The organism is Stenotrophomonas sp. GZD-301 (genome assembly GCF_049310345.1).
GTDB lineage: Bacteria > Pseudomonadota > Gammaproteobacteria > Xanthomonadales > Xanthomonadaceae > Stenotrophomonas.
This window is the reverse complement of sequence record NZ_JBMOWY010000040.1, coordinates 1-57671: the sequence shown is the minus strand read 5'-3', so window position 1 is coordinate 57671 and position 57671 is coordinate 1. Positions and strand designations below refer to the sequence as shown.

The 57671-nt window shown below is 67.2% G+C and carries 42 protein-coding genes (1 of these 42 running past the window's edge); 14 read left to right on the top strand and 28 right to left on the bottom strand.

Annotated elements, in window-relative coordinates; genetic code table 11:
* From ACO6VK_RS10585 to ACO6VK_RS10570, 4 genes are all read left to right on the top strand, one after another.
* Window positions 1-2020 carry the 3' portion of a TonB-dependent receptor domain-containing protein gene (locus ACO6VK_RS10585; RefSeq protein ID WP_422506903.1) on the top strand. Its footprint begins 950 nt before the window's first position, so only the last 2020 of its 2970 coding nucleotides appear in the window; its start codon lies off the left edge, out of view; the stop codon is at window positions 2018-2020.
* A 150-nt stretch (window positions 2021-2170) separates the two neighbouring features.
* Window positions 2171-3046 (top strand): pirin family protein, encoded by an 876-nt coding sequence (locus ACO6VK_RS10580; RefSeq protein ID WP_422506901.1) that lies wholly within the window; start codon window positions 2171-2173, stop codon window positions 3044-3046.
* Window positions 3047-3137: 91 nt separating this feature from the next.
* Window positions 3138-3779 (top strand): hydrolase, encoded by a 642-nt coding sequence (locus ACO6VK_RS10575; protein WP_422506899.1) that lies wholly within the window; start codon window positions 3138-3140, stop codon window positions 3777-3779.
* 100 nt (window positions 3780-3879) lie between these two features.
* Window positions 3880-4818 (top strand): hypothetical protein, encoded by a 939-nt coding sequence (locus tag ACO6VK_RS10570; protein ID WP_422506897.1) that lies wholly within the window; start codon window positions 3880-3882, stop codon window positions 4816-4818.
* 35 nt (window positions 4819-4853) lie between these two features.
* Here ACO6VK_RS10570 and ACO6VK_RS10565 read toward each other — a convergent pair whose 3' ends face one another.
* Entirely contained in the window at window positions 4854-5291 is a 438-nt protein-coding gene (locus ACO6VK_RS10565) for a hypothetical protein (RefSeq protein ID WP_422506895.1), read from the bottom strand.
* 164 nt (window positions 5292-5455) lie between these two features.
* Window positions 5456-8185, bottom strand: a complete 2730-nt coding sequence (locus ACO6VK_RS10560) for a TonB-dependent receptor plug domain-containing protein (RefSeq protein ID WP_422506893.1) — start codon at window positions 8183-8185, stop codon at window positions 5456-5458.
* Window positions 8186-8434: 249 nt separating this feature from the next.
* On the opposite strand from ACO6VK_RS10560, the gene ACO6VK_RS10555 reads away from it, so the two are divergent.
* Entirely contained in the window at window positions 8435-9151 is a 717-nt protein-coding gene (locus tag ACO6VK_RS10555; RefSeq protein ID WP_422506891.1) for an MgtC/SapB family protein, read from the top strand.
* Window positions 9152-9216: 65 nt separating this feature from the next.
* Here the strand turns inward: ACO6VK_RS10555 and ACO6VK_RS10550 are convergent, their stop codons facing one another.
* The 4 genes from ACO6VK_RS10550 to ACO6VK_RS10535 form a co-directional block, all read right to left on the bottom strand.
* The gene (locus tag ACO6VK_RS10550) at window positions 9217-9984 is read right to left on the bottom strand and encodes a SapC family protein (protein WP_422506889.1); all 768 of its coding nucleotides are present in this window, start codon (window positions 9982-9984) and stop codon (window positions 9217-9219) included.
* A 95-nt stretch (window positions 9985-10079) separates the two neighbouring features.
* A complete protein-coding gene (locus ACO6VK_RS10545) occupies window positions 10080-10994 on the bottom strand; it encodes a hypothetical protein (RefSeq protein ID WP_422506887.1) in 915 nt (304 codons plus the stop codon).
* A 102-nt stretch (window positions 10995-11096) separates the two neighbouring features.
* On the bottom strand, window positions 11097-11891 hold the full coding sequence (locus ACO6VK_RS10540) for a CDP-diacylglycerol diphosphatase (protein ID WP_422506885.1): 795 nt from the start codon (window positions 11889-11891) through the stop codon (window positions 11097-11099).
* An 80-nt stretch (window positions 11892-11971) separates the two neighbouring features.
* On the bottom strand, window positions 11972-18313 hold the full coding sequence (locus ACO6VK_RS10535; RefSeq protein WP_422506883.1) for a calcium-binding protein: 6342 nt from the start codon (window positions 18311-18313) through the stop codon (window positions 11972-11974).
* A 392-nt stretch (window positions 18314-18705) separates the two neighbouring features.
* Between ACO6VK_RS10535 and ACO6VK_RS10530 the strand changes: the two genes are divergently transcribed.
* Entirely contained in the window at window positions 18706-19086 is a 381-nt protein-coding gene (locus tag ACO6VK_RS10530; protein ID WP_422506881.1) for a VOC family protein, read from the top strand.
* Window positions 19087-19117: 31 nt separating this feature from the next.
* On the opposite strand, the gene ACO6VK_RS10525 is transcribed toward ACO6VK_RS10530, so the two are convergent.
* The 5 genes from ACO6VK_RS10525 to ACO6VK_RS10505 all read right to left on the bottom strand — a co-directional run bounded on the left by ACO6VK_RS10525 (window position 19118) and on the right by ACO6VK_RS10505 (window position 25835).
* Window positions 19118-20815 carry a T6SS phospholipase effector Tle1-like catalytic domain-containing protein gene (locus ACO6VK_RS10525; protein WP_422506879.1) on the bottom strand — a complete coding sequence of 566 codons (1698 nt, stop codon included), beginning with the start codon at window positions 20813-20815 and terminating at the stop codon, window positions 19118-19120.
* Window positions 20812-21327: a DUF3304 domain-containing protein gene (locus tag ACO6VK_RS10520; protein WP_422506877.1), complete on the bottom strand. Its 516-nt coding sequence runs from the start codon at window positions 21325-21327 to the stop codon at window positions 20812-20814. The genes ACO6VK_RS10525 and ACO6VK_RS10520 overlap by 4 nt, the downstream gene beginning before the upstream one ends.
* A 70-nt stretch (window positions 21328-21397) precedes the next feature.
* Window positions 21398-22225, bottom strand: a complete 828-nt coding sequence (locus tag ACO6VK_RS10515) for a DUF4123 domain-containing protein (protein ID WP_422506875.1) — start codon at window positions 22223-22225, stop codon at window positions 21398-21400.
* Window positions 22226-22258: 33 nt separating this feature from the next.
* Entirely contained in the window at window positions 22259-25066 is a 2808-nt protein-coding gene (locus tag ACO6VK_RS10510; RefSeq protein WP_422506873.1) for a type VI secretion system Vgr family protein, read from the bottom strand.
* A 136-nt stretch (window positions 25067-25202) separates the two neighbouring features.
* Entirely contained in the window at window positions 25203-25835 is a 633-nt protein-coding gene (locus tag ACO6VK_RS10505) for a decarboxylase (RefSeq protein ID WP_422506871.1), read from the bottom strand.
* Between the two features lie 180 nt (window positions 25836-26015).
* Here ACO6VK_RS10505 and tssA point away from each other — a divergent pair, with 180 nt between their 5' ends.
* Window positions 26016-27077 (top strand): type VI secretion system protein TssA, encoded by a 1062-nt coding sequence (gene tssA, locus ACO6VK_RS10500; protein WP_422506869.1) that lies wholly within the window; start codon window positions 26016-26018, stop codon window positions 27075-27077.
* Between the two features lie 20 nt (window positions 27078-27097).
* Here the strand turns inward: tssA and ACO6VK_RS10495 are convergent, their stop codons facing one another.
* The 6 genes from ACO6VK_RS10495 to ACO6VK_RS10470 form a co-directional block, all read right to left on the bottom strand.
* Window positions 27098-27883, bottom strand: coding sequence for an OmpA family protein (locus tag ACO6VK_RS10495; RefSeq protein WP_422506867.1), 786 nt, complete (start codon window positions 27881-27883; stop codon window positions 27098-27100).
* A gap of 2 nt (window positions 27884-27885) precedes the next feature.
* Window positions 27886-28869 (bottom strand): type VI secretion system-associated protein TagF, encoded by a 984-nt coding sequence (gene tagF, locus ACO6VK_RS10490; protein WP_411851208.1) that lies wholly within the window; start codon window positions 28867-28869, stop codon window positions 27886-27888.
* On the bottom strand, window positions 28866-32609 hold the full coding sequence (gene tssM / locus ACO6VK_RS10485) for a type VI secretion system membrane subunit TssM (protein WP_422506864.1): 3744 nt from the start codon (window positions 32607-32609) through the stop codon (window positions 28866-28868). Before tssM ends, tagF begins: the two co-directional genes overlap by 4 nt.
* Window positions 32610-32623: 14 nt before the next feature.
* Window positions 32624-34048, bottom strand: coding sequence for a hypothetical protein (locus ACO6VK_RS10480; protein WP_422506862.1), 1425 nt, complete (start codon window positions 34046-34048; stop codon window positions 32624-32626).
* A 59-nt stretch (window positions 34049-34107) separates the two neighbouring features.
* The gene (locus ACO6VK_RS10475; RefSeq protein WP_026070970.1) at window positions 34108-34368 is read right to left on the bottom strand and encodes a PAAR domain-containing protein; all 261 of its coding nucleotides are present in this window, start codon (window positions 34366-34368) and stop codon (window positions 34108-34110) included.
* A 105-nt stretch (window positions 34369-34473) separates the two neighbouring features.
* A complete protein-coding gene (locus ACO6VK_RS10470) occupies window positions 34474-35385 on the bottom strand; it encodes a M15 family metallopeptidase (RefSeq protein ID WP_422506860.1) in 912 nt (303 codons plus the stop codon).
* Between the two features lie 160 nt (window positions 35386-35545).
* Between ACO6VK_RS10470 and ACO6VK_RS10465 the strand changes: the two genes are divergently transcribed.
* Genes ACO6VK_RS10465 through ACO6VK_RS10455 form a run of 3 tightly spaced genes read left to right on the top strand, consistent with a single transcriptional unit; the run spans window position 35546 to window position 37892 of the window.
* Complete coding sequence (locus tag ACO6VK_RS10465; protein WP_422506858.1) at window positions 35546-36304, top strand: hypothetical protein; 759 nt, start codon at window positions 35546-35548, stop codon at window positions 36302-36304.
* A gap of 17 nt (window positions 36305-36321) precedes the next feature.
* A complete protein-coding gene (locus ACO6VK_RS10460; RefSeq protein ID WP_422506856.1) occupies window positions 36322-36825 on the top strand; it encodes a DUF3592 domain-containing protein in 504 nt (167 codons plus the stop codon).
* Entirely contained in the window at window positions 36780-37892 is a 1113-nt protein-coding gene (locus ACO6VK_RS10455) for a formylglycine-generating enzyme family protein (protein WP_422506854.1), read from the top strand. The genes ACO6VK_RS10460 and ACO6VK_RS10455 overlap by 46 nt, the downstream gene beginning before the upstream one ends.
* Window positions 37893-37945: 53 nt before the next feature.
* Here the strand turns inward: ACO6VK_RS10455 and ACO6VK_RS10450 are convergent, their stop codons facing one another.
* From ACO6VK_RS10450 to ACO6VK_RS10400, 11 genes are all read right to left on the bottom strand, one after another.
* Window positions 37946-40870, bottom strand: coding sequence for a DNA repair protein (locus ACO6VK_RS10450; RefSeq protein ID WP_422506852.1), 2925 nt, complete (start codon window positions 40868-40870; stop codon window positions 37946-37948).
* A 43-nt stretch (window positions 40871-40913) separates the two neighbouring features.
* A complete protein-coding gene (locus tag ACO6VK_RS10445; protein WP_422506850.1) occupies window positions 40914-43805 on the bottom strand; it encodes a type VI secretion system Vgr family protein in 2892 nt (963 codons plus the stop codon).
* 221 nt (window positions 43806-44026) lie between these two features.
* Window positions 44027-44380, bottom strand: coding sequence for a hypothetical protein (locus tag ACO6VK_RS10440; protein ID WP_422506848.1), 354 nt, complete (start codon window positions 44378-44380; stop codon window positions 44027-44029).
* A gap of 24 nt (window positions 44381-44404) precedes the next feature.
* Window positions 44405-47134 (bottom strand): type VI secretion system ATPase TssH, encoded by a 2730-nt coding sequence (tssH, locus tag ACO6VK_RS10435; RefSeq protein ID WP_422506846.1) that lies wholly within the window; start codon window positions 47132-47134, stop codon window positions 44405-44407.
* Between the two features lie 25 nt (window positions 47135-47159).
* Window positions 47160-48251, bottom strand: a complete 1092-nt coding sequence (gene tssG / locus ACO6VK_RS10430) for a type VI secretion system baseplate subunit TssG (RefSeq protein ID WP_422506844.1) — start codon at window positions 48249-48251, stop codon at window positions 47160-47162.
* A complete protein-coding gene (gene tssF, locus ACO6VK_RS10425; protein ID WP_422506842.1) occupies window positions 48215-50050 on the bottom strand; it encodes a type VI secretion system baseplate subunit TssF in 1836 nt (611 codons plus the stop codon). Before tssF ends, tssG begins: the two co-directional genes overlap by 37 nt.
* A 1-nt stretch (window position 50051) precedes the next feature.
* Window positions 50052-50543: a type VI secretion system baseplate subunit TssE gene (tssE, locus tag ACO6VK_RS10420; RefSeq protein ID WP_017356838.1), complete on the bottom strand. Its 492-nt coding sequence runs from the start codon at window positions 50541-50543 to the stop codon at window positions 50052-50054.
* Window positions 50544-50683: 140 nt separating this feature from the next.
* On the bottom strand, window positions 50684-51181 hold the full coding sequence (locus ACO6VK_RS10415; protein ID WP_017356837.1) for an Hcp family type VI secretion system effector: 498 nt from the start codon (window positions 51179-51181) through the stop codon (window positions 50684-50686).
* Between the two features lie 140 nt (window positions 51182-51321).
* A complete protein-coding gene (gene tssC, locus ACO6VK_RS10410; protein ID WP_422506839.1) occupies window positions 51322-52815 on the bottom strand; it encodes a type VI secretion system contractile sheath large subunit in 1494 nt (497 codons plus the stop codon).
* A 3-nt stretch (window positions 52816-52818) separates the two neighbouring features.
* Window positions 52819-53319: a type VI secretion system contractile sheath small subunit gene (gene tssB / locus ACO6VK_RS10405; protein ID WP_017356835.1), complete on the bottom strand. Its 501-nt coding sequence runs from the start codon at window positions 53317-53319 to the stop codon at window positions 52819-52821.
* Window positions 53320-53355: 36 nt separating this feature from the next.
* The gene (locus tag ACO6VK_RS10400; protein WP_017356834.1) at window positions 53356-53985 is read right to left on the bottom strand and encodes a tetratricopeptide repeat protein; all 630 of its coding nucleotides are present in this window, start codon (window positions 53983-53985) and stop codon (window positions 53356-53358) included.
* A 248-nt stretch (window positions 53986-54233) separates the two neighbouring features.
* Between ACO6VK_RS10400 and tssJ the strand changes: the two genes are divergently transcribed.
* The 4 genes from tssJ to ACO6VK_RS10380 form a co-directional block, all read left to right on the top strand.
* Complete coding sequence (gene tssJ, locus ACO6VK_RS10395) at window positions 54234-54848, top strand: type VI secretion system lipoprotein TssJ (RefSeq protein WP_422506836.1); 615 nt, start codon at window positions 54234-54236, stop codon at window positions 54846-54848.
* 187 nt (window positions 54849-55035) lie between these two features.
* Window positions 55036-56370 carry a type VI secretion system baseplate subunit TssK gene (gene tssK / locus ACO6VK_RS10390; protein ID WP_422506834.1) on the top strand — a complete coding sequence of 445 codons (1335 nt, stop codon included), beginning with the start codon at window positions 55036-55038 and terminating at the stop codon, window positions 56368-56370.
* Window positions 56370-57161 (top strand): type IVB secretion system protein IcmH/DotU, encoded by a 792-nt coding sequence (icmH, locus tag ACO6VK_RS10385; protein ID WP_037591511.1) that lies wholly within the window; start codon window positions 56370-56372, stop codon window positions 57159-57161. Before tssK ends, icmH begins: the two co-directional genes overlap by 1 nt.
* 105 nt (window positions 57162-57266) lie before the next feature.
* Window positions 57267-57671 (top strand): contractile injection system protein, VgrG/Pvc8 family (locus tag ACO6VK_RS10380; protein WP_422506832.1); only part of this gene is annotated, 405 nt, incomplete at its 3' end.

Genomic DNA, 57671 nt, shown 5'->3' with positions numbered 1-57671 from the left:
TTCCGGCAGCCTGGCACTGGCGATCCAGCGCGACCGTTACGATATCGTCGCCGCCTACGCAGAACGAACGCAGGGCAACTACTTTGCCGGCGAGCGCGATGTCGCGCGCTACGACCGCCAGCACCTGTCCGCCGCCGGTACGGGCATGAGCAGCCTGCCGGTCACCGCCATCTTCCACGGCGGCGACGAAGTGCTCAACACGCACACCGACAACACCTCGGCGCTGCTCAAGTTCACCTGGCGGCCGAACGACGACCAGCGCCTGGAAGCCGGTTACCGGTACTTCGATTCTTCCTTCGGTGAAATCATGCCCTCGGCCATCGGCCGCGTCGGCGAGTCCAACCAATGGGTCACCTACGTGGACAAGGCCAACACCATGCACCAGTTCGAGCCGGGCAGGATGCGCATCAACGCGTTCTCGCTGCGGCATCGCTACCAGCCGCAGGGACAGTCGCTGGTGGACCTCAAGAGCACACTGTGGTTCACCTCCGCCACCAGCCGCATGTTCAACAGCAACGTGGCCAACACGCCGCTGTTCAAGGAATATCCCGGCGATGCGATGCCCGATACGCTCGGCGAGACCTACGGGCCGGGCCTGCGCTCGGACGTGCGCAGCGACCGCTGGGGGCTGGACGCCACCAACACCTCGCGCCAGTTCACCGACCTGGGCGACGTGACCTGGACCTACGGGCTGGCCTTCCAGCATGAGGACACCGCGCCGGATTCGCCGGTGCTGGCGGTGGACTACAACAACAACCGCTACCTGCGCAGCGGCGTCCGTCGTGAGGCCAGTGCCGTGGCGTCGCTGGAATGGGCGCCCACCGACTGGCTGTCGCTGACCGTGGGCGGCCGCTACATCGACTACCGCAGCCGCGACCGCAACCACATCGCCTCGGTCGCGGCCTCGCGCACGCAGCCCTACACGTTCGCGCGGCTCAGCAAGGACGGCACGCTGCTGCCCGGCTGGTACAAGGAATGGTTCCCCGATGCCAACGGGCAGTACACCTTCGATTCGCTGCGCGCCTCCCCGTATGGCGACCGGACGCTGGGCGAGGTCTACGACTTCGATGGCTACATTCCCGACCCGCGCGGCAGCAAAGGCTTCTATACGAAGCAGATCGCGACGGCCTGGAACTATGCCGCCCCGTTTACCCGCAGCGGCCACGGCGCAACGCCGTATGTCAACGCGAGCCTGTTCCTGGACCCGGACACGTTCTTCTACGTGAAGTACGCGCAGGGGTACAAAATGCCCGGCCTGTTCGAGTCCACCGTGGGCAATTCCACCTCGATGCCGACCCGCGACCTGCTCCCGGAAAAGAACCGCGCCTGGGACATCGGCGTCAGCACGCTCAAGCGTGACCTGTGGCGCGACGGCGACCGCTTCGCCTTCAAGCTGGCGTACTTCAAGAACGACGTGAACGACCAGATCACCCGCGTGTTCGATTCGAAAAACTGGGGCTACAGCGTGGTCAATGTGGACCGCTACCTGGTCTCCGGCTACGAGCTGCAGAGCGGCTACGACATCGGCGTGGCCTACCTGGATCTGTCGGCCAGCTACTACCAGCGCGCCCGCACCTGCGATGCCGCAACGGCGGCCACGCTGCGCAACGATCCGTATGCCAAGTGGTCCAAGCTGGAGAACACGCCCGACTGCGTCAACGGTGGCTTCGGCACGTCGTTCGTGAATGCGCAGAATCCGCCGAAATACTCGATCTACACCACACTCGGCGTGCGCCTGTTCGACCGCCGTCTGGATGCCGGCATCCGGCGCATCTACAACGCCGGCCCCACTCACGAGCTGGACAAGCCCTGGAACACCACCGGCTCGACCGGCATGCAGAATCTCTATCTGCCGGCCGCGCTGTATGACCTCTATGCCAGCTACCGCGTCGATGAGCGCCTTTCGATGGAGCTGGTGATCAACAACGTCCGCGACACCTACTACCTCGACCCGCTGGCCATGAGCCTGATGCCGGGACCGGGCCGCACCGCGCGACTCAACCTCAGCCTGCGCTTCTGACCTACCGGCGCCCCGCCGGCCTGGCGGGGCGCCATCGTTCACCCAGCAGGACGCTCAGGCCACAAATTGGCGGCTACCGGCCAGATCGTTCCACCCATATCGTGATCTCCAACAGAAATCGCCCGGGAACGCCCGGGATGGAGATCCCCCATGAAGAAGGTCCTTGGCGTCTACAGCGCCCCCCGCCCGCACTGGGTCGGCGATGGCTTCCCGGCCCGCTCGCTGTTTTCCTACAGCACGCACGGCCAGCACCTGAGCCCGTTCCTGTTGCTGGACTACGCCGGCCCGTACCGGTTCGAGCCCACCGACCAGCGCCGGGGCGTGGGGCAGCATCCGCACCGCGGTTTCGAAACGGTCACCATCGTCTACGAAGGAGAGCTGGAGCATCACGATTCCACCGGCGCCGGCGGCCATATCGGTGCCGGCGACGTGCAGTGGATGACCGCCGGCGCAGGCATCCTGCACGAGGAGTACCACGCCCCGTCGTTCGCCCGCAGCGGCGGCACCCTGGACATGGTGCAGCTGTGGGTGAATCTGCCGGCCGCCGACAAGATGGCCACGCCGGGCTACCAGACCCTGCTTGACCGCGATATTCCGCGCGTTGCCCTGCCCGACGGGGCCGGCACCGTCCGGGTGATCGCCGGCAGCTTCGAGGGCCACGCCGGCCCCGCCCGGACGTTCACGCCGATGGATGTCTGGGACCTGCGCCTGAAGCAGGGTCACCAGACGCTGCTGGAGGTCGCTGCCGGCCGCACGTTGGCCCTGGTGGTGCTCAAGGGCAGCGTGACCGTCAACGACCAGCAGGTCGCCCATGAGGCCCAGCTGGTCATGCTCGATCGCGACGGGCGTGATGTCTCGATCGTGGCCGATACGGACGCCACCGTGCTGCTGCTCAGCGGCGAGCCGATCGACGAGCCGATCGTCGGCTATGGACCGTTCGTGATGAACACCGACGCCGAGATCGCCCAGGCGATGCGCGATTTCAACAGCGGGCGCTTCGGTCGCATGGCCGCCACCCCGCACTGACCCCTGCGGCCGTGCTCCCTGCACGGCCGTGCCCTTCAACGCAGCCACCGCGCCCGCGTTGCTACCGCGTCATCCCCCACAGGAGCCCATCATGGCCAGCGAACCGATCCGCGATCCCGCCACCGACACCCTGCTCACGCCGCAGAATGCCGCCTTCGTCATCATCGACTACCAGCCGGTCCAGGTGAACTCCATCGCTTCGATGGACCGCCAGCTGCTGGTCAACAACATCGTCGGCACCGCGCGGGCCGCCGTGGCTTACGGGCTGCCGATCGTGCACTCCACGGTCAACGTCCAGAGCGGGCTGAACAAGCCGCCGATTCCGCAGCTGCGCAAGGTGCTGGACGGTTACCCCACCTACGACCGCACCACCATCAATTCGTGGGAAGACGTGGCGTTCCGCCAAGCGGTCGAGGCCACCGGCCGGCGCAAGCTGATCATGACCGCACTGTGGACCGAAGCCTGCCTGACCTTCCCCGCGCTGGATGCGCTGCGCGAAGGCTACGAGGTCTACGTGGTGGTCGATGCCGTCGGCGGCACCTCGCTGGCCGCGCATGAGGCCGCGTTGCGCCGTATCGAGCAGGCCGGCGGCGTGCTCATCAGCGTGCCGCAGCTGTTCTGCGAACTGCAGCGCGACTGGAGCCGCACCGACACCGTGCCGGCCTTCATCGATCTGTTCATCCAGACCGGCGGCACGGCCGGTATCCAGTTCGCCTACGACCGAAACGCGTAATTCCGGCTCCACACCAGGTGAATGCGCAGGCGCGGGGTTGGCAGGACTCCGCGCCTGCGGCACGATTGAGCATCGACGAACACAGGGAACAGAGTCGACGATGCCCGTGGTGCCCGTACTGCGCCTGCCCCTGCAGGCGACCCTGCTGTCGCTTGCGGTCCTGCTGGCGGGTTCGCTGTGGCAGTGGTATCCGCAATGGGTGCCGCTGTCGGCCGACACCACGCCCCCGCCGGCACAGCTCTGGGCAGGCCGCATTCTCGCGTTTGTCGAGCGCGCTGCCGAGCCACTGCTGCTGACCTGGCTGATCGGCGTGGTGCTGACCCACGCCCTCGACATCCGCGACCTGCATCACCGCTGGCGTGCCGGCCTGGTGTTCGTCGGCCTGCTGATCGCAGGGCACGCCGCCGGCCTCGCACTCGCCGGGCTTCTGCAGTCGCTCGGCCCACTCGCCCCGGTGCTGGTGCACGGCGCCGAACTGCTTGGCTGGGCCGGGCTGCTGGCCATCGCCATGCTTGCCGCCGTGCAGGTCGGCCACCCGGCCCGCGCATCGCGACCGGTGGATGTCCGCACCGGCGTGGTGGCCGTGTTCGGGCCCGCCTGCCTGCTGGCGATGTGGAGCGGCTGGACATTTCTGCTGGTGAGCCTGATGGATCTTCCGCTGTTCTCGTATGTGCCTGCGCAGGTGCCCCTGCCGATCCGCATCGCGATGCCGTTGCTGATGATGGCCATCGCCGTGGTCGGCACCCGCGGCGTGTGGGATGGGCTGGACGGCGCGGTGTCCCCGGTGCCGCCCTCGCGCAGCGCCGCAGCGGCCCTGCTGGCCTGCACGGCCGCGTTGGCACTGCTCACGCCGCTGGCCGGGCTCGTCGCCCTGGTGGCGGCCACCGCCGAACGCCCGTGGTTGAATCTGGTGACCGCCGCCGCCGTCATCGCGCTGTCGCTGCTGGTGCAATACCTGCTCGCACGCTGGCTGGCGCGCCCGCTGCTGCTCGCGCGCAGGCCACTGCGCCCGCAGCCGCGCGCCCGCGCCCGCGCCTGATCGCCCTCCCGTCTGCTGCATCCCCGCACCAACGTTCACCGGCACGCCTCGAAGACCTGATCGTCCATCCGCCGGGACAGCGCGAAGTCGCGCTTCAGGCCAACGGCGCGATACGCCGCGTCGCGCCGCTGGCGGGCCGCGGCGCAGGCCTGCGGATCGCGATGCACGGAGATCAGATGGCCGCGTATCGCTGGCGGTGCTTTGTCTCGTCTTTGGTGGGGGGAGGTCCCCTCCTGCGGGTCCCCCCCCGCGGCCGCGTCGCGTTTGAGCTCCCGCCGCAGTGCTTCCACATAGGCGGCGTAGTAGCGCACCGGGCGGCGTTGCACCGCGCTCCAGCTCTGCTCGGTACGGCCGTCGGAGCACGCCGCGGACTGATACCGCACCTGCCCGCCAGACACGCATTTGTACACCGCCTGGCCCTGCGCAGGCGCGCACGCCACGACCACGAGCACCGCCACGATCATCCTGTTCATCGGCCACCCTTCCCCCTCCACTGTGGCCGCAGCATCGGCGGTGGGGGCGGCACGGACGCTGACGTGCGTCGCACAAGCGCAGCACCGGCGCATCCCCCTACAGCACGGCGCGCACCAGAAGGCCCGGCATGGCCGGGCCTTCGGGTGTCATGGGTACTGCCGGATCACAGGAAGCGGTAGTCGAACTCCAGCCACAGCTGGCGGCCGTAGGGATCGTAGTTGCCCACCGGATAGAACGGCCAGCCGCCGCCATTGCGGTCCGCCGGCGGGCGGCTGTCGCGCAGGTTGTTGACGATCAGGCCCAGCGTGGCGTTGTCGTTGAGCTTGCGGTACAGGCTGGCGTTGTAGGTCATGTACGGCGCGATGCGGCCGCTGCCGTCGGTCTTCGGCAGCGAGCCGTAGCGCATCCCGTACAGGGTGGCGGTCCAGTCGTTGATCGCCCAGGTCACGCTGCCGTTGATGCGGCTGCGCCACTGGTAGGAATCCAGCGAGTTGCGCTGGTCCTGGATGTCGTCACCATCGAACTGCCGGTAGTCGTGATCGATCACCAGCGAGTACGCCAGGCGGCTGGAGAAGCGCCCGTAGCGGCCGGCATCCCAGCGCAGATTGGCCTTCAGGTCCACGCCGCGCACCGATTCGGAGGCCGCGTTGATCGGATTGATCAGCACGCGGACCACCTGGTTGGGCTGCACCGCGGCATCGGCCGGGTTGCGGATCACCCGGCGCAACGCGTCCTGGCACTGTGCCGAGCCGATGTCACGGGCGTCGCCACCCACGGTCTGGCCCAGCCGGCAATCGGCTTCGTCCTTGAGGATGCGCGTCGAATCCAGGTTGGTGACTTCATCCTCGATGCGGATGTCGTAGTAGTCGACGGTGACATCCAGGTTGGCCGATGGCGACCACACCGCGCCCAGCCCGTAGGACCGCGCCGTTTCAGGCTGCAGCTGCGCATTCGCGCCACTGGTGTAGTCGATCGCCAGGCCGCTGTAGTCGCAGTCGTCGTAGGCCTGGCCGGCGGTACGGCACCGCCAGTAGTCGGTCATGCCCGGGTTGTAGCCGCGCGTCTCGGTGGCGAACACGTAGTTCATGTCGGGCGCGCGGAAGCTGCTGGCCGCACTCGCGCGCAGCAGCAGCGTATCCACCGGTCGGAACTCCAGGCCCGCGCTCCAGGTGGCCTTGCCGATGTGGTCGCCGGCGGCGCGGTACTGGTCGTAGCGGCCGGCCACAGTGGCGGTCAGGCGCTCCAGCAGCGGCAACTGCAGCTCCACACCGGCCGCGTAACGGTCGCGCTCGCCGCCGGCCGGAATGCCTGCGCTGGTGTTCCAGAATTCACCGGTCCCCAGGCGCGGATCGGGACGGTTCCGGTAGCCCTGGCTGCCCGCTTCAACCACGGCCGCCAGCGCGGCACGGCCCCCGGGCAGTGCGAACAGTTCGCCGTTGACGCTGACGCTGGCGGTCTGCAGCCAGGCCGCGTTGCGGCTTTCATAGGTATCCGACAGCCCGTCGTACTCGGTGGGCGTCAGCGGCTGGTACAGGCGCGTCGGGTCCGGTGCGTACACGTCCACGCCGTTGCGCGTGCCCAGCTTCGGGCCGAGCAGATAGTCATTGATGCCGGCCAGCAATGCCGGGCGGCGCGTGCGGTTCTCGTAGCGCGAGCGGCTGTAGGCCGCTTCGTAATCCCAGTCCGAGCTGCCGAGGCTGCCGCGCGCGCCCACGTTGAAGGACCACGACTGTTCCAGGAAGCGGTTGGCGTTGGCCTGCACGCCGCCGATTTCTTCCGGCGCGAAACGGCGGTACCAGGTTTCCAGCTGCCCACTGTTCTGGTTGTAGAAGTAGTTGCGCGAGGACGTCCAGGTCGGCGCACGGGTGTTGTTGTAGATGCGTGCGGTACCGATGGCCGCGTCGGCGAACAGTTCCTGGCGGTCGTTCAGGCGCCAGGTCAGCGCGCTGTAGGCGTCGATGTTGCGCTTCTCGGTCTGCACGGTCCAGAACGTGGCGGCCGCTTCGTTGCTGCCGCAGTAGGCGCCCTGGCGAGGATTCTGCGCACGGAACACGCTGCCGCCATAGAGGCCGCTGGCGGCATCGCAGCCGTCCAGGCCCGGATCGATGTAGTTGCCGGTGCCCGCATTGCGGCGATACGCCACGGCGGTCGGCAGCGGTGCAATGCCGCGCGGATCGTCGGTCAGCGAATCCATGAAGTCGCGCTGCGAGCCGTAGATCGCTTTGCGGTTGCCCAGTTCCAGGCCGAAAATCGCGTCCCACTGGTCGCCCGAGCCGCCACCGACCGCCTGCACGCGCTGGTTGTCGCCGCCGCCCTGCTCGGTGGTGCCGGCGCGCACATTGATGCCCACGCCGTCGTAGTGACGCTTGAGGATGATGTTGACCACGCCGGCGATCGCATCCGAGCCGTACACGGCCGATGCACCGCCCGCCAGGATCTCGATGCGGTCGATCAGGGCGCTCGGAATGTTGGCCAGGTTGACCACGTTCACCGAGCCCTCGTAGGCCAGCGGGTAGTCCGACTGGCGGCGCCCGTTGACCAGCACCAGCGTGCGGTTCGGGCCGAGCCCGCGCAGGTTGATGGTGTTGGCCGCCGGGGTGAACGTGTTGCCGAAGTCCTCGCCCTGCACGTTGCCGGTGTTCTCGGTCAGCGCGCTCAGGGCCTCGAACGCGCTGCGGTAGCCCTGCGCCTCGATCTGCTCCTGGGTGATCACCGTCACCGGCGAGGGCCCCTCCACACTTGCGCGGGGAATGCGCGACCCGGTGACTTTGACGGCGTCGAGCTGGGTGGGTGCCGTGTCCTGGGCGGCGGCGGCCAGCGGCGCCAGTCCGAGCAGGGGCAACAACGACAGGACCAGAGGATGCGGACGCAACGAACGGTGGAGCAGAGACATGCAGGTTCCAGGGTGGGGAAACGGAGCGCCGGCGCGCGCGATGCAAGGCGTGCGGGCCGGGAGGGGCGCCAGTTTGCTGAATGGGGACCTGCGGGTGAAATGACCGACCGGGATATGCATATCGGGTTTCCGACTAAGCACCCCGCGCGGTCACCGCGAGCGGCTACACTCCGCGCCATCGCCTGCTGGAGCCTGCCATGACCGCCCCCGATACCCCGCCCGAGCTGCTGCAGAGCCGGCACTGAGCCCATGCGCTTCATCGAGACCTTCACGCTGTACCCGTTCCTGGACACCGTGGTCAGCCTGGTGGCCGCGTTCGTGCTGGGCACCCTGATCGGCGCCGAACGGCAGTACCGCCAGCGCACCGCCGGCCTGCGCACCAATGTGCTGGTGGCCGTCGGCGCGGCCGCCTTCGTCGACCTGGGCATGCGCATTGCCGGATCCACCGAAGCGGTCCGGGTGATTTCCTACGTGGTGTCCGGCGTCGGCTTCCTCGGCGCGGGCGTGATCATGAAGGAAGGCATGAACGTGCGCGGGCTCAACACCGCGGCCACGTTGTGGTGTTCGGCGGCGGTAGGCTGCTGCACCGGCGCGGACATGCTGGCCGAAGGCGTGCTGCTGACCGCCCTGGTCATTGCCGGCAATACCCTGCTGCGTCCGCTGGTGAACGCGATCAACCGCATTCCGATCAACGAGGCCGCGTCCGAGGCCACCTACGAGGTGCGCCTGAGCGCCGATCCGATCGCCACGCCGGTGGTCCGCGAGCGCCTGGTGGAGCTTCTGGAAGCCGCGCAGTACCCGGTGGGCGACGTGCAGGTGGTCGAACACGGCGATGCGCCGGTGGAGATCGTGGCGATTCTGGTCAGTACCGCCGTGGCGGCGCATGAGCTCGATGCCGTGGTGGCACGGCTGCAGCGCGAACCGGGGGTGCTGCATGCCACCTGGGAAGTCAGCACCCGCGACTGACGCGGCGCCCCGAAACGCGAACGGCGGCCCGCAGGCCGCCGTCCGGTGTGCTGCACTGTCGCCGATCAGGCGGCGGCGGGCAGCGGCAGTGCGCTCTGGCGCTGCACCAGCGCGTTGAAGCGCGCCAGCGAGCTCAGGTGGTGGTGCACCAGCGCCAGCCAGCCGTTGCGGTGCCAGGCCACGACCAGCTCGTCGGGCAGCTTGGAGAACTTCTCCACGTCCACGACGCGGAAGCCGTTGATCGACATCTGCGCACCGTTGGACAGGGTCACATCGATGCTGCGGTCCACCAGCAGGCCCTGCTCGATCAGCGCCGTGCTGAACTGACGGGTCAGCTCGTGCTCACGGGTGAAGTCGCCGCAGAAGCGCATCGCTGCGTTGACCAGTTCGGTCGGCTCGCCATTCTCGAACAGCGGCTGGCCTTCCTCGGAATCGCCCTGGTTGACCACGTCGGCACCGGCATCCACGCCCAGCACGAAGTTCTGCGGGTCCTCGGTCTGGATGAACACGAACGGGTAGCGGCGCACGTAGGCCGGCACGTAATGATCGGGGGCCCAGTAGCCATCGGCCACGAACAGGTTGTCCTTGGCCAGGCCCACGGCTGCCAGCGGCACGGCTTCCTTGCCGGTGAACAGGATCGGGTAGAACTGGGCGATCGAGCCGAACTCACCCACCACCACCGGCAGCGAGTTGGTGTCGGCGGCAAAGCTCGCCGATTCGGTGCGCAGGCGCCAGTTGGCATGCGCTTCGGCGCTCAGCGGCACGGTCTGGCGGTAGAACAGCGGACCGGTCGGCGCGGCCGCAGCGGCCGGGGTATTCGTTTCAGCAGTCATGGAATGAGTCGTTGACGACGCGCCAGTCGGCCCGGGCGCGAAAGCGGGCACCGCATTGATCGGCCACTATAGCGTGGCTTTGCGACGATTTCCGCCTACAGACCGGTGAATTCGCTGCAGTCCGGCAGGGCCGGTTCGGCCACGTAGCGGCCCGAAACGAAGCGCAGGGTCCGCTCGACGCTGCAGGCCGGGTCACGCGCGGTGCGCAGATCGCGGTCGCTCAACGCGCCCTTGGCCAGCGAATCGCGGTTGCGCGAGACGAACGCCGGGAAACGGGTGGCGGTGCTGACGTAGCGCAGCAATGGCATGTCCTGGCCCTGTGGCAGCAGCGAGAGCGCCGCGCTGAAGGTGTATTCGTCGTGGCAGGCGCCCTTGCGCCGGGTTGCGTCCTGCTCGCTGAAGCAGGCGCGGATGCTGGCCTGTCCCGCCACCGGGAGCGACAACACGCTGCTGCTCTCGGCGCCTTCATCGGTGTGGTAGATGGTCTCCAGCAACAGCGTGCTGTTGGACGCGCCGCCGCCGGAATAGCCCGCCGTCTGTTCCACGGTCACGCCGACCACCACGTTCTCGAACGCGGCCTGCACCGGATCGGTGGGTACTCTGGGCGCGCCCAGGCCGGGCGCGAGGCGAAGGAGGTAGGGCCAGACCTGGAACTGGCCGTCGCGTTCGGGGCCGGTGTAGCCCACATGACGGTCGCGCGGCTCGGCCTCGCCCGGCACGAACTCCCGCACCTGCAGCGAGGGCCGCGGGTTGTTGCGGCTGGCGATCAGGCGCAGGCACCAGGCGCGGTCGCCGGTGCAGAACAGCGGCGATACCGCCTGCGCCATGTCGGGGTCGCCGCCTTCCAGGGTCGGCGGCGGCGCGGTGCCGGGCTGCTCGATCAACGCCTCGAGCCGGTTGCCGGCGGCATCGCGGGCGTCAGCCGCAAGGCCCACCCACGGCACCGCCAGCAGGAGGGCGGCGCAGAGGGCGCGCGGCGCCGGCAGCAGGTGTGTGGATGCATCGGTCATGGCGGGGTCCTTCCTCTGGTCAGTCCGTGCGCGCAGCCGCGCCGGTAGCGATGATAGACATCGCTGCCACGTCTCGATAGTCGCGTGCCGGCCGACGCCGCGTCAGCGCACACGCTCCAGCGCGCCGTCCGCGCCGGTCAGTACCGCGCAGGCATGGTCCTGCAGTTCTTCGGCACTGGCCTGGTTGCCGCTGGCCGGATCCAGCTGCGTGGCCAGCATCACGAATCCCGGCGTACCGTCGGGCGCACGTTCCCCGGCCACCAGCAACGACCACTGGCCGAGCTCGCCGGGTGCGGCCAGGTCATCGGCCAGCAGCCGCACCGGATTGGCCGTCAGCAGGTCACCCGGCAGGCGGCGTGCCTGGTAGACATGGCCCCGCAGCGGACCCGGCAGCGGCTGCCACCGCGTACCGATCGCCGCGCGCCAGCCCTGCAGGGCCGCCAGCACATCCGCACGCAGGCAATCGACGTGGATATGCAGTTGATGCTGGGAACGGCCGTGCGGCGAGTTCAGGGCCAGGCTGGCGACCTCGCGCGGCAGCGGCCGACCCAGCGCCTGCTCGGTATGCGTGCGCGCCTGCCAGGCGGCCGCGAAATAGTTGGGTGCCCCGCTGCGCAGCAGCGCGGGGCTTTCGATGCCGCTGACCCGGTCCATCGGCAGCAGCAGGAACTGGTAGTCGCCGTGCGCATCCTTGAGCAGCACGTCGCGGCGCTGCGGCGAGGCCGCCACCGCCAGGCATGACGCGCGCGGCGTCGCCTCCATGCAATCGCGCTGCACGATGCCCCACAACGCATCCGGATTGGGCGCCGGCCGGGCCGGCGGAGACGTTGCGCAACCCACCAGCAGCAGGGGCAGCACGCACAGGATCGAACGCAGCAACATCGGCACGGCACTCATGCAGCAGACGGAAACGGCCCCGACAGGATCGCCGGGGCCGCGGTGCCATTGTAGCCGGCGAGTGTGACACCGGCCTTCCCTTACGCGACGCGGACGGCCATCACGTCGTTGTGCTGCAGCAGCCAGGCGTTCTTGCCGCCATCCGCGTGCGCCCACGTGCTCGACCGCAGCGCATCGTCGGGGGCGGTGTCGAAGGTGCTGCTGCTGTCGGCGAAGGTACTCATGGCCGCGATCAGCGCGTTCAGTTCCTGACCGCCACTGGCGCCCGCACTGCCTTCGGTCTGGGCGGCCACACTGCTGGCCTGCGACTGCCAGGTCGCCGCGAAGGCCGGCTGCAGCGCCGCACGCTGGGCAGCGGTGAGCTTGGCGGTGCCGGTCTTGCCCGACTGTGCCATCGCCGTCACCAGGGCCTGCACGTCGGCCGCCGCCAGGCGCATGCCGCCGGCCTCCACCGATTCGATCCGGTATGCGTCGCCCAGGTACCAGTCCTTGATCACCAGCACGTCCTGGCTGCCCAGGACGGTGATCTTCAGATCGTTCGAGCCGGCCACACGCGTGAACCACAGGTCGTCGTACACCGCCGTGGCAAACCGGGCGATGTCGTGGTCGCCGGCATCGCTCGCGGTTTCCACCACCGTATCGGTGCCATAACCGGTGCGCAGGAGGTAGAGGTCGCTGCCGGTACCACCCACCAGCGTATCCGCGCCGGCCCCACCGTCGAGCGTGTCGTTGCCGGCCAGGCCAGTGAGCGTATTGCTGCCGCTGTTGCCGGTCAGGACATTGTGGGCGGCATTGCCGGTGCCGGTGAGGGCGGACGAACCCGACAGGGTCAGGTTCTCCAGGTCATCGGACAGGGTGTAGTGGGTTGACGCCCTGACCGTGTCGATTCCTTCGCCGGCCAGTTCGACCACCGTGTCGCCCGCCTGATCGACAACGTAGGTATCGTTGCCGCGGCCGCCAACCAGGTGATCCTCACCGAGGCCGCCATCCAGCGTGTCATCGCCGTCGTACCCATACAGCGTGCTGACGCCGTTGCTGCCGGTGAGCACGTTGTCCAGTGCGTTGCCGTGGCCGGTGGTGTATCCGGACAGCCAGAACGTCAGGTTCTCGATGTGGTCCCCCAACGTGTAGGTGCCGAGGCTCGTGCTTACCAGGTCGATCCCCTGCCCCGCCTCCTCGTAGACAACATCGAAGGCCGAGTCGACGCTGTACGTGTCGTTGCCAGCGCCGCCGACCATGCGGTCCCGGCCTGCACCACCGTCCAGGTCGTCGTCGCCGTCATCGCCGAACAGGCGGTCATCGCCTGCGCCGCCTTCCAGCCGGTCCGCGCCGCCCTTGCCCGTGAGCATGTTGGCCGCCGAATTGCCGGTGATGACGTTGCCCAGGGCGTTGCCGGTGCCGTTGATCTCGCGGGTGCCAGACAGCGTCAGATTCTCGACGTTCTCGCCCAGCGTCCAGGTGATGCTGGACGAGATGCTGTCGACGCCTTCCCCGGCCACTTCAACCACTTTGTCATCGAAGTTGTCGACCGTGTAGCCATCATTGCCTGTGCCGCCGAACATGTAATCCGCGCCGGCACGTCCGTCGAGACGGTCATCCCCCGCATGGCCCACCAGCACATCGTTGTACGCGGTGCCGGTCAGGGTGTCGTTGGAAGCAGTGCCTTCGATGGGCGTCCCCCCAACGATGGTGAAGCTGGTGTAGGTCTGCTGGCCGTAGCCATCCGTTGCGCGGATCGAGATCCCGTAGCTCGATGACCAGTCGGCCGGCACCTGTCCACTCAACGTCCGCGTCTGCGGGTCGTACTGCAGCCATTCGGGATAGTTGCTGACCTCCCAGCTCACCGGACCGTTGTCGCTGAACAGGTCGGCCGGAATCGTGTAGCTGAAGGCGCTGCCCGCCGGCGCCAGCACCGGCACCAGCGTGCGTGCCACGACCGGCGCCGCATCGATCCGCGTCAGCAGATCCGCGGTCGTCCACACGGTACCGTCGGCGAACACGATCTCCTCGATGGCATCCGGGGCGACCTGACTGTTCCCCCACAGCTGGTTCTCCAGCAGGATCCGGTCATCCGGGCGGCCGGTGAAGTGGATCGTCAGGCCGTTGTCCCCGGACCGCGTCACCACGACGTCGGCACTGTTCAACCCGGCGCCCAGGAACAGGCGATCGAAGCCGTCGCCCCCCATGTCGCCCGAGGAGCTGAAGGCACCGCTGTCCACGATGGTGTCGTGGCCGTCGCCTGCGTTGTAGTGGAACGTATCGTCGCCGTAGCCGCCCACCAGGGTGTCGTTGCCGATGCCACCGTACAGGACGTCGGCACCCTCCGCCCCGCGCAGGAAATCATCGCCGGCCCCGCCCGTCAGATGGTCATCGCCGCTCCCGCCCCGGATGTCGTCGTTGCCGTCGCCGCCGTCGACAACGTCATCGCCGCCCATCGCATAGAACACCTCACCGCTGCTGTCACCGGTGATCGTATCGCCAGCGCCGGAGCCCAAGCGGAGCTGGGTTATTTCGCCGGCATAACGCGCCGTGGCGAGCACGTGGCTGTAGAAGTCCGCCGCGGTCATCACCGTACCATCGGCGAACTCGACCCGGTCGATATCGCCGGAGCTCTCGGCAGCGTCACCCAGGTACAGCGCCGTGTAGATGCTGAAGACGTCGTCGGTGCCCTTGATGCGGATGTCCAGGGATGCGCCGGAGAACATGTTCTCGGTCAGCGTGAACTCCAGGTCGGACAGCGCGATATCCGGCCCGAGCCGCAGCGTATCGACACCCCCGGTGGTGGAATAGATCAACTGATCGGCCTGGTTGCCGCGCTTGAATACGTAGATCTCGTCGCCATCGTGGCCGCTGAGGATGTCATTGCCGGCACCGCCGTCCATCAGCGAATTGCCGTCGCGGTTCTCCAGGAGGTCATCCCCGTCACCGCCATAGAGTTCGTTGTTGCCTTCGTATCCGTTCAGGGAATCATTGCCCGCCCCACCGATCAGCACGTCGTCGCCTTCACCGCCCGACAGCCTGTCGTCGCCTTCGCCGCCCTCGAGCAGATCGTTGCCCTGCCCACCGGAGATGGTGTCGTTGCCCTCCCCACCGTTGATGTGGTCGTCGGTCTCATAGCCGTCGATGTAGTCGCTGCCCGAAGTCGGCTGGATCAACGTGGCCCGGATCTGCGCGTGGGTCAGCACACTGCCGTCGAAGAAGCGGATCGACGGCGCACCGCCCAGTGGCGCCGACAGGTACTCGCGCAGCGTGAGGGACCAGTTCGGATTGCCGACCATCGTCAGGTACGCATCGTTGCCGTTGCGCTGTACCACCACGTAGGCCGGAACGATGTCCTCCGCGAGGCGGATGATGCTGTCGGCGTCGCCATCCTCGATGGCGTCGTGCCCACTGTCGAGGCCGAACACGTAGGTATCCTGCCCCTCGCCGCCCTTGAGCAGGTCGTTGCCCGCGCCGCCGTCGAGCACATCGTTGCCGGCGCCGCCCAGCAGGTCATCATTGCCGGCGTCGCCGTGCAGGGTGTCGTGGCCGGCGCCGCCTTCCAGGGAGTCCCAGCCTTCGCCGCCGTACAGCACATCGTTGCCGGCGCCTTCCTCGTCATCGCCGTACAGGCGGTCGTCGCCCGCACCGCCGGCCAGCACGTCATTGCCGGCACCGCCATGCAGTTCGTCGCCCGCGCCGCCGCCATCGAGATGGTCGTCGCCGGCACCGCCTTCGAGCCTGTCCCAACCCGCGCCGCCGGAGAGGCTGTCGTTGCCGGCGCCGCCGAACAGCCGGTCGTCACCGTCGCCACCGTTGATGACGTCGTTGCCGTCATCGGCCCACAGGGAGTCGTTGCCGGCGCCGCCATTGAGGATGTCGTTGCCCGCTCCGCCCACGAATTCATCCTGTCCGTCGCCGCCGGACAGGATGTCGTCGCCGTCCTCGCCGAACAGTTCGTCATCGCCTTCGCCCCCCTCCAGGCGATCGTCGCCGGTGCCGCCCTGCAGCTCGTCATCGCCGCTGCCGCCGGTCAGGCGATCATTGCCAGTGCCGCCCATCAGAACGTCGTTGCCTGCACCGCCATCCAGCACGTCGTTGCCGCCCCACGCATACAGGTAGTCGTTGCCCTCGCCCCCGTCGAGCACGTCGTTGCCATGTTCGGCTTCCGGCGTGATGTGGTCATCACCGTGCAGAATGTCGTTTCCGCTGCCGCCAAACAGCGTGTCATCGCCGGCATTGCCAAGCAGCCAGTCGTTGCCGGCGCCGCCGTCGAGGTGGTCGTTGCCGGCCGGGCCAGGCGAGTAGAGCGGATCGCCCACCGGGGCATTCAGCCGATCGCCCCACAGCTCGTCGTCGCCATCGCCGCCGCGCAGGATGTCCGATCCCCCCTGGCCAAAGATCATGTCGTTGCCGGCGCCACCGTCCAGTATGTCCGCGCCGGCATTGTTGGCCAGGTTCGATACACCGGTGCTCAGCTCCTGGAACAGGCTGGTCCGGCCTCCCGTGATGACATCGCCGTAGATCCGGTCATCGCCGTCGTCCCCATTGATCACGTCCGCGTCGTGCCCGCCGATCAGCAGATCGTTGCCCGTGCCGCCGTCGATGATGTCGTCGCCCTCCCCGGCATAGACCGTATCCGCACCGGATCCGGCATCGATGGTGTCGTTGCCGTTCCGGTACTGATTGGCGTCCAGGTGGCGCCAGATGGGCGTATTGTTGCGCCCCCACGCTTCAACCTCCAGGTTGATCAGCCGGGCGAACGTATCGTCCAGGTCCACGGCCTGGCCGTTGGCGTAGTACGCGATCCACGCGTTGCCGTGCGAGTGGAGATCGCCGCGCTTGGCAAGCTCCTCATACATGCGCGTGTCCAGGTGCGGCGTCATCTCTTCCCAGCGCCGCCAGTTCATCACCATGCCACCGTTGACGATGATGTCGTTGCCGGTGCCCCCGGACATGACGTTGTCGCCCGGCCCGCCCAGCAGGAAGTCGTCGCCGCCGCCGCCATCGATACGGTCGTTGCCGTATCCGCCGTCGATGCCGTCGTTGCCTTCCAGCCCGTGGATGATGTCGTGTCCGCTGGGGACGGTGTCCGTATCGCCGTCACGACCGACAAGATCGTCGCCATTGGTCTGCGGAATCGGGTTTTCCGGCGTCCCGGGCTGATTGTAGGTGGGCAGCGTGATACCGAGGTGGCCGTCGGACCAGTTGTCGACGCGGATGCGGCTGTTGGTCGCGCGATGCACGATGATCAGCGTACGCGTGCCGTCGTCGTTGGGGTCGCTGATCAGGATGTTGAAGGTCTTGTCGGCGGTCTGCCAGTAGAAGCCTTGCGCGCTGACCCGGCTGACCACGCCATCGCCCAGGTCGCTGCCGATGACGGTGCCGTTGAAGCGGATCGCGCCATCGCCATCACTGTCGATGATGACGTCCTGGCTGGGGCCGCCGGCGAAATCGGCATCGGTGAAATCGTAGTAGTCGCGGCCCGCGCCCCCTTCGAGCCGGTCGTTGCCGAGCCCGCCCTCCAGCACATCGTCGTCGTCGCCGCCTTCGAGCTGGTCGTTGCCGCCGCCCCCGTAGAGGCGGTCGTTGCCGGACCCGCCGCCCAGCACATCGCCGCCGCCGGCGCCTTCTATGCGGTCGTTGCCCGCACCGCCGCCGATGATGTTCTGCTTGCCGTCGAGACCGTAGACACTGTCGGCGCCGGAGGTGCCCATCAACGCCGCGTAGTCGATGCCCTCGAACTGCTGGAAGCCCTGGCCATACAGCGCGTACGAGCGCTCGACCACGAACCGCGCTTCCTCGTTGGCGAGCAGCGTCTGGAAGGAGCCGGCCACCTGCTCCTCCAGCGCATCCTCAACCACGCCGACCAGACCGGACGCGGCCAGCACCGGGCCTGCGAACGGGAAGCGCTCCAGTGTGGCCTCGATCATGCCCCCCACCACGAACATGGTCAGCCGGGTGGCAACGGTGCTGTAGTCGCCCGTTCGGGCGGCTACCAGCAGGTTGACCAGGTCCACGCCATCCTCGCTGATGCCCACGACCTTGCCGATCTTGCCGCCAGGGCCCGGCATGGGAACAGCGGTCACCTGGGACATCATGCCCAGCACGGTTTCCAGCTTCTCGGTATCCAGGCGCTGGGCGTCGTGAAGCTTGGAGACGATGTTCTCGAACCCGCTCAGGTAGCGCTGCTGCAGTGCCAGCCAGGTGGCATCGCCGGCCAGCTCGGGCGTGCGCCCGAACATCCGCATCAGCTCCATCGCCTGCTCGCTGGCGTGCGCATAGGCCACGTTGATGCGCCGGGCCACCTCCTCATCCGGGGTGTCGTCGCTCAGCACCGCGATCTCCAGCCCGGCCTGCTTCAGCTCGCGCCCGTACAGGGCCGCCAGCTGGCGTGAAAGACCGGAAAGCAACGTCTGCATCTGTACGGCCGTGTACGACATGGTCAGTCCTTGGTGGTGGAGCGAGGAAGGGTAAGGAGGAGGTCAATGCATCGATGCAACGGCCAACGTCGCGCTGCACGCCGAGCGGTCGTCTGGATGAACGTGCAGGGTTGAACAGGGGGGTGACGCAGCGCGCAGCTGCTGCTCCATCGCGCCGGCCCGCAGGCCGTTGCGACGCGCCTGGGTACTGCCAATGGGCATCCAGGTGCCGGCCTGACGGCGGCCTTCCTCAACGTCCGTTTTCTCGCTTCCCATGACATCCCCTGTCCCTGCGTGCGCGCATAGTCACACGCCGCTGGCAGGGCCCGCAATGGCGTTTTTCGGGACGCTCACGGAAGGCCTGGAGGCGCGGTCGCGGTATGCTCCATGCCTCCCTGCCTGGAACCGACCGCATGCTGCATCACCTCTCCCTCGGCGTGCGCGATCTGCCGCGCGCAGGCCGCTTCTACGACGGTACGCTGGGCGCGCTTGGCTATCGCCGCGTGTTCGATGGCCCGGAATCCATCGGCTACGGTCTGGTCGATGATCAGGACCTGCTGCTGCTCAACCTGACGCCCGACGCGGCGCCGCCCGGCGATGGTTTCCACCTTGCGTTCGCGGCATCGTCGCCACAGGCGGTGCAGGCCTTCCATGCGGCGGGGGTCGCGGCCGGCGGCACCGACAACGGTGGCCCCGGGCTGCGACCGGACTATGGCGACACCTACTACGCGGCCTTCCTGGTCGACCCGGACGGCTACCGGGTGGAAGCGGTGCATCGCGGCCACAGCGACTGACCGCACCCGCGGGCGCGGCGGCCCGCGGCGGTCAGGCCGGTTCGGTCTGCTCCTGCGGCGCGGTCGCGCCTTCCACCACCTCGCCGGGCTTGTACTTGGTGTCGCCGAAGTACAGCACGCGCCACTGCGCCAGGTTGCCGATGAACCAGTGCGAGATCGAATCGTGGCCGTAGCCGTCGAAGAAGGTCTCCACCGCCTCCGGCAGCAGGGTCTTGTTGTCCCACGCGTCCAGCATGGTGCGTTCGGCCAGGGTCAACGTTTTGCCGCGCTCGCGCTTGCGGCGTAGCGCCACCATCTTGCCGACCAGCGTGTCGGTCTCACTGGCCAGGCCCTTGCGCTGCTTCTTGACCTCGCCGAGTGCGTCGCTGCGCGCACTGAGCGCATCGGACGCCCGGTTCCACTCGGCGATCTCCTCGCTGGTCATGCTGGAGGCGGCGTAGTCGTTCCCATACGGATCGCGCAGCCGCATTTTCTCGCGCCGCAACGTCTTGACCTCGTCCTCGAGCTGCTGCTGCCGCTGTGCCAGGCGCTGCATCGACGGCAGCTTGTCGCCACGCGCCACGCGCACCTTCAGCCAGCGGTGCAGCAGCTCCATGTGCGCGGCCTGCACGTCTTCCATGCGCCCGCGCTTGATCCGCACTGCCTGCAGGTAGGCGTTGTAGGCCGCCTGCAGCTCGGGATCGGTCTTGTCGAACTCGGTCCGCACCGGCGACGGCAGGCGCGTCACCGGGTTCAGCAGCACGCCACCGGCCAGCGCGATGTCGTACATCTCGTTGAGCGCGAAGCGGGCGATGCTGTTCTGCCGTCCCTGGTGCTGCGGGTCGTAGCCACCGCCCACGTCCGAGTGCACGCCCGGGTACCAGATCTCCTGGGTGTTGTCGGGATAGCGCGCATCGTCACGGGTGGAGTCCAGCGGGAACTGGCCGCGCAGTTCATGCGCGGCGGTCATGTGCACCGACTGCACGACCATCTGCGGAATGCGCATGCCCTCGCCCCAGCCGTTGTGGCCGTTGCCCGCATTGACCGCCGCATGCGCCAGCGACGGCCACACCGACACCACGGTGTCGTACAGGCCAACGAAGCCGATCCGGATCGGCGTCCTGTCGCGATACAGCCAGGTGCCATCGGGCTGCCGCTTGCACAGCGCGACCAGATCGCGCACGAAACCGCGCGCCTGCGCGGCCCCGCGCGAGAAGCCGAACACCGCCACATTGAGGATCACGATGCGCATGGATGGCGGCTGCTGCTGGATCTTCATGTCCAGCTCTTCCAGCGCGTAGTCGATGCGCTCGCGGCCGCCCTTGCCGATCGCCAGCCCGAGCATGCCACCGGTATCGCCCACTTCGGGGCACGGCGTTCCCACCCCGGCAATGTAGGTCGACACCACATTGGGGCGGCCATCGATGCGTGCGCTGTACAGCCGCGCGATGTTCGACAGCGCCCGCTCGGATTCGGCCTTGGCCAGCTCCGCATCGCGGTTGTTGCCGGTGCCGTCGAAGTACACGGTGAAATGCAGCGCCTGGCTGCAGCCGGTGGTCGCATCCTCCTTGTCCGGCAGGGAACAGCTCTGCGCCGCCTGCCGCTGCTGTCGCTCGGCGTCGGTCATCGGGCGCGTGCCGCGCGCCAGCCGCGCGGTACGCGCGGTGGGGTCGGCATCGGCCACCGGCTCGGGCGAGCCGGGCTCCAGGTCGACCTGGCCGGGAATGGCGGTAGGGTCTTGGGCCGTCATGGGCGTGCTGCTCCGTCATTGGCGATGTGGCCCTTGGGCAGCACCTCGCGGCGGGAATCCCAGTAATCCTTCGAGCGGTCGATCAGTTCGGCCTCGACATGGCCGTCCTGGTAGAAGTGCAGCAGCAGGGTGCGCGGGTCCGGCGGGTACGGTTGCCGCACCGTCACCACCGCCGAGCGCGGTTCGCGCGGGCCGACGGTCTGGTAGGTATTGGTGGTGAGGTCGTAGCGGTCCGACAGTTCCCACTCGACGCGGATCGACAGCGGTTTGTCGTGCTTCGGCGCCAGCGGCCCCATCACCGACCCGCCGTTGGTATAGGCCGATACGCCGCCCATCCACTTGCCGTCCACGCGCACGTCATGCAGATAGCGGTCGCTGTAGTTGAAGGCGAACAACGTCAGGTACGGCGAGCGCGGCTTGGGTTTGGCCATTGCGCGGGCGCAGCCTGCGCTGGCAGCGGCCAGTACGATCACGGCCACGACGATCCACAGCAGCGGTTTGTTGCTCAGCATGACGACTCCACGACGCAGTGGGCGGCGCCGTTCGCGCGCCCGGTTGACGATTGAATGATGCCCGGTGCGTTCACCAGCTCTCCTCCATCGGCCACACTTCGTCGCCGATCTCCTTTGCGTTGCGCCGCCCGTCCGCGAAGTCGCGCAGCCGCACCTGCCACTCCGGATCCTCGCCCAGGTCGTCGCCGACCAGCAGCGCCCACGTGCAGACCATCACCACCCGGCGGCTGTCCTCGATGCCGAACGCGGACGCCACGGCCACCGCGTTGCGTAGAAACGCATACCAGTTCGCCGACGGCAGGCGGTCCAGCAGCTCCGGGTCGGTAAGCTGGAAGTGCTCGATCAGGGTGTAGGGATACGACGCGTCGATCAGCGCGTGGCGCTGCGGCGCGTCAAGCGTCCACGGCACGGCATGCGGGTCCTGCGCCGGGCAGTGCAGCGTCAGCGTGTCCCAGCGGTGGTCGTGCGTCACGTAATGCCAGCGCTCGCCCACCGCCAGGAAGTCGTGCCGCTGGGCATCATCCAGCGCCTGTACCCACCACGGCAGCACCCGCCCATCGTAGAAGCGCGCGATGAACTCCTTGCCGTTCGGATAGCGCGCATCCAGGCGGCGCGCCAGCCGCTGTGCCAGTTCACCGCTCTCCAACGGCGACTCCAGCAACGTCAGCGCGCCGAGCGACTGTATGTCCTCCTGCAGGCGCGGCATCGCCTCCTCCAGGTCCAGGGCCGCCGGAAGCGGCACCAGATATACCGAGGTGTCGGCGCTGCCGTCGGCCAGCAGACCGTCAAACAGGCGGGACGCCGCATACGGCAGGCGTTTCAGTACGGCCTGGGGCTGCGCGCACTGCGCACCGTCCAGCAGCAGATAGCGACGGAACGCCGCGTCCAGCGGCAACACGGTCGTGCTCGGAAACCGGGTCGGCAGCATCGGTCAGCCCTTCGGGGTCAAGGGAGCGGCGCGCTGCGCGGCCAGCAGCAGGCATTCCTTGCACACCGACTGCGGGAACACCGGCAACGGATAGTTGCCGCTGCCACCGGGCAGGAACGACTTCTTCGCCGCGTGAACGGTGATGTTGCCCGGCGCGGTGAAGGTGATGTTGCCGCCCTCGATGGTCACGCTCGCGCCACCGGCGGTGGCCACATGCACGGTGCGGCCTGCCGCCAGTTCCACCGCGGCCTGTGCGCTTGCCGCGCGCAGCCCTGCCTTGGACTGCACGCGCAGGCTGTCGTTCTGCGCCTGCACATCCAGCACGCCCAACCCGGCCACCATGCTGAGCGTGCGCGTCTGCGCCCCCTGGCCGGTACGCGCGGCGGCCAGCACGCCGATGGCCTGGCGGCTGTGCCAGCGCGACTGCCCGAGCACGATCGCCTCGCTGGCCAGGCCGCTGCCCAGCGTCAGCGTCTCGCCCAGGCTCCAGTGAATGGACTGACCCGCGCGATGCAGTACGCCCCCCGGGGCGGCCAGCCCCAGCAGGGGATCGCCGGCATGCGGCACCCTGCCCTCGCCGGCCGATCCGTCGCGGTCGCCGGCGGCGGCACGCGCATCGGCAAAGGTGTCACCGGGCACTGTGGCCCGGGCGCTGCGCAGTACCGCGTCAAGCGGCGCAGCGTCGTCGACCAGTTTGGAATGCTGCGGGCGGCCCACGCCCTCGGCGCTGGCCAGCTTGACCGTCAGGTGCGTGCCTGCGGCCTGCGCGAACGTGGTCCCCAGGGTCTTCAGCTGGCTCAACAACGCGACCGGCGCGGACACGGTACCGGCCGGGGACGCCGCGCCACCGGCGTACGCACTCAGCCACAGGCCGGCGCGGCTGCGCAGGCTGCCCCAGGCATCGGTGCGCAGTTCGAAGCCTTCGCCCCGCAGGCTGCCGCGGAAGTTGTCGGCCTGGTGGATCAGGTGTCCGAGGGTGAGCGCGCTGCTCGACTGCGTGGTCGCCAGCTGCAGGCGCAGCTGCGCGTCACTGTCGTCGAACAGCAGGCGCGAATGCCCTTCGCCGGACCACTCGCGCGACTGCACGCCCCACAGCGCGCCGGGATGACGGTGCGCGTCATCGCCGGCCGCGGCGGCGTGCCACGCGGGCGCCTGGCCGCCACTGCGATTGCCCTGTGCGCTGGCGATCCGGTCGGTCGCCTGGGCATACGCACCGGTGTCGGTCTCGGCGGTCTTGCCGCCGGGCGTCGGGGCAACGCCCGCCTCGCCCTGTCCGTTGTAGAGGCTGCCCACCACCACGGGCCGATCGATGTCGCCCTCCAGGAAGCCCACCAGGACCTCCTGGCCGACGCGCGGCAGGAACTGGCTGCCCACGCCCGGGCCGGCGTAGCGCTGCGCCACCCGCAACCAGGTGCTGTCCTGTGCGGTGCCTGCATCACGGCGATCAGCCTGGAAATGGAAGCGGACCCGGACCCGGCCCAGGCCGTCGGCATGGACCTCCTGCGGGCCACCGCCACGCGACGCATCGCCCACCACCACGGCGGTCTGGTAGCCCGGCGCCAAGGGGCGCGGATTCAGCCGCGCGCCGGTCTCGTCCTGCAGGATCGGGCGCCACACCTGGTCGCGCGCCACGGCCGAAAACGTCGCCGCGAAGCCATGCCGGCGCGCGTCGTCCCACAGCGGTGCAGCGTCGGCATCGGGCTGCACGGCCGGCCCGAGGGCCGCCTCCAGCGCATCGCGGGCATCGGCCGGCAGATTGTTGATGCCGGCCAGACGCAGCGACACCAGCAGCAGCTCCGCCGGCGCGTCGCCCGGCAGGTCGCACAGCTGCAGCCAGTGCCCAGCCGTCGCGCTGCGCACGGTGCTGCGCCCCTGCCAGCCATTCCAGCGGGCCTCGCTGGCCTGTGCCATCAGACCCGCGTAGCGATCCGCTTCATGGCGATCCACGAAGGCATAGGCGCCGGTCGGATCGTAGACCTCACGCTCGCCGCTGCCGCCGCCGTCCAGCGGCACGCCGGCGCCCAGCGAGCGCACGGTACGGTAATCGTCGCTGTGCAGCGACAGCGACTGCGCGCCCAGTTGCCGCCGCTGGCCAAGCGCCTGCACGGCATCGTGCTGCTCGGTGCCGTCGGCACGGTGGAAGCGGATGCCGCCACTGCGCGCGCTCACCGCGTCCTGCGGCTGCACGCCGCTGTCGGCAAACAGCACCAGCGCGTGACCGCCGCCGTCGCCGTCATCTGCATCCGGCTGCACGCGCCAGCCGAGGCCTTCTTCGGCCAGCAACCGATGCACGAAATCGAGATCGCTTTCGCGGTACTGCACGCAGTAGCTGCGCTGGCGCGCGCCCTTGAGGAAATCGGCCACTTCTTCGCTCCAGCGCCAGGCCACATTGCCCTGGTGCGCGGCGAACACGCTGTCCACGATCTGCTGCAGGGTCTGGTCCTGGAACACGCGGCTGTGGCGCGTCTGCGCCAACCAGCAGCTGGCATCGCAGAGCGTGATCCGATAGCGCGCCAGGCCACCGTCGGCGCCGAGCAGATGCGCTTCGGTCACCACCCCGGTGCGGGCGTGCATGGCGCCGTCAGCGAGCCGCGTCTGCAGGCTCGCGCGCGCGCCCAGCCAGGTCTCCAGGGGAAGATCGGCCTGCAGTGACAGGAATGTCACCTCGTGCCGAAATCCCTGCGACAGCTGTTCCTGGCCGTGCCACTGCTCTACCACCACATCGGGCGCGGCCGGCAGTGAAAGCTGGTACAGACGCTGCTCGCCCGACAACCGGGCCGCCTGCGTCATCAGGTTCCGTAGTGCATCCATGGCTCACCTAGTCGTGCACGCCACGGGCGCAGCCCGCGACGCTTCCATCCCCTGTGGACACGACGGTAGCAGATGCCAATGACAGACGCACGCTAGCAAGACGCTGCCTGTTAAAGCAGCGTCAATCCATGCTGTCTCAATACGTTCCGTACGGAACTTCGACGGTTACCGGCTTGCCGGGCTTGCCCACCGGTCGCAGGGTGAAACGGTCCAGCGCGCCGTCGTCATCGGCGAAGGCAGTGGACTGGAACTGCAGTGTGTAGGTGTCCGCGCCGACCTTCACATTGCCCGCCGCATCCAGCGTGGCCGACGGCGGCAGCAGCAACCCACCGAGGTCGCTGTACGCCTCGGCGGCATCGAAGAAGGCGTAGCTCTGCAAGGCCCCTTCGCGCTTCATTTCGTACACGCGCGGTTCGTAGGGGCGGTTTTCGTTGGTCCCTTCGTTGAGCACGTCCGACACCCAGACGCCCGGCAGACGGTAACGCTGCTCCAGGGCAGTTGCGTCCAAGCGGTCGCTGGTCACCACCATGCAGCACACGGTGCGCTTGCCCTCGCGGTCCAATATGGCGAACCGGGTGCCTTTGGCCGTCTCCGTCGGCAGCATCGCGAAGGGAACATCCTCCAGCGCAGGCTCAGCGCCGTTCTCGGAGTGGAGGTTGCGCCACCCGCCGAAGCCCTTGGCATCGGTCGTGGCCTGTGCGGCGGCATCCAGGCCGGCCACCAGTCCCAGCGCCAGCAACAGCGCCTGTGAAATTGTTCTTCCCTGCATGTCGGCGACCCTTCCCCGGTGTCAGTCAGTCATGGATTCCCCGCCCCCATCGCGGGCGCGGACCTTCACGGTGCGTGCACTATGCACCGGCGCCGGTCGCCAGGCAAACACCCGTGGCCCGCCATCACTCCGCGCGCAAACGCAGGCTAGAATCGGGGTGTTCCCATCACGAGATTTGCCATGCTGGATCAGGATGCCCTGCTGGCCCCCATCACCGACCACGCCCCCGCCGGCGAGGATCTTGCCTTCTCCCCCGAGTTCGACCGTATCCAGGAAAGCCGGCGCGCCGACGACCCGACCCTGGACCAGGGCGAGTGGCAGACCGACATCAAGTACGCCGACTGGTCCAGCGTCGCGCGCGAATGCGCCGACCTGCTGCAGACCCGCACCAAGGACCTGCGCCTGGCCGGTTGGCTGACGGAGGCGGCGACCCAGGTGGAAGGCTTCCGCGGCCTGGCCGTTGGCTACCGCGTGGTAGCCGGGCTGTGCGACCAGTACTGGGACGTGGTGCACCCGCAGGCGCCGGACGACGACCAGGAAGAACGCATCGGCAATCTGAGCTGGCTGCTCAGCAATTCCCTGCAGTGGCTGCGCAACGTGCCGATCGTGTCGGCGCCGCAGGGCCGTTTCACGCTCACCGATTTCGAAGTCGCACACGCCCGCGCCAGCAACGGCGGCGACTATCACGACGACCGCCCCGGGCTGGAACAGCTGGAAGCAGCGCGCCGCGATACCCAGCATGAGTTCTACCGGCAACTGGTGGAGATCCTGCCCGAGTGCGCCGACGCGCTGGTGACGCTGCAGGCTGCCGTGGACAATCGGCTGGGCCTGGATGGCCCCAGTTTCAGTGCGGTCCGCGAACAGATCGAACACCTCCAGCGCACGGTGATGCGTTTCGCGCGTGATGCAGGCGTACTGCTCGACGGCGAGGTGGTCGATGAGCTCGACGCCGAAGACGCCTTCACCGCCCAGACCGCTCCTGGCGACACTGCCCCCGCCGCCGCACGCGGTCCCGGCGGCGCTCCGACCACGCGCAAGGAGGCGCTGCAGCAGCTGCGCCAGGTGGCCGAGTTCTTCCGCCGCACCGAACCGCACAGCCCGGTGGCGTATCTGGCCGAGAAGGCCGCGCGCTGGGGCGAGATGCCGCTGCACGTGTGGCTCAAGCGGGTGATCAAGGATTCCAGCGTGCTCGACCAGATGGAAGAAATGCTGGACATCAACCAGAACCTCGACGGGCAGTAAGCCCGTCGAGCGTCACGCCGTTACTGGATCTTGAACTCGATGCGACGGTTGCGTGCGCGACCGTCCAGGCTGGCGTTGTCGGCCACCGGTTCGTCCGGACCCTTGCCGACCACGTCCAGGTGGTTGGCCGCGATGCCCTTCTGCACCAGGTAGGCCTTCACCGCCTGGGCGCGCGCGTGGCTGAGCGCGAGGTTGCTCTCGCGCTGCCCGACATTGTCGGTGTGGCCGATCACCACGAAACTGGTGTCGCCCATCTGCACCATCTTCTCGGACATCTCATCGAGGATGCGCATGCCCAGCGGGGTCAGCTTGGCGCTGCCACTCTGGAACTCGATGATGCGGTTGGCCAGGGTCTGGTCCAGCAGCTTCTGCTGGGAGCCCACCTTGAGCGCGTTGGTCACCGTGTAGGAGGTGTTGCTGGCCAGACTCAGGTCGCTGGCCACCTGCTGGCGCAGCGCCTCATTGCCGACCTCGCCGCTGACCCGCACCGACTGGCCGTTGATCTCCAGCTTGCCCGGCGACACGCGCTTCAGCCCCGGGTTGATCATGCCGGCCACGTAGTCGCCCCAGTTGGGCGGCGTCGCGATCGACTCGACCTGCACACGGTCCACCACCCGCTCGGCACCGTAGACCTCACGCAGGTTCTTCAACAGGCGCGCCTTGGTGGCCTGGTCGGGCACCACCCCCTCGATCACGACCGGGCGCTCGGTGGCAGCAGCCGCCGGCGCGGCCTGGCCGGCAGCGACGGCCGTGCCGATCGACGTCAGCGCGGCCAGGACAAGTACAGAAGCAGAACGAAGGCGCATGGTCAGGTTCCCAGGAAAGTCTCGCCGAACAGGCTGCGCGCCGTGCTCAATGCCAGGTCATCGCGATCCAGATAGCTGGCAAAGCGATTGAGGTTGTAGTCGCTGTGCAGGTAGTCATCGACCCATTCGGCCTGCTGCACGCGGATCAGGAAGTCACCGGCCTCGGCCGGGTCCAGCACGGCACGCAACGCGTGCCGGTCTGCCCCGTTGAACCCCACCACCATCGTCGGCGCGGCATCGTTGCGGATCAGGACGGCCAGCTCGAAATCGCCGCGGGCAACGAAGCACGACACGATGTCCAGCCAGAATGCCGCCACCAGCGGCCGATACAGCGGGTCGCGTACCAGCGGGAACACCAGCGCCCGGTCCACGTTGACGTCGCCGCCGCTCAGCACCGGCTGCAGCAGCAGGCCCAGTGCCGGCAGCGCCTGCTTCAGCGCGATCTCGGGATGCCCCGCATCGCGCAGCAGCCGCTCCATCGAACCGATCGTCTGGCCATCGAGGAAGTCACGGAAGGTGGCGTTGTAGGCACTCGGATCGGTGCTGATGCTGAAGCGCGCATCGGCCAGTTCGTTCAACGCCGGACCGGCGTCTTCGTCGCTGAAGGCCTGGCGCGCCATGCGCGACAGCCCCGACCACGCGTTGGACATCGCCAGCGGACTGCGGCCGATGAACGGCAGCGGCTCGGCCGCCTCCAGGCGCACCGCCGACAGCAGCGGGAACCGCCGCTGCGAGGCATCGCGACTGGCCAGGAAGTGCCCGCACAGCACCAGCTTGCTGCGCGACCCGAGGAACGCGTAGTGGATCTCGGGCGAGGCATCGTACACGCGCTTCCAGTCCGGGTTCTGCGCCAGCAGTTCCACGCTCTCGCCGGCCCAGCGGTCCAGCCAGCCAAGCAGCTGGTGGTTGTCCGCCGCGCGCACGAAGTCGCCGCGCGAGGGCACCTTGCCGAAGTAGGACACCCCGGCGCTCACCGCGCGGCTCATGGCGTACCTCCGGTCGACTGCGCAGGCGCGGTCGCCGCGGGTGCACCTGCAGCGGCCGGCGCAGTGGCGCCCGGCGCGGTCGGTGCGGCCGCGACCGGGCCGCTGCCGGCCACGGTCTGCGGCAGCTGCAGGCCGCGCTGCCAGTCGCCGCCATCGGCCGCAGCACCGGCACGGCGCACCACCCGCATCTCAACCGTCACCGCCACGCCATCGGCGCTCCAGGTGATGCGGCTGCTGCCGCCTTCCAGGTGCTCATACTGGCCTTCCTTCATCAGGCGGCTGAAGCCATTGGCACCGGCGGCGTTGAACACCTCCACCGTACGGCCATCCGGCGCCACCGCGGTGACCTTCGCACCAGGCACCTGGCCCAGGTTCGGGTACTGCATGGTGGTCCACTGCGGCGGCGTATTGCGATAGCGCAGCGTCTGGCCGTCGATCTCGATGGTGTACTCGATCGCGCCGGTAGCCGGTGCCGGCAGCAGTTCGAAGATCGTGGTGTCCTGCGAAGCCGCACCCGCCGCGCCGCCGCTGACCCAGTTGCCGTACTTGGCGACCAGCTCGTTGGACAGGGTGATGCCCATGCCCGCCCAGCGCCGTGCTTCCAGCAGGTTGCCGCGCTGGATCACCAGGGTACCGAGCGCGTCCTTGTTGAACGCGGCGATGCTGCCGCTGGCGCCGAAGATCGCCGCGATGTCGCTCGGTGCGGCATCCACGTCCGAGTTGAGATTGAACGGATACTGCTGGCCGATGCGTGCCTTGAACGGCTCGTACACCTGCGCGCCCCAGCTGCGGTTGACCTCGCCCTCGGTCGGCTCGACCAGCGCCATGAACGTCTGGGTCAGCGGACGCAGCAGCAGCGGACGCAGCGCGTCGCGCTGGGCCGCATCGAGCCCGGTCAGCACCTGCTCGTCGACCAGTGCCAGCGCCACGCTCAGCTCGGACCCTTCATTGCTGAAGGTGTCCTGCATCAGCTTGCGCGTGCCTACGCCCAGCTCGCCCTGGCTCTTGATGTTGTTCAGGCGGGCACGCAGCTTGCCGAGCGTTTCGAAGTACGCGTCGATCACCGCCGGCTGGTCCGCACGCTTGGTGGTCAGCTTGGCGATGCCCTCGAACGCCTTTCCGATCGGACCCACCGGCTGCTGCTGGACGGCCGCTTCCGGGTCCTTGCGCAGGATGGTCTTCTGGAACCACGCCACGAACCCACCCTTGGCCTTCTTCGAACGCGCCTCGGCGGCCGGATTGTCCCAGATGGTCTGCTCGTTGATCTTCTCCAGCAGCAGGCGCAGCGGCGAGTTGGTGGCGTCACCCAGCGTGTTGATGCGCGCCGTGGCCTGCTCGAAGGTATCGAACTGGGCGATGCTCAGCCCCTGCATGAACTTGGTCCACTCCTTGGCGTACTCCTGCTTGTACAGGGTGACCAGTTCGCGCGAGATGTGCTCCGGACTGCCGGCCAGCGACAGATCGCTCTGCTCGGTGGTATCGAGCACCCAGTCGGTGGTACTGAGCTGGGTGTTGGCCGCTTCGTTGATCGCGTCCTTGACGTAGTCTTCCCACGCCTTGCGCGAGAACGCGCCGGAAATGGCGTAGCTGCCGGTGATCAGGCGGGCATTGCGCTCCTCGCCGACCAGCGCATCCACGGTCACCGTCGGGAAGCGGGCACCGGCACGCGCCTTGATCTGCGCGAACACGCGCTGCATCGCCGGCTGCCCCTTCATCACCTTGGTCAGTGCCTGGCGGCTGTCGCTGACCAGGGTCACCTTGTTCTGGATCTGCGGCCAACCCGGATCGGCCGACTGGGCCACATAGAAGTTCATCAGCTTCTCGGCTGCCCGCACCATGTCCTCGCGGCTCATCTGGCCGCGGTTGGCATCCAGCCAGTTGCGCCAGAACAGGGTCAGCTGCTGGGACAGATGCGCGCTCTCCACCTGCTTGCGGTTGCCCAGCATCAGGTAGGTCTTGAGGGCGTTGTACGCATCGTTGGTGCTGGTCGGCGACGCGTTCTGGTACAGCACCTCGCTCTCGGCTGCCGCCTGTGCGCCCTGCCCCAGCTTGTCGCGCTCGGCAACCACCTGGCCGAGGTAGCCTTCCAGGCTGCTCACGGTCGGATCCAGCATCACCTGCTGCATGCCGTGGTAGTACTCCTTCATCAGCTTGGCGCGGATGTTGTCGCCCTGGTACAGACCCAGGCTGGTGGTGATGCCGCCCTGCTTCTTGTAGCGGTCCAGCTGCTCCATGCGGTCCTGCAGCAGCAGCAGCGCATCAATGCGCGACTTCAGGTCGACCCGGTCCTTCTGCACGCGGACGGCCTGTTCCAGATCCTTGGTGGCGTTGTTCACCAGCTGCACGTTGGTGGTGTACGACCAGGTCCACAGGCCCAGCGCGAGCGCCAGCACGCCTACCGCGCCAAGGAACACGCCGTAGCGCAGGCGGTTCTGGTGCGGGCTGGAGTACTGCCGCACCAGTTCCTTGTCCGAGAAGATCACCTTGCGGAACAGGTCCTTGAGGAAGAACGCGGTCTGCCCGGTGGGCGCGGCATCGGTATCGGCGCCGCGCGACGACAGCGAGAACTGGCGGCCAACGCGCTCGGAGGCATGGTGGACCGAATGCCCTTCCTGCAGCGCACTGCTGAAATAGAAGCCACGGAACACCGGCTTGAACTGGAACGGGTTGTCCTCGAACAGCGTGGCGATGAAGGTGCGCAGCGCCGGCTTGATACCCACGAACTCCAGCGGCAGCGTCAGCAGACCCGGCGACACCTCGCGCCCGCGCTGCATGGCCATGTGCGACAGGCTCATCTCCTTGATGCCTTCGGCCAGCTCATCGAAATGGGCATCGAAGGCGGTCAGCGCATCGCTCTGCGCCTGCACGTCGAACGGCAGCGTCGCGCCCCACACGCTCTCGCGTTCGGATGGATCCAGGTTGCGGAAGAACTCGCTGAACCCGGCGATCAGATCGGCCTTGGTGAACAGCACATACACCGGCGCGAACACCTCCAGCCGCTCGGTGATCTCCTGCACGCGCTGGCGCAGGTTCTTGGCCAGTTCGATGGCGAACTCCGGCTTGCTGCCGGACAGTTCGGCGATGCTCACCGCGATGATCACGCCATTGATCGGCGCGCGCGGACGGTTCTTCTTCAGCAGGCCGAGGAAGGTCAACCACTCCATGCGGTCTTCAACGCTGACCGAGTAACGGCCGGCGGTGTCCAGCACGATGCCGGTGGTGGTGAAGTACCAGTCGCAGTTGCGGGTGCCGCCGATGCCCTGGATCACATTGCTGCGGTTGTCCTCGAACGGGAACTGCAGCCCCGAGTTGAGGATGGCGGTGCTCTTGCCCGCCGCCGGATTGCCGATGATCACGTACCACGGCAGTTCGTACAGCGCCGCTTTGCCCTTCAGCGCGCCCAGCCGTGACGTCTTGATCTGCTTGACCGCGTCCATCATGCGCGAGCGCAGCGCTTCGGTGTCGGCACGTTGCGCCGGTTGCGCCGCAGCGACCGCCTGGTCGGCCTGGGTCTGCACCATCGCTTCCACGCGCTTGGCCGCCCGCCGGGCCAGGATGCGCTTGATCACCCACACGATCAGCGCCAGCAGCAACAGCGCTGCCAGCACCACCGCCACCCAGATGCCGATCTGCCGCGCCTCGGCCGCGCCGAAGTACGCCAGCGACCCCGCGCCGATCAAGCCGATCACCATCCACAGGCGATAGTCGCTGAGGAAGAATCTGAAATTACTCAACATCATCTAGGCGTCCAGGGTTAGGCCGGCGACAAACTGTCGGCCGACGGGTCATGCGAAGAAGGGAAATCCACCAGCGCCGCCACGCGCTGGCTGGGCGCGGACACGCCGAGAATGAGTGCCGCGCTCTGCGCAGCCACTGCATGGGCATGCGCCAGCGTCACCAGCGCCAACGGCAGTACCGGCCCGAGCTCGCCGGCGCAGACCGGCAAGGCGAGCGCCTGCCGGCCGATGTCCAGATCCGGGTTGACCGCCGTGGCGGCGGCCGAGGCATCCACCGCCAGCTCGCTGCGCTGGTCGGCATCGTGCAGCACCATCTGGACCTGCTCCGGCGGCACCGCCAGGCCGGTCAACAGGGTGCGCCCGAGCGCCTCGCTCTGCCGGCGGCGTTCGGCCGCACCGGCCTGCGGCGCCACCTCGACCCGCTGCGGCCGCCACAGCCGGGGCACCTCGACCAATGCCGGCGACGGCGTGGCGAACAGCACGCCCGCGGCACCTTCACCGGGGATCATGCCTTCCTTGTTCTGCCGGTGCAGGATGCGGTTCTCTTCCAGCCATGCCGCCACCACACCCGGGTCAATCGCCGAGCTGCACGACAGCAGCAGATACCACTGTGGCGTCCCCTGCCCGACGGCATCGGCAATGCGCTGCACGCGCGACCACACCTCACCCGCATCGGCGGCGATGCCGACGTCGACGGTGAAGCGCCGCGCATCCAGGCCATTGGCCTCGGCCCGGCCCTGCAGCCATTCGGCGCAGAAGCTACGCACCGACACCGACCAGTCGGCCGGCACCAGCAGTTCAACGGCCAGCACCGTCTCCACCACCTGCTCATCGCGACGACGCAGGCCGGCCACCACGCGTTCTTCGGCTACCTCCAGTTCGGGCAGCGCGAGCAGCGCCTGGGCGAGCAGACTGTCGGCCACCGGTTCCAGCAGCGCCATCGCACGGCGCTCGGCCGCGCGCGTATCGAATGCACCCATCTGCGCTTTCAGCACCCGGGCATCGTCCAGGTCGGCGGACGCGCACATCAGCAGCGGCAGTCCGTCGCGATCATGGAAGCGACCGTCCAGGCCGGGTCGCGGCAACGCGCCCACGGCCGCCAGCAAGGCGTCGGCGTCCATGTCCAGGCCCAACCGCATGTCCGCGGCCAGCACGGCCACCGACGACGGGCGCGGCGCGGCGTCCGCCGCCGTGGCGGCCGCCGGCGTGTCCGCAGCAGCCGGCGCATCGGCCGCGGCCACGGCTTTGTCCAGCAACGAGCGCCCGGCATTGCGCAGCATGAAGCCGGCACTGCTCACGCCCACCGGCAACAGGCCCAGATACGCCAGCATCTCCATGCCGGTCGGTACCGTGCCGCTGTTGCGCCAATAGAAAATCACGCTTCCCCAGGTCACCGCGAACACCGCGATCACCGAAAACGCCTTCCCAAGTATCCCGGACATCTAGCGTCCCGCTCCCTGAGTCATCGAACCATCCTGTTCCGTCGAACCGACGCTGCCTGTCAGTTGATGCCTGTCGTTGCCTGTGATGCGATCAGCGTGGCGCCGCATCCGGTGCGGTCTCCATCGCGCGCTACCGGATTGCCGTCGATGATCACCGTGGCGTCGCCACTGACGATGGTGGTCGGCCCATGTGCCGCACACACCGCCTTGTCACCAATACGCGCCACCGGCTTGCCGCCGATGTCGGTTTCGGCTGCGCCGCTCACCACCGTGCCACCGTGGCTCAACTTATCCCCGACTACAACAAATGGTCGTGACATCAATCATGCTCCTTGATTGCGTGCGCATCCGGTCATTCCATCGCCCCCTGTACCCCTTGGCGATCCGGATCGTCCCGCAACGATACCAGTAGACCGGCGAAAGTATCACCCTCCCGCCAATTCAGCTTTCTTCGCCGCACGCGCCGCGCGGCAGCGCTGCGACATTTCCACGTGCACATAATCCTTGATGCTGCGCCAGTTGCCGCCCCACTCGAGCCCGGCCTGTTCGGCCAGCTCGCCATAAAGGAAATAAGCGCGCTTGGTCCACGGGTCGCCCATGTCCCACTGCAGCTTGCCATCACGGATGGGCGCGCTGTCCACGCCCAGCCCATATTGATGGCAGCTCTGCCAGGCACCGGCACGCGTGGCCTTGCCGCCACTCATCAGCTCGGCCTGGCGCTCGGGGCTGCGGTACCCCTCCACCAGCACCATTTCATACCCATATTGTCGGCGCATGACTTCGTAGATCGCCAGCACGCGCTGCTGCAGATCCGGATCGATCTGAGTCCATTTTCTGTCGGCCGTCACAATTTCTGGTCGCGTGCGGCGGATTTCTTCCGTTGTGAAGACTTCCGGCGGCGGCGGCGGCGGCGGGGTCAGCCGCTCACCGCGCAACAGCTGGGCCACCATCGAGCCGGACGCGGACAGGTCGTCGCCCTGGAATTCATCGAGCACCACATTCTGCCGCGTGATCAGAATCACCAGTGGCGGAATCGACAGCAGCAGCGCTGCCGCCGCCAGCACCGGCCAATGCCGTCGCAGCGCGCCCTGCGCCGCACCCAGCTCTTCACGCACGCCGCCCTGCAGCCGGTCGGTACGCTGCGATACGCGCCGGCCCGCGCCACTGGCGGCCTGGCCGACGCGACCGAACCAGCGGCCCACCTGCGCGTGCACGCGGTCAAAGGCGTCGGGAAACATCAGCACCCAGCACACCATTGCCATCACCACCAACAGCACCACCGCTCCTATGACAATGACGACCACTGCTGCTCCCTGAGATACGCTGTTGACGGCCATGCCCCAGTCACTAGAATGGGGCGGTTCGCTTTCGGCAGACGCCGACCCAAACAAGGGCTGGATGCACTTGAATAATGGCGGAATAAATCGACCAAGTCTGCTCTCAGGGGGAGCGCAGGCGAAGAGTCCGGCAGCAAGCTCTGGCCGGATCCTGGCTGACATGGAAGGACGGCCGGTGGCCGGCGCTGCACGCGCCGCACCCGCAACCGGTGCCCGATCACGTCGTTGGCTGTGGCTGTCGCTTCTGGCGCTGGCTGTCGTCGTCGTGGGCGCGTTGGCCGCCTGGCGGATGACTGCGGGCACCAGCGGCGAGGAACCGATCGGCTATTCGTTGCCACCGGAAAGCAGCGTCGATGCATCGGCGGCGCCGGCACCCGACGCGGGCGGCGCGACCATCGTCGATGCGGCGCCGGCTCCTGTCGACACCGCACCCGGCGCAGCGTCTTCCGCGACCGGCGCAGCCACCGATGCCGCCGCTCCGGTCGCCCCGGTCGCCGCTGCCGCGGCAGCCGCGGCTACGGCCAGCACCGCGACGGGCGCTGCACGACCGGCCGCAACCGGCGGCGCCATCGCGCGCACCGCACGCGACAAGCCCAAGGGCGACGAGAATCTGCTCGGCACGCTGTTGGGCATCATCAAGGAAGAGGACAAGCCCAAAGCCAAGGCCAAGGCACAGGCCAAGCCGGAGACGATGGATGCGTTGATCGCGCAGATCCAGGCCGACGAACGCCAGCAGGACGCGGACGCCAACACCGCGTTCGACAGCATCGGCGGCAAGAAGTCGACCGCCTCGACCAGCTCCAACATCCAGTCGCAGCTGCGTCGCTGCCCGGGCGCCAACACGCTCAAGGGCATCGACTGCCGCCGCAAGATCTGCGCTGCGGTACTGGGCAAGGATCCAGCCTGCCCGGCGATGTAAGCGGCGCGTCACGCGGCATGAATGCACTGCGCCCCGACGGACGCTCCGACGACATCAGCGTGCACTGGTTGTGGGCCACGTTGCTGGCCATCGGGCTGTGCATGCTGGCGTTGACCGCCTGGTTCGCGCGCGATGAACTGCGCTTCCGCGCCGAATCGTTGAGCGCCAACGGCGAGGTGGTCGGTGTGGTCGACGTCTGGTCGACCGATCGCGACGGCGATGGCCAGCGCCGGCAGTTCTACTGTCCGCGGATCAGCTTCATTGCGGTGGATGACCAGCCCTATCAGTTCGTCAGCGGCCAATGCAGCTTCCCGGCCGACCATGCCACCGGCGATGCGGTGAAGGTGCGCTATCGCGCCGATGCACCCGACGAAGCGCGCCTGGACAGCACCTTCGCCAACTGGGGCCTGTCCCTGATCTGGGGTGGCCTCGGCCTGCTGCTGACCGCCCTCGGCATCGGTCTCGGCGTGCTGCTGTGGCCACGGAAAAGCGCGCGCGGCACGCGCAGGCGCGCACGCTGACCCACCGCGTCGCGCATGTGCGCATCTGTGCGTCAGCATTCACATTGCCAACAGGCTGCTTGTTACTATTCAAGGCATCACTGTCAAAGGAACCTGGCATGCTTTTCAACCGCACCCTGATGGCCGCAGTGCTGCCAATGACACTCATCCTGGGGACGGCGGCGTGCCACGCCGATGACGGCAAGGCGGCCGCAACGCCGGCAAAGGCATCGACCGCCGATGCGGCCAGGGCGGTGGACGCGCTGAAGGCGAAAACCCGCGCGCAGCTTGTCCAGGTCAAGGGCGGCACGTTCCTGATGGGCGATTTCGGCCCGCAGCACAATGACGAAAAACTGCCCTACTCCGGCGTCACCGACGATGACGTGCTGCGCCAGGTGACGCTCGACGACTACGCCCTGCAGGCACGCAAAGTGAGCTATGCCGACTTCGATGTGTATACCGATGCGGTGGGCAAACCGCGGGTCGCGCAGAGCAGGCTGGATCAGCCCTACCGCACCCTGCCCGATATCGCGGCAGGCGTGAGCTGGCCGCAGGCCGTTGCGTACTGCGAATGGATCGGCAAACAGATTGGCACCCCGATGACGCTGCCCACCGAAGCCCAGTGGGAATATGCGGCGCGTGCCGGCGGCAGGATGTGGGTGTACGCCACCGACACCGGCACACTCGACGACGGACGCAATGTGTCCAGCATCGCCCAGTACGATGCTTTCGCCGACATGCACGGCACGCGGTCGCGGACCAGTTCGCTGGGCGCATTCCCGCCCAATCCCCTCGGTCTGTACGACATGGCCGACCACGGCTATGAGTGGGTCGCCGACTGGTATGCCCCCGAGTACGACCCTGCCCAGACGCGCAATCCGCGCGGCCCGGCCTCCGGCACCGAGCGCGTCCAGCGCAGCAGCACCGATCGTGCCGCCGATCAGCTGTCGATCACGTCGATGACCTTCACCCGCAATCACCGCGTGCCCGAACCTGGCCCGATGACCGATGGCGAAGGCAATGTGGTGGAAGGCAACCCCAACCCGAACGGCGGCAACGGCTTCCGCTGCGCAGGCGCGGCACGCTGAGCCTGGGCATGCAGGCCGACGAGGGAGGCTGAGCCTCCCCGCCGGCGACGGCATCAGGCGATCATGGTGGTGTCGTCGCGGTTCAACCAGACGTCCACCGGATCCATCATCGCGAATGTCGGCGATTCGCTGCCGTCCAGCGCGGCCAGCTGCACCGGGTCGTCGATGGAGTTGAGGTAGGCCACCTCGTAGCCGCGCGGGAATTCCTTGAGCAGCGCGACGCGCTTCTCGATGTACTTCTGCAGATAGGAGTTGCCCAGGTCCTTGGGCTTGTCGCGCGACAGCACGTTCATCTGCTTGAACACCGCCGGCAGATCGTTGTTCAACGACCAGCCGTAATCCAGGAACCGCACCACGTCGCCCTCGGCCTTGCCCGAGTCGGCGCGTCGGCGGCCGTCGATGGTCATGTGCTGCATCACGTTTTCCCATTCCGGCCGTGTGGTGATCGGCAGCATCACGTTGAGGATCGCCTGCTTGTGTGCCGGCAGCGCATGCACCTGCACGTCGGTCCAACCCACATCCATCGTCGGTACGTTGCGGCTGTGCGTTTCGACGTAGTGGCGGGTAATGGCGTACAGCAGCATGCCCCGGGTTTCCGGCGTCGCGTAGACCAGCCACTCCGGCTTCTGATTGATGCTGTCCACCAGCTTGGAGCGGGCCTCGGCGCGCTCAAGGCGTGCCTGCAGCGAATCGAACATGGCATTGACCGTCGCGAACGACTCGGTCAGGTACTTGCCGACCCTGCTGTCCTCCGCAATGACCATGAACAGGATCTGCGACAGCGCCTGGAACGCATCCTGGGCGATGTAGGTGAGTGCCTTGAAGCCGGCATGGGCCAGCTGGTAATACACCCACTTCACGAATTCGACCATGCCGCCGGCATCGACCGCGAAGTCCACCGCGCCCTTCGCACCGAGCCCCCAGCACAGACGGGCGGCGGCCTTGATGCGGAACTTGCCCTTGGCGTAATAGATCACCAGCTGCGCCTTGGCACCCGCACCGGCACTGCCGGCGATGTCCACTGACAGCTTGGCGAAGCTGACCGGCTCACGGCGGTCCGGCGGCAGCCAGCGCAGGTCGCCGGAGGGAATGATGCCGCCCTCGACGCCGGCAAAGACCTCGGCATTGATCTCCACGCCGGCCTTGCTGCCCTTCGGCGCCCCTTCGTTCTGCCCCATCGGCACCACGCGCGCCGGGTCCAGGTTGGCGCGCGGCAGGCCGTGGGCGGTGTCGAAATTCTCCGACATCGAATCGCCACGGTCGCGCGGTGTGGGCGTCGCGGTCGGCTTGCCACCGACGTAGGTCAGTTCGGCCGAGCCGACCACCGATGCCTTGGCACCGAGGAAGCCATACAGCTCGCAGGCGACCACGAACACGATCGCGCCCAGGTCGATGTTCTGGAACTGCATCTGCCAGCCCTTGGCCGACGGCACCGAGTAGGTATGCACCCACTTGGCTTCCAGCAGCACCAGCTTGGCCGACGCGCTGCCTTGGGCCTTGACGCTCGCGGTCTTCTTCTTCGGGTCCCAGTTCGCTTCGGCGCTGGCGCCGGCGCCTGCGACGAAGCGCAGCCACTGTGCCGAGCTCTGCACCTCGTAGCTCTCGCTCTTCTTGACGGTCTCGGCGAACTCGTTGCCGGCCACCTCGATGAAGTCGAACACGTACGGATCGGTCTTGACCTCTTTGCTCACCTTGGCCGCCGTGGTGATCTTCTTCAGCGACTCCATGAACTTGGCGCGGTCGAAGTCCTCCTTGCTGTACGGGTCATGCTTGGCCTTGTTGGACGCGGTGGTGTTGCCGGCCTTGACCTTGCCCGCCACCCCCATGTCCACCTTGATCGGGATGCCCTTGACGCGTCGCCGCTTGAGATCCTCGTACTTGGCCTTGGGAATGTAGCGCCGGCGCATGCCCATGCGGTCCTTGACCCCGCCATTGCCCGTCGTGCGCCCCTTGTCGTAGGTTTCGAAGGTCACCAGTTCCTGCAGTTCGGTGAGCTTGTCGAACTTGTCGTTCAACATTTTCGCCACGTCGTCCTCGGCAATGCCCAGCGCCTTCTCGGCCGCCTTGACCTCCTCCGGACTACGCCCCTGCAGCGCCAGGGTGAGCTTGTCGCGGGCGCGGTGCAGCCCGGCCATCGTGTTCTCGATGGTGCCGCTCAGCGCTTCGAACTCTTCCCACTCCTTGGGCCCCAGCAGCAGCATCTCCTCGGCCTGCGGGTTGAGCACCGCCGGCGCACTGACCTTGCCCTGGATGTTCGCGGTGCGCCCGTCCTTGGGTTCGGTGGAGGCGATCTGGCTCTTCAGCCCGAGCACGTACTTGGTCACCTGCTGCCCCTTGATCAAGGGCGTGAGCAGCTCGGTGTTGCGGCCGGACTTGCTGCCCGGCAGGGTGAACTTGAACTTCAGCGGCTGGTTGCAGGTGATCCGCGGGGTCATGCCGTCCTTGCCGGTGCTGCCCTTGACCGGCTTGCGCGCGGCATCCAGGCCGGCCACTTCATCGCCGTCCTTGTTGCGCATCACCGCCTCGTACGGCGCACTGGCGATCGGCGTGTTGTTGGCCTGCATCTGGAACAGCACGCGCAGATAGGGCTGCAGCGACAGCTCGCAGACCACCGGCGCCATCGTGATCGCGTTGGTGCCGATGCTCAGTTCGTTCCTGCCGCCATGCACCGGCTTGCTGACCGGCTTCAGGTCGGGCTCGGCCCACTGCTGCAGGTCGTAGTCCCACACCTGCAGGGTGAAGCGCAGCAGCGTCGGCGCCTTCATCGGAATGACCGGCGCGATCGGCCTGACGCTGGTCAGCGGAAAGTAACCCTGCTTCTGGCTGTCCACGTTGATGGTGTAGCCGTTGGCGTCGGTTGCGCCCGTCGCGACCTGTTCGCGCCCCGGCAGCTGGAGGATCCGATAGCGCACCTTGGCGGCGGGATGCACGCCACGGTTGCCGTCTTCGTAGGTCAGCCTGAAATTTCCATTCGCCATATCATTCTTCCTGGAGGTGTCCGGCGGGGGCCTTCATGGCCACTCAACCTTCTTCGGGAGCGAGGTAGTAGCCTTCGTGCTGCTGCTCGTCCTCGCCAACGATCAGATGGATGGTTTCCGGACCCGCGGTCATCACCTGCTCGGTCTCGCCCTGGGCATTGGTGGTGCCCTCCTTGATCGTGCCATCGGGCATCAGCAGGGTGTACGGCGCATTGGCCATCATCTTGCCGGTGTAGTCGCGCAGCACGTACTTGAGCTTGAAGGCTTCGGCCGTGTTGACCAGCACGACAGAGCCCGGGACCGATGCCGGGCCGGTCCACTCGCGCTGGCTGGCCTTGAACTCCACCTTGCCCGGCGCGCCCAGTTCGATGTTGTCGCCCTCGATGCGCAGGTACGCACCGGCCGCAGTGGCCAGCACATGCTTGGCCGGTGCCGACACCAGCACGTCTGCTTCGGTGCTGGCGATCTTGACCGCGGTCTTGGCTGCCAGCTGCGCCACGTTCTTGTGCGCGCGGGCGCTGACCTTGCCCTGCGCGGCGTGCAGCGCGATGCCGCGTTCGGTGTTGGGGCTGTCGGCCTTGGCCTCATTGCCGGCGGTGTACAGCACCAGCCCGCCGGACACCGCCAGCGTGATCGAGCCCTGGCTCAGCCAGTTCAGTGCCACCCCGCTGGCCAGCGTGGTCTGCGTGCCGCTGACCCAGACCTGGTCGGCCGGCGTCAGGCTCATCACCCCGGCCACGCCGCTGCCCATCAGCGTCGGCGCGTCCCAGCCCGGCGCTTCGCCGTCGCCGCCCTGGATGCTGCCGGCCGGGCCACCGCTCTGGATGCCGCCCAGTTTCTCCTGCAGCTGCAGCAGCGCCTGGTGCGCCGGCAGCTCGCTCGGTTCCTGCGGCAGCATCGCCTGCTGGTTGTGGGCCGATTCGTTGAGCGTGGCCACCAGCTCGGTGCTTTCCTGCAGCTGCGCCATCGCCTGGTTGGCCGCCAGCTGCGGCTCGCCGCCTTCGGTGCTGAGCAGCAGGCCCTTGCCCGCGCGCAGCGCACCGAACGCCTGGCTGGACAGCTCCGCGCCGAAGCCACGCTCGGCCTCGCGCACGTTGTCCTCACCGCCCTTGAGATGCCCCAGGGTCAGCGTGGTCGCATGCTGGGTGGTGGACAGCTGTGCGCGGCCCTGCCCGGGCGTGTCGTCCAGGCGCAGCTGCTGGTAGCCGCCCGCGCCGCCCTGGCTGTCGGCCAATGCCTGGCTCTTGAAGCCGGTGAACACCGCGCCGTGGTCGTTGCCCTCGAACCAGGCCGCGGCATTGCCGGTGGCCTGCGCGCCGCCGCTGGCGACCTGGTTGTGCGACGCCTCGTTCTGGCCGCGGCCGTTGTAGACCGCACCGACCACCACCGGGCGGTCGATGTCGCCCTCCAGGAACGCCACCAGCACCTCCTGGCCGCGCCGGGGCAGTACCACCCCGCCCCAGTTGTCACCGGCCCACGGGGTCATCACCCGCACCCAGGTCCAGGCGCCGCCGTTGGCCGGCGCGTTGTCGTCGCCGCCCGGGTGCGCCTGGCCGGTGCTGGACGCACCGCCGCGCTGCCACGGGAACTGCACCTTGATGCGGTGGTCGCGGTCGGACTGCAGCGGCTCACCGTCGCTGACCACGATCGCGCTGAGCGTGCCGGTGATCGACGGGCGCGGGTGCAGGCGCACGCCGTGGCCGTCTTCGGTCTGCGGGCGGTACACCACGTCAGCGGGAATCACCACGAAACGGTTGTCGTAGAAGGTCGAGGTCACCGCCTGCGCGGGTGCGGCGGCGGCCAGACCGGCCAACGCGACCGGCAGCGCCAGCGGCGCCTGCGCGACCGGGCCGAGCTGCTGCTCGAGCGCATCGAGGATGTCCGCCTCGAGGTTGTTGCGGGCCTGATGCTGCACCGACAGGCACAGGAAGGCGGTACCGCCGTCCACGCCGGGATGCTGGCCCAGCTGGAACTGCGCGCCGGGCACCAGCTGGCGCCAGCTGCCCTGCCCTTCGATGGTGTGCGCGCGCACGCGCAGCGCATCCAGATGCTGCTGCGCGCGGCGCTGGCCGCGGGCGTTGTCCTGCCAGCCGTACGGGCCGCTGGTGTCGATGTCCTCGCCGGCCGCGCCGTGCGCGGTATCGGCCTCGGCGCTGGCCTGGCGCAGTTCGAGCGTGCGGTAGTCCCAGCTCGCGCGCGCAACCTTGGTCGTGCACCAGCGACGCGCGGTGGACCATTGCTGCACGCTGTCGGTGCGCTCGGTGACATCGCTGCGATGGAAGCGGATGGACCCGAGATCGCGGGCGCCCTGATGGTTGTCAGCCAGTACCAGCGTATGCGCGCCCAGCCGTGCATTGCCGGGGTCGCCGGCATGCTCGAACCAGTAGTAGATGCCTTCCTCGGCCAGCAGCCGTTGCAGGAAGGCCAGATCCGATTCCTGGTACTGCGTGGTCAGGCTGCGCCGGGCGTACTGGCTGCGGTCGGTCAGCGACCAGCGCCAGGCCGGCACCAGGCCGGCATAGTCGGCGAAGACGTCCTCGACGATCTCCACCACGCTGCGGTCATGGAACACATAGCTGTCCACGCGCTGGGCCAGGAAGGCCAGCCACGGCTGCAGGCGCAGCCGATAGCGCGCCAGACCGCCGTTGCTGCCGAGCCGCTCCACCGCGGTGACATGCCCGTGGAAATCGCGCGTGGCGCCCGTGGCCTGCATCTGCAGCAGCACGGGCTGCCCCAGCAGGTCGTCGGGCGCGAGCCGGGCGTCGACCGACAGTGCGGTGACGTCCAGCACGAAACCGGTGCCGTCGATCTGCTCGACGCCACTCAGCGCTTCGGCCACCAGTACATCGCTCCCCAACGATGTCTGCAGTTGCAGCAGGCGCTGCGTCTGCGCCGGTGCCGCGAGCGCGGCGATTATCTTGGTTACCGAATCCATGGTGCTCCCCGCATTCAATTGTCCAGCGACATCTATCGTCTGGTTTGATTTTGATCGACAGCATAGAACACGACTCTCCACGCGATCTTCACCCGTCAATCCTTGCAGGCGTTCTCACGTGGATCGCTATTAAATTGTGATTCAAATCACAATTTACTCCGCATTCCCGATAAATGACGCCGCCGCAGTCCACCTGCGGCGGGCGCCTTATCGTCTATCGGTCACGCCGACTGGGTAATGCGCTCAAGCTGCAGCTTGCTGCCTTCATTCAGCTGCAGGCGGTAGTCGCGGCCACCGGCGCTGACCGCCACTTCACGCGCGTTGCTGACCAGCTGATTGGCCTTGCCCTGGGCAGGGGCCTGCATGTAGATCCGCCAGCTGCCCCGGCTGATCTGCGCGGCCAGGTTGCGCGCATCCTGGCGGGCGTCGGCGGCTGCACCGTGCAGCAGCTCGACGATATGTTCCGGGCGCAGCCGGTTCCAGGCGCGGACATTATCGGTGTCGCGGGCCAGGCCCAGGTTCAGGCTGTCGCAGTTGGCAACGGCCTTGGCGCGGTTGAATCCGTAGAAATCCATGTTCGTGTCTCCTATCAAGTCAAATCAGGACAACTTGTATTTGAAGGCGCCGTTCTTCCCTGCGGTCACCTTGATGGCGTTGATCCGGTTGCCTTCGGCCATCGCCGCCAGGACGCTTTCCGCGATCTCTGGCAACAGCGTACCGTTGAGGATGTGATCAACGTTGCGTGCACCGGAATCCACTTCGGTGCAACGCGACAGCACGGCCTCGACCAGGCTGTCGTCCCACAAGAACGTGGCCTTGTGGTTGCCCGCCACACGGTCGCGGATGCGACCGAGCTTGAGCGAGATGATCTGGGCCAGCACGTCGTCGTTGATCGGAAAGTACGGCACGACTTTCATGCGGCCCAGGAAGGCGGGCTTGAAACTCTTCATCAGCACCGGGCGCAGGGCGTCGCCCAGTGCGTCGGCGGTGGGGATCTCCTCGGCGGGCTTGTTCAGGCACGCCTGCATGATCTGCGAGGAACCGATGTTGGAGGTGAGGATGATCAGCGTGTTGCGGAAATCGATCTCGCGCCCTTCCGCGTCATCCATCTGGCCCTTGTCGAAGACCTGGAAGAACATCTCCAGCACGTCAGGATGGGCCTTCTCCACTTCGTCCAGCAGCACCACGCTGTACGGATTGCGGCGCACCGCCTCGGTCAGCACGCCACCCTCGCCGTAGCCCACGTACCCGGGCGGCGAGCCTTTCAGGCCGGAAACGCTGTGCGCCTCCTGGTACTCGCTCATGTTGATGGTGATCAGCTTGCGCTCGCCGCCATACAGGATGTCGGCCAGCGCCAGCGCGGTCTCGGTCTTGCCCACACCGGACGGGCCGATGAACATGAACACGCCGCGCGGCTTGTTCGGGTCTTCCAGCTTGGCGGTCGCGGTCCGCACGCGCTGGGCGATCGCTTCCAGTGCATGGTCCTGGCCGATCACGCGTTCGACCAGCAGCCCGCCGAGGTTGCGCACGGTGCGGATCTCGTCCTTCACCATCCGCCCGAGCGGCACGCCGGTCCAGGCCGAGACGATCTCGGCCACCACGGTGCCATCCACCTGCAGGGGCACCATCGGGGTCTCACCCTGCAGCGCACGCAGCTCGCCGAGCAGGCGGTCCAGCTCGGTCTGCTGCGGGGATGCGCTCACGGGCGCCTTCTTGCCCCGCGCCGGCTTGTCGGCAGCAACAGGCGCCTCGGTCGCCGCCTCTGGGCCGGCCGCCTCCATCTGCGTGCGCAGGCCGCGGATCTGGTCGGCCAGGGCCCGCTCGCTGGTCAGGCGCGCTTCGTTGGTGGCCAGCACCGCCTGCGCATCGGCCTGCTGCTGGCGCAGCTCGCCGAGGCGCTCGGCATGGTGGTTGGCGCCACCGGCGGTTTCCCGCTCCAGCGCCGACAGCTCGGCCGCCAGGCGGTCCAGATGCTTGCGCGTGTCTTCAATGATCGCCGGGGTGGCACTCTGGCCCAGCGCCACCTTGGCGCAGGCCGTGTCGAGCACACTGACCGCCTTGTCCGGCAGCTGGCGGCCACTGATGTAGCGATGCGACAGGCGCACCGCCTCGGTGACCGCCTCATCCATCACACGGATGTTGAAGTGCGCCTCCATCAGCCCGACCATGCCGCGCAGCATCGCCGCTGCGAGCGCCTCGGTGGGTTCCTCGACCTTGACCACCTGGAAGCGACGGGCCAGCGCCGCGTCCTTTTCGAAGTACTTTTTGTACTCACTCCAGGTGGTGGCCGCGATGGTACGCAGCTCGCCTCGCGCCAAGGCCGGCTTGAGCAGGTTGGCGGCATCGTTCTGTCCGGCGGTCCCGCCGGCACCGATCATGGTGTGCGCCTCATCGATGAACAGGATGATCGGGTGCGGACTCTTCTTGACCTCGTCGATCACGTTCTTCAGGCGGTTCTCGAACTCGCCCTTGACGCTCGCGCCTGCCTGAAGCAGGCCCATGTCCAGCGTGTGCAGTTCCACGCCCAGCAGCACGTCGGGCACGTCCTTCTCGGCGATCCGACGGGCCAGCCCCTCGACCACGGCGGTCTTGCCCACGCCGGCCTCACCGGTGAGGATCGGATTGTTCTGGCGGCGACGCATCAGGATGTCGATCACCTGGCGGATCTCGCCATCCCGGCCGATCACCGGATCGATGCGGCCTTCGCGCGCGCGCTCGGTGAGATTGGTGGTGAACTGGTCCAGCGCCGGAGTCTTGGACAACCCACCCTTCTGCCCATCCACTGCCGCTGCGGTATCACCGCCGAGGTCGCCCTCGCCTGCCCCGGCATCGGCGTTGCGCACGGTCTGGCCGGCTTCCTGCGAGCCCTCGGTGAGCTTGGCGAAGTCGTGCTTGAGCGCATCCACCTTGAAGCGCACGAACAGCTTGGACCCACGATACGCCAGCTGCGACAGCTCCGGCTCGGTCATCAGCGCCAGCAGCAGGTGACCGCTGCGGATGCGGCTGGTTTCCGAGTCCAGCGAGGCGATCAGCCACGCGTGCTCGAACAGCTTGGGAATGTGCTGGGAAAACACCGGCGTGCGGCTGTTGCCGGTCTTGAACTGGCTGATTTCATCGGACAGGTCGCGCTCCAGCGCTTCGGGGGCGATTCCGCTGCGGCGCGCAATCAACACGAAATCGCTCTGCGGCTGCTCCAGCAAGGCCAGGAACAGATGTTCCAGATCAACCTCGTAGTTGCCACGCGACATGCACAGGTTGGCAGCACGCTCGGCGGCCAGACGGCAGGTGTCGTCCAGCTTGCTGATCAGGGTCTTGAGATTGATGCTCATGCGGGGAAACGCGCTCCTTGCTGGTTCATTGCAGTGTATGGATGCCGTACGTGGTGTCCGAACGCGGGCCCTCGGCCGCCCGCGAGCACATGTAGCTGTCCCAGCCCAGGCGCGCGCCATTGCCGGCGCCCAGCCCCGAACCGCGGACGTCCTGCTGGCGCAGCACCAGCCGCACCTCGTATTCCAGCGTGCCGCCGGTGAGCAGCGACAGCCACTTGGCCAGCGCCTGTTCGGCGCTGCCGCCGGGCAGGAAGTCGTCGAACTGCTCGCGGCGCAGCGGGCCGATGCTCAACCGCATGCGCAGATCACGCTGCCACACGCGGTCGCCGGCCAGCGCGCTGGAGCCCAGCGATGCGTTGGCCTGGCCCAGCCGCGTGGCCTGCCCGGCCGGCACCCGGTACCACGCCCCGACGAACTGCTCCAGCGCCAACGGCACCTGGAAGTAGTCGGCCAGTACCCGCTGCATCAACGCTGCCGACACCGGGCGCTGGCGAATCGCGCCGGCGTAATAGGCGAACGCCTGGTCGAACACGTCGCCGTGACCATCCACCAGGCGATCGCGCAGCTCGTTCATGCCCATGCCGAACAGCGACATGATCAGCGGCAGGAAGCGCTCGCGACGGTCGATCTCGTACTGCAGTGCCAGCCGGTGCTTCTTCCACGCGGCGTAGTGCAGCGACACCGCGCGGGTGGAGAAGATGTCGAGGAACGCGCGGGCGGTCCGGTCCCGCTCGTACAGCTCGCGCAGCTGCAGGGTCTCGGTGTAATGCAGCGGCAACGCGCCGGCCGTGCCGAGCAGGCCCATGAACTGCGGGGTCAGGTGTACCTCGGCCAGCGTCTCGCCGATCAGCGCCTCCTCAATGGCGGCCGCATCCTCGAGTTTGTCGCCCTGCAGCGAATACGCCACGCCTTCGGAACTCAGCTCCGTGGCCGGGAAGCCAAGCGACAGGGAATTGCGGAACCGCACCCGCATGGGCACGGCCTGGCCGGACTTCACGCCCTGGCGCTGGAACACCTGCTCCAACAACCGCACCGCCTGGAAGAACTGGAAGCGATGCGGCTCGGCGAGCAGCTGCTGCGCTACGCCAGGATCGATTCGCCGCTTCGCGCCGGACATCGGACGATCTCCTCCCCCGACTCGCTGGAGACCAGCACCAGCCGGGTGAAACTGTTGGCATGCACGTACAGTGCAAAGAAGTGATCCATCACCTGGGCGAACGCGGCAATGCCGGCACCCACGAAGTGGTTCTCGTTGACGGTCAGTCGGATCTCCAGGCCCCGCACCACCGAGGCGAACTGTTTACCGGACATCCAGCTGGTTACCGGATGCTGCTCGAGCGCCACCAGCCCATCGATCTGGCGCGCGGACACGCTGCTGCCGGACAGGTCGTACAGGCGCAGCATTTCCTTCAGCGCGGTCAGGCCGCTGCCGGTCAGCGACAGCTGGTTGAGCGACAGGTGCGAAATCAGCCGCCACTGCGCGTTCTTGCCCTGGCGGAAGCGCATCGGCCGGGTCGGCTTGCGCAGCAGGCCGATCGCACGCGCGGGCGTACCCCCTTCCAGACTGAGGTCGCCGCCGGCCACGCCATGCGCCAGCTGGCTGGGCAGGTCGCGGTTACTGCAGGTCAGCTCCAGGCTGACCGTGTCGGTCTGCGGCAGGGTCGGATTGAACCCCAGGTCGACGAAGCTGATCTCCGTCTCGAAGCCGGGGCTCTGCCGCGCGATGTCCTCATCGCGGCGTGCCACCCAGTACTGCCCCGTGCGATCGGGGTCTTCGCCGTGATGCAGCGAATAGAACGGCCGGAAGGCCTGGATCATCTCGCCCTGCGGGGTCTGACGGATCCGGTGCACCGAGTCGATCGAATGCACTTCATAGGCGAACGCGCGTCGTGCGTCCGGCAGCACGGCGTAATTGACGGTGCGATGGGTCACCCGGATCGGCTCGCCGGCCTGGGTGAACAGATTGACGATCGGCGTGCAGCCCAGGCGCACGTTGCTCGCGCTCAGCTCCTCCAGCACCAGCTGGTTGCCGCGCTCGGGCGCGCTGGCGTGCAGGATCAGGTGCAGGGTGAAGCTGCGGCTGGCACCGGCGGTGACCGGCTTGAGATCCAGGTCGACGAACCCGAACTTCTCCGGATAGGCGAACAGCTCGGTCAGCAGGCGATAGGCCGGGTGCGAACGGGCCGGGAAGTCGACCAGCGCCTCGTTGTCGGCAAAGCCGACCTGGCGCAGCGGCACGCTCTCCAGCCTGCGCCAGCGGCCGCTGCCGTCGGCCTCGACATAGGCCACCTTCACACCCAGTGCCAGCGCATCGCGCAGCGCGGCGCGCAGCGACGGCTCACCATCCAGGAACAGGCGCAGCGCATCGGTGCCCAGCCCATCGAAGCTGGCCTGGTCGGAGACCAGGCGGAAATTCAACGAAATCTGCGCGCCGCTGCCAGCCGGCAGGCTGGTGGCCATTGGCGCTTCCGCCACACCGCGATAGGTGGCCGACTGCACCACGACCGGTGCCAGCACCACGTCGTAGGCGGTGCGGAAGCGGCACGACACCCCGCGTACCGGGCGGCTCTGCAGGGCCGTGCCGCGCGGTACGGTGATCGGCGCGCTGAGCTTGGATGACACCCCGTCCATGTCGAAGTGCGCGATCGAGCACGACGGGAACGGCCGCAGGTAGTGCGGGTACAGCACATCCAGCAGCGCGTCGGTGAACTCGGGGTAGTCGTCCTCGATACGCTTGGAGACGCGCGCACTGAGCAGCGCGAACGCCTCGATCAGGCGCTCGACGTGCGGGTCCTGGCTGCCATCGGCATTGAGCTGCAGGCGCCCGGCAATCTTGGGATAGCGGTCGGCGAACTCGCGGCCATAGCGGCGCAGGTAGGCCAGTTCGCGTTCGTAATAAGGCAGCAGATCCTGCATGTCAGACCGTCGCCTGTTGGCGGCGCATACGGCTGACCTGGTACTGCAGGGTCGAGGGCTGCAACATCGCATCGAAACTCACCGGCTCCCGCGCCGGCTCGAGGTCGAGCAGCGCATGGATGGTGAAATGCAGGCCGCCGCCGAACTGGGAGCCCACTTCCAGGCTGACCCCCACGTTCTTCAGGCGACGCTCGTGGCGCGCCACGGCCTGCTCCAGGGAGCGGCAGATGGCGGCACGGTCATAGGCGTTGGCCAGGCTCATTGCCGAGAAATCGGCCAGCCCATAGGTCAACAGGGATTGCTTGCAGTTCGGAAACGCCGCCATGTCGTCTTCCTGGAAGGCGGCCCGGGAATTGAGCAGGCCCTCCAGATCGCGGGCGATCGATTCCTTGTACTGCTCCAGCGATACGGACTTGAACACATGCCCTCCCCCATTGGACTTGGGGGCATCGTCGAACAATTTCTCGAGCAAGCTGGGTTCGAGTCCCTTCATTCGTCATTCCGGTCTGTCTGCGTCCCTGCATCGTGCAGAGGGGCAACACGCGTTGCGGCCGATCCTGGCCGCGCCCGATGTACTGCCAGTGGCCTTTCAGACTGCGATGGCGCGCTAGGCGCCATCGCAGCGACACAACATCAAACGGCGTAGTTCGGAATGTTCTTGGTTGCACTCCACTGCGCCACGGCCTTGCCACCAACGCCGCCTTCCGGCTTCTGCTGCTGGTAGGTCCACTTGATCGCACCAAAGCTCAGCTGGATCACTTCCTGCGGCATACCATCGGAATCGACCGTGGTGGTGACGCGGTGAACCAGCACGTTCAGCAGCTCGACCAGGTAGTAATTGATCGCGTTGCCGTCCTTGTCGGCGCGCATGAATTCAATGCGGGCCTTCGGGAAGGTGGTGCCATTGGCAGCCGCCTGGTTCAGAGCAGTGGAGGCGAGGTCGATCGACTTGGTGACTTCGATCGGCGACAGGTTCACACGCGCGGCAGTGGTGCCACCCGAGGTCGACGCAGTGGCCGAGCGCGGCTGCAGGAGGTCCTGCGAGAAGGACTGGATCTCAATCCAATCCTTGTGTTTGTCGTCGTGGGACTCGCCCTTGATGGTGTCGATGGAAAGAAAAGCGTGCTGCATATCTGGTCTCCTAAGTTCCGGTCTTCCGTGAGATTGGGTGCCGGGATTGCTCCCGGCGGTTCAGGGGGTTTAGCCCTCTTAGAAAAACGTCACTGCAAATCGGGACATCCGCCCCTTGACGCTACAGCAACATCAAAGCGTTACGACTTCTTTGCAGTTGCCGGCAGTTCGGCAACCAGTCGCAACGAAACAGACAGCTCATCGAGCTGGAAATGTGGCCTGATGAACGCCACAGCGCGGTAGACACCGGGCTTGCCCGGCACTTCCGAAACGTTCACAGCGGCTTCGCGCAGCGGATACTGGGCCTTGGCTTCCTGGGAGGCGTTGTCGTCCAGCAGCACGTACTGCGAGATCCAACGGTTCAGGAATTCCTCGACGTTGCCCGCCGATGCGAAGCTGCCAATCTTCTCGCGCATCATCGCCTTGAGGTAATGGGCGATACGCGAGACCGCGAAGATGTACTGCAGCTGGGCAGACAGGATCGCATTGGCATTGGCCGAATCGGTGTTGTACTTCTTCGGCTTCTGTGCCGACTGGGCGCCGAAGAACGCGGCGTAGTCGGTATTCTTGCAGTGCACCAGCGGCATGAAGCCGAGGTCACTGAGTTCTTTTTCACGACGGTCGGTGATCGCCACTTCGGTCGGGCACTTCAGCGCGACTTCGCCGTCATCGGTGCGGAAGGTGTGGGTCGGCAGGTCTTCGACCAGGCCGCCGCCTTCCACGCCGCGGATCGCCGCGCACCAGCCGAAGTCCTCGAACGCATGGGTCAGGCGCGCGGCCATCGCGTAGGCGGTGTTGCACCACAGGAACTTGCTGTGGTCGCTGGCATCAACGTCTTCGACGAAGTTGAACCCTTCCACCGTGGTCCCGTCTTTCGGGTTGTACGGCAGGCGGCCCAGGAAGCGCGGCATGGTCAGGCCCACGTAGCGGCTGTCCTCGCTCTCGCGGAAGGACTTCCACTTGGCGTATTCGACGGTATCGAACACCTTGGCCAGATCGCGCGGCTTGCCCAGGTCGGTGAAGGTCTCCAGGCCGAACATGCTCTCCGACGCCGCCGAAATGAACGGGGCGTGCGCGGCGGCAGCCACGTGCGACATCTGCTCGACGAAGTACATGTCTTCCGGCTGGCGGCCGACGAAGTAGTCGCCCACCAGGGCGCCGAAGGGCGCGCCACCGAAGGTGCCGAACTCTTCTTCGTAGACCTTCTTGAACAGCGCGCTCTGGTCGAAATCGATCGCCGACTTGAAGTCCTTGACCAGATCCTTCTTCGGCGCGTTGAAGACCTTGATCTTCATGTTCGGGCCGGTGGAGGTCTGCTGGCAGAGGTAATGCAGGCCGCGCCAGGTGCTTTCCAGCTGCTGGAACTGCGGCGCATGCATGACCGCGCTGAGCTGCTCGGAAATGATCCGGTCAATCTCGGCGATGCGCGCATCGAGGGTCAGGTTGAGGTTGTCCGACACCACCACAGTGCCTTCCAGCACCTCCTTGGCAAGCTCGGAGATGATGTCCTTGGCACGCTGGTGTTCGGTTTCGGACTTGGCGACCTTGCTCTTCTCGACGATCTGGTCGAGCAGGCCGATCTCCTCGACCGCGGCGGACGCCTGTTCGGCAACACCGGTAGCTTCTGCTGCCATGGCTTACTCCTCCTTCCCCGTGCCAAGCTTCTTGAGCTGCTCGGTGTTGTTCAGGACATCGGTCAACAGATCCTCGAGCTTCTCGTTGCCGGCCAGCTTGTTGCGCAGGTCGGCGAGCTTGGTGCGCGATTCGAGCAGCTTGCGCAGCGGCTCGATCTGGTCGACCACGGACTCGGGGCGGAAATCGTCGATGGAATTGAACTTCAGTTCCACGCCGAACTCGCCGCCGCTGTCGCTGATCTTGTTGGGCACGCGGTACACCGCACGCGGTGCCACGCCTTCCATCACTTCATCGAAGTTGTCCAGGTCCACATTGACGAACTTGCGGTCCTTGACCTTCGGCAACGGCTGCTCCGGATTGCCGCTCAGATCGCCGAGCACGCCCACCACGAACGGCAGCTCCTTCTGCTCGATCGCGTCGCCCTTCTCGACATCATAGGTAAGCTGCACGCGCGGGGGGCGGATCTTCTGCAACCGCTTTTGAATGCTGTCCTTCTTGGCCATCGGTGTCTCCTGACTGGGGGCCGTACGAAATGCGGATCAGTTGCCGCCGACGTTCTGGAACGGGTCCGCACCGGCACCGGACGAGGCCGGACGCGCGGGCTGCGCGGCGGGTGCCGCGGGCGTGGTCGTACGACGGGCAGCCGGTGCGGTGCGACGACCGGCACGGGTGGCCTTCGGCTTTGCCGGCGGTTCCAGGATGGCTTCACCCATCGTGGTGCGCAGCGTGGTGGCCAGCGTCTGGGCTTCCTTGCGGGCCGTGTCCGAGGCCAGTGCGCCGCGGCCCTGCAGGCGCTTGAGCGACTGGTTGGCGATGCGGAAACCGGCAACGGTCAGCACGCCATCGGCGACAAGGTCGTCCGGGTCGCGCTGCAGCACTTCTTCGGCGGCCACGATGGCACGCGCGTAATTGCCCTGGTCGAACTGCAGCTGCGCGATGCGCACCCACGGTTCCTTGCGGGTCGGATCGGCGCGAGAGGCAGCTTCAAAACTCGTGATTGCCGCTTCGGCACCTGCCGTCGTGACCTGCGCTTCGGCTGTCGTCATCGACGTGTCGAAGGGCGGCACCACCGCCTTCTTCGGCGTCGATGCGCATGCAGCCAAACCCGACAGCAGTACCAATGCCAGCATCGGCCGATAGACGGCCTTCCCCTTTTCCTTCACTTTCATGCCAATCCCTCGTAGAAACTCCTAAAGGTAAGACCGGTCCCCGCCGATACTACACACGGGATTCCGTCCCCTACCGCCGCAAGTGTACAACTGCAAATACGCAAGGGTATAGTGAAGCGCATAGATTGCTTCAATGCAACGCCGCAGATTTTCACATCCTCTTCCGCGTCCTGCTGTATGCGCAATGGACTCCCGCGCATGAATCACTCTCCCTGTCCTTTTTCGCCCGAGAATGCATGAAGCCTCTCATGAGCCGAAATTTTTGCTTAGGCCGTCACACTCTCTTATGTGTCGTCACGGCGATGTCATTGTCCTTGTCAGGGTGCGCCAGCGGCGGTCTCGGCAAGGCTATGGACAAGACATTACAAGCCGTTGGCATCAAGGAAGCGGCGCCGGATGCCCCGCCGACCATTCCCCTGCGGCTCTACGCCGGCACCAATCTCAATGCCGGCAATGACAAGCGCCCTACCGCCGCGGTGGTGAAGATCTACCACCTGCGCAGCGCCCAGCGCTTCGAACAGGCCCCGTTCAACGCCTTCCTCGACCAGAACGGCGAGCAGGCCGCGCTGGGCGCGGACCTGTTGTCGGTCAATGAAATCGTGCTGACGCCCGGCGCGCGCCAGGAGCTGAAGGAACAGTTGAGCGAAGGCGCGGGCGTACTGGGCGTGGTCGCCCTGTTCCGCGCGCCGGCCGACAACCGCTGGCGCCTGACATTCGACGGTAAACAGAAAGCGCTGCCTGCCGACGGTATTACCGTGGGAATCCATGCGTGCGCGTTGACGACTGACAGCCCGGCGTTGGTCACGCGGCTTTCCGGTGATCCGAGCAGTCTGGCATCCGTGCGCTGCGTCTCTCCTCGCTGAGGGGTGACTTCATTCTGACGTCAGAATTCCAGCATACGGTAGTATCCAAGCGTCGCCACGCATCGAAAATGTGAGGCGCAGCGCACTTTCACATTCCTGTATTGGGAATGTGTGTGGAAACCTAGCGTTCATCGGGCGCGGTTTGCCTGAAATTTCCAAGGATTGAAATGTGGCGTATGTAAGCAGGATGTCGAAGGTTCTTTGGGGTGAGGGTCTGTTTCTGCGGCCCCAGCATTTCCAGCGTCAGGACGCATATCACGAGGCACGGCTGCAGGATCTTTCGCTGACCCTGCACCCGTACGCGTGGGGCTGCCGTCGCGTGCGTTTCGATCCGCAGGCGCTCAGCGGCGGTACGCTGCGCCCGCTGGACATCTCGGCGGTGTTCCCCGATGGCGAGAGCTACGATGCCCCGGTGCACGATGCGCTGCCCGATGCGCTGTCGCTGAAGGACCTGCCGCCCGGCGTGCAGTCCACCGTGATCCACCTCGGGCTCCCGCTGCTGCGCGACGATGGCGACAACTGCGCCGATGCCGACGCCTCGCAGCTGGCGCGTTACCGCCAGGTCAACCGTGCCGCCAACGACCTGTTCACCGATGCAGTGGAGGCCGAACTCGGCTTCCTCGGCAAGGCGGTCAAGCTGCTCACCGACGAGCACCCGCGCGATTCCTACGCCACTGTCGCGCTGGCGCGCATCCGTCGCACGTCCACCGGCGGCTTCGAGCTGGATGAGGACTTCATCCCGCCGTGCGCCCATCTGGAAGCCTCGCCCACCCTGCACCGCGAGCTGCGCGGCATCCTGGATTCGCTGCAGGCCAAGGTTGACGCGCTGTACGGCCTGCACCGCGAGCCATCCAAGAACATCATCGAATTCCGCTCGGGCGACATCGCCTCGTTCTGGCTGCTGCACACGATCAATTCCTCGTTCAGTGCGCTGGCGCATCTGTACCACCATCCGCAGCTGCATCCCGAACGCCTGCACCAGGAGCTGCTGCGCATGGCCGGGGCGATGCTGACGTTCTCGAACGCCTACGCGCTCAACGACCTGCCGCGCTATCAGCACACCCAGCCGGAGGCGGGGTTCCGCCAGCTGTTCGACATCATCCGCAACCTGCTGGATACGGTGATCTCGGCGCGCTACTTCAAGATCGCGCTCAACGAGATCAAGCCGTCGTACCACCTCGGTCGCCTGGACTCGCAGCGCATCGACGACAACGCGTCGTTCTACCTGGCGGTATCGGCCGACATCCCCGCCCAGGAACTGGTGCAGATGGTGCCGGTGCGCTTCAAGGTGGGCGCGCCGGACGACGTGGAAAAGTGCGTCCTCTCGGCACTGCCCGGCGTGAAGCTGGCGCACGCCAACCAGGTGCCCGCCGCGATCCCGGTGCGTCCTGGCAGCCACTACTTCGAACTGGATTCGCGTGGCGCGCTGTATGAGCGGATGCTCAAGGCACAGTCGCTGATGATCTACGTGCCGGCCGGCGTTGCCGATCTCAAAATGGAACTTGTCGCGGTGACCTCATGATGAATTCGCCCCTGCCCCCTACCCCGGGCCCGATGCCGTCGCTCAGCTCGCACGGCGGCATGGCCGCGCCGTCGCCGCAGGCGGCCAACCCGCAGAGCCTGCAGGACCTGATGGCCGACGGCTTTTACCTGCTGTTGCTGCTCAAGCGCGGGCAGCTGCCGTCGGATGCGGAAGCGTTCGTGCAGACCGTGCAGAAGTTCCTCGATGGCGTGGAGCGCAACGCCAACCGCATGGGCATCGCCTCCGAAGATGTCTACGCTGCCAAGTACGCGTTCTGCGCGGCGGTGGATGAAGCGATTCTGTCCCAGCCCTCGGCGCTGCATGAGATCTGGGAACGCAACCCGCTGCAGCTGCGCCTGTTCGGCGAGCATCTGGCCGGCGAGCACTTCTTCGACCGGCTGGAAGAACTGCGCCGCCAGGGCGCACCGCGTCTGCCGTCGCTGGAGGTGTACCACTTCTGCCTGCTGATGGGCTTTGAAGGCAAGTACCGCCTGGAAGGCACCGAGAAGCTCGGCTACCTCACCGCGCGGCTGGGCGACGAGATCGTCTACCTGAAGGGCAAGCGCCACGGTTTCGCACCGCATGCGCTGCCGCCGGACCACATCCGTCACAGCCTGCGTCGCGTTGTCCCGCTGTGGCTGCCTGCCGCACTGGTGGCAGGTTTCGGCGTGATCGGCTTCTTCGGCCTGCGCTTCTATCTGGGTCACGAAACCCAGCAGCGCATGGCCGCCTACAACGACGTTGTCCAGATGCCACAGCGCACCGCGCACATCACGATCACCCTGCCCTGAGGCGGGTGATCAACCCTGCAGCATGACGCCGCACCGCCGGCGTCATGCGGATGTCGCGCCGGACCGCGCGCATCCCCGCCCCTGTCTCAGGAGCTTGTTGACGATATGGATATCATCCGATCTGCAGCGCTTGCCACCCTTGGCGCCCCCTCCCAGCAGGCCCGCCTGATCCAGCTGCTCGGCCCGGCCACCGGCCTGGTGGTGGAGCGCTTCGAGGGCCAGGAGGCGGTCTGCGGCAGCACCCGTTTCGAGATCGACTGCCTGTCCACCGATGCGTTCCTGGACATGGCGCCGTGGCTGGAGCAGCCGCTGACCCTGCAGCTGCGTCGCGCCGATGGCGGCATGCGCCAGTGGCACGGGCTGTGCACCGAGGTGGCCCAGCTCGGCAGCGACGGCGGCCTGGCCCGCTATCGGCTCACCCTGGAGCCGTGGACCGCACTTCTCGCCCTGCGCCGCAATGCGGTGATCTTCCAGGACCTGGACACCCGCGCGATCTGCGAGCAGATCTTC

Excerpts from the sequence above, each read along its gene's own strand:
- ACO6VK_RS10575 (WP_422506899.1), top strand. The coding sequence starts at position 3,138 with ATGGCCAGCGAACCGATCCGCGATCCCGCCACCGACACCCTGCTCACG.
- tssM (WP_422506864.1), bottom strand. The coding sequence starts at position 32,609 with ATGATGTTGAGTAATTTCAGATTCTTCCTCAGCGACTATCGCCTGTGG.
- tssF (WP_422506842.1), bottom strand. The coding sequence starts at position 50,050 with ATGCAGGATCTGCTGCCTTATTACGAACGCGAACTGGCCTACCTGCGC.
- ACO6VK_RS10460 (WP_422506856.1), top strand. The coding sequence starts at position 36,322 with ATGAATGCACTGCGCCCCGACGGACGCTCCGACGACATCAGCGTGCAC.
- ACO6VK_RS10525 (WP_422506879.1), bottom strand. The coding sequence starts at position 20,815 with ATGACGGCCCAAGACCCTACCGCCATTCCCGGCCAGGTCGACCTGGAG.
- ACO6VK_RS10580 (WP_422506901.1), top strand. The coding sequence starts at position 2,171 with ATGAAGAAGGTCCTTGGCGTCTACAGCGCCCCCCGCCCGCACTGGGTC.
- ACO6VK_RS10505 (WP_422506871.1), bottom strand. The coding sequence starts at position 25,835 with ATGCAGGGAAGAACAATTTCACAGGCGCTGTTGCTGGCGCTGGGACTG.
- ACO6VK_RS10555 (WP_422506891.1), top strand. The coding sequence starts at position 8,435 with ATGCGCTTCATCGAGACCTTCACGCTGTACCCGTTCCTGGACACCGTG.
- tssJ (WP_422506836.1), top strand. The coding sequence starts at position 54,234 with ATGAGCCGAAATTTTTGCTTAGGCCGTCACACTCTCTTATGTGTCGTC.
- ACO6VK_RS10475 (WP_026070970.1), bottom strand. The coding sequence starts at position 34,368 with ATGTCACGACCATTTGTTGTAGTCGGGGATAAGTTGAGCCACGGTGGC.
- ACO6VK_RS10560 (WP_422506893.1), bottom strand. The coding sequence starts at position 8,185 with ATGTCTCTGCTCCACCGTTCGTTGCGTCCGCATCCTCTGGTCCTGTCG.
- ACO6VK_RS10550 (WP_422506889.1), bottom strand. The coding sequence starts at position 9,984 with ATGACTGCTGAAACGAATACCCCGGCCGCTGCGGCCGCGCCGACCGGT.
- ACO6VK_RS10400 (WP_017356834.1), bottom strand. The coding sequence starts at position 53,985 with ATGAAAGTGAAGGAAAAGGGGAAGGCCGTCTATCGGCCGATGCTGGCA.
- tssE (WP_017356838.1), bottom strand. The coding sequence starts at position 50,543 with ATGAAGGGACTCGAACCCAGCTTGCTCGAGAAATTGTTCGACGATGCC.
- ACO6VK_RS10445 (WP_422506850.1), bottom strand. The coding sequence starts at position 43,805 with ATGGATTCGGTAACCAAGATAATCGCCGCGCTCGCGGCACCGGCGCAG.
- ACO6VK_RS10545 (WP_422506887.1), bottom strand. The coding sequence starts at position 10,994 with ATGACCGATGCATCCACACACCTGCTGCCGGCGCCGCGCGCCCTCTGC.
- tssH (WP_422506846.1), bottom strand. The coding sequence starts at position 47,134 with ATGAGCATCAATCTCAAGACCCTGATCAGCAAGCTGGACGACACCTGC.
- tssA (WP_422506869.1), top strand. The coding sequence starts at position 26,016 with ATGCTGGATCAGGATGCCCTGCTGGCCCCCATCACCGACCACGCCCCC.
- ACO6VK_RS10450 (WP_422506852.1), bottom strand. The coding sequence starts at position 40,870 with ATGGCGAATGGAAATTTCAGGCTGACCTACGAAGACGGCAACCGTGGC.
- ACO6VK_RS10415 (WP_017356837.1), bottom strand. The coding sequence starts at position 51,181 with ATGCAGCACGCTTTTCTTTCCATCGACACCATCAAGGGCGAGTCCCAC.
- ACO6VK_RS10470 (WP_422506860.1), bottom strand. The coding sequence starts at position 35,385 with ATGGCCGTCAACAGCGTATCTCAGGGAGCAGCAGTGGTCGTCATTGTC.
- ACO6VK_RS10510 (WP_422506873.1), bottom strand. The coding sequence starts at position 25,066 with ATGGATGCACTACGGAACCTGATGACGCAGGCGGCCCGGTTGTCGGGC.
- tagF (WP_411851208.1), bottom strand. The coding sequence starts at position 28,869 with ATGAGCCGCGCGGTGAGCGCCGGGGTGTCCTACTTCGGCAAGGTGCCC.
- ACO6VK_RS10495 (WP_422506867.1), bottom strand. The coding sequence starts at position 27,883 with ATGCGCCTTCGTTCTGCTTCTGTACTTGTCCTGGCCGCGCTGACGTCG.
- ACO6VK_RS10565 (WP_422506895.1), bottom strand. The coding sequence starts at position 5,291 with ATGAACAGGATGATCGTGGCGGTGCTCGTGGTCGTGGCGTGCGCGCCT.
- ACO6VK_RS10520 (WP_422506877.1), bottom strand. The coding sequence starts at position 21,327 with ATGCTGAGCAACAAACCGCTGCTGTGGATCGTCGTGGCCGTGATCGTA.
- ACO6VK_RS10570 (WP_422506897.1), top strand. The coding sequence starts at position 3,880 with ATGCCCGTGGTGCCCGTACTGCGCCTGCCCCTGCAGGCGACCCTGCTG.
- tssB (WP_017356835.1), bottom strand. The coding sequence starts at position 53,319 with ATGGCCAAGAAGGACAGCATTCAAAAGCGGTTGCAGAAGATCCGCCCC.
- tssK (WP_422506834.1), top strand. The coding sequence starts at position 55,036 with ATGTCGAAGGTTCTTTGGGGTGAGGGTCTGTTTCTGCGGCCCCAGCAT.
- icmH (WP_037591511.1), top strand. The coding sequence starts at position 56,370 with ATGAATTCGCCCCTGCCCCCTACCCCGGGCCCGATGCCGTCGCTCAGC.
- ACO6VK_RS10530 (WP_422506881.1), top strand. The coding sequence starts at position 18,706 with ATGCTGCATCACCTCTCCCTCGGCGTGCGCGATCTGCCGCGCGCAGGC.
- ACO6VK_RS10480 (WP_422506862.1), bottom strand. The coding sequence starts at position 34,048 with ATGTCCGGGATACTTGGGAAGGCGTTTTCGGTGATCGCGGTGTTCGCG.
- ACO6VK_RS10535 (WP_422506883.1), bottom strand. The coding sequence starts at position 18,313 with ATGTCGTACACGGCCGTACAGATGCAGACGTTGCTTTCCGGTCTTTCA.
- ACO6VK_RS10465 (WP_422506858.1), top strand. The coding sequence starts at position 35,546 with ATGGAAGGACGGCCGGTGGCCGGCGCTGCACGCGCCGCACCCGCAACC.
- ACO6VK_RS10440 (WP_422506848.1), bottom strand. The coding sequence starts at position 44,380 with ATGGATTTCTACGGATTCAACCGCGCCAAGGCCGTTGCCAACTGCGAC.
- tssG (WP_422506844.1), bottom strand. The coding sequence starts at position 48,251 with ATGTCCGGCGCGAAGCGGCGAATCGATCCTGGCGTAGCGCAGCAGCTG.
- ACO6VK_RS10540 (WP_422506885.1), bottom strand. The coding sequence starts at position 11,891 with ATGAGTGCCGTGCCGATGTTGCTGCGTTCGATCCTGTGCGTGCTGCCC.
- tssC (WP_422506839.1), bottom strand. The coding sequence starts at position 52,815 with ATGGCAGCAGAAGCTACCGGTGTTGCCGAACAGGCGTCCGCCGCGGTC.